This is a genomic window from Limosilactobacillus reuteri subsp. simiae (genome assembly GCF_020784875.1).
GTDB classification, from domain to species: domain Bacteria; phylum Bacillota; class Bacilli; order Lactobacillales; family Lactobacillaceae; genus Limosilactobacillus; species Limosilactobacillus reuteri_H.
In genome coordinates, this window is record NZ_JAJGUI010000007.1 from 1 (window position 1) to 57671 (window position 57671).

The window sequence follows — 57671 nt, forward strand, 5'->3', positions numbered from 1 at the left end:
TTTTGCCAATCAAAAATTTTTCTTTTTAAGAATCGATTGTATTTTTTCGTAAAAAAAATACCCCCTACATTTTCGTAGGAAGTATTTTTAGTCAACCATACCAGTTGACAGATATCCAGAAATTAGTTTTTCTTTGCCAGCTTATATAGCAAGTACATTGGCCAAATTAAGGCTCCTGCAACAAGCGTTAATAAAACAATCTTTTGGTTCTTTGATAAGTTATGACATGGACACTTCATATCTAATCGCCCCTTTGTTGATCAGTTAAGTTAATTATAACGCTTTCAAAGGAAGTATTAAAGAACTTACTTTGTTTTAGAAAGTTATAGTTTCTCCAATTTTTCTTGAATAATCTCTTTGCTTGGTACTTTCCTATAACCATTTGAGCCAAGTTGAAGAATACTATTATACAAAACTAATGCTAATTGACTTGCAGGAAGATTAAAATTTCTGGAAAAAGATTTAACCTCCCATTCTTCTGCTATAGCCCTTTGACCACGAGTCTCTATCCCTGTTATTACCGAATTTGCTCCTTGTTTCCAACTAACTCCTGATTCCCTTCGCCATTGATAAGAATATGCAACCGAAATATAAATAAAATACCATATTTGACTTACCGAAAAATTTTCAAGTAGTTGGCCAATAACTAGTCTTGTTTTCTTCCCAGGACTGAACTTAAAGCCTACTGCATCCATTCGATATATTAAAAATTCAATAACTTCTTGATATGCTATTTCTTTCCAAAGGATTAAGCATTCTTCTGGTGTGCTTAAATATTCTTCTGCTGAGGGATATTCTAATCGTTTTAATAATTCCTCATGATCTAAATTCTCGTCCTGAACATTAATTAAATAATTAACTTTGTAAATATAATATGTATTTGGATAATTAGGACCATCCTCTGGAAATGCCTCTAACGGCGAGTCTGGAGCTACTTTTATAATTTGTCGATCTATTAAATAGTTAAGGATGTCCTTTTCCATTCCTTTAGTCGGTGCCAGTTTATTTTCGTTTAATTTAATTGGCTTAATTTCCTTCGCGTCCTCACTTAACGCAGCCCTAAGCAATGCCGATAGATATAGCCTATCCTTTAATGATAATAAGCTCAGTAAAATTTTCTCATGATTTTCCTGTGAATATGTTTGTTCTATTAATTCACGACACTTTTTTCTTTTACTCTTCTCTTCTTCTATGCAATTATCACATCTGCACATTTCCATGTTTTTATGTCCACACTTTGGACAATATTCTTTTCGAGTCATTATTTCCGGAAAAGTTCTACTTGGTAGTTTTTGTAACATTCTCGCACCATCATACGGGCACTTCAACTCAGTCATAAATGGTGGGAATGCTTTAACTACCTGAGTAGGTTTTAAATTTAACTGATATTCTTTTACTATCCCTTTTAGTTTTTTATCCGTATTGTAATAATCATTTAATAAGTTTAAGATTTCACTTCTATTAAGTTCTTTTAACCCATTACCTATTAAATCCCACCTTAATTCTATATTCTCAATATTCATATATATCTCTCCTCACAAACATATGTTCAAAACGAATTTTATCATATTTACTATCATTCTACAAACGTTTGTTCGGAAGAATAAATAAATATTCATACATAGAAAATTCTAAGATGTCCTGATTGCAATTAATAAACGAGTAAAAATTCCAAATTTCATTAGTTGGCTAGTCAATTGTATCTTCCCCTGCTTTGGTAACTACACTTGTTTGCACATCAAATCATCATATCCATTATCAGCTATCAATTCTTTAATCACTTTTTACCTGGCTAATCCACTTAAGTCACGTAATGTTAAGGTAGTTACTTTCTCGACCGATCTTTTTTAGATTCTGGCATTTCTTTCATCCACTATATTAATTCATAAGTAATTATATAGTAATTTTTATATTCTTTTTCGATAACTAAACGTTTATTTCTTTAGTGTGATTATTTAACCTCAAATGAGAGCAGCGTAAAGAAAGGATTGCCTGTGCTTTCTGTAACACAAGATGTTCGTCCTTTTTAAGGAAGATTTACCTGCCATAGCATTGAAAGTATAACTTCTTCTGGTTATACAATTTTTACACTTGTTAATTCGATGCGCCATGATAATCACTTCATAATTTTTACAAATTTAGATATGATGGTAACTATAATTATCTTATAAATTAAAACGACTAATCAGCGTAGTAAAATCCGTTGATTAGTCGTTTTAGCTTATAGATCTTTTAGAGCTTCTGCTGAGTCACCCATTTTACGATCTAAATCGTTATGTTCTTGCACATAAGTTTTAAAACTACCTCCCAGATCAGTTGCATGGGTAGCAAAATGCTTTAAATTCAGGTATGCTTCATGAATAGTTTCTTTATCAGCCTTTGAAGGATAATCATTTTGCTGAATCTTTTGGTCTAACTGGTGAAGTTGATCGCTTAATTCCTTTACTTTAATTATTTCACTGCGATGATTATCTTCAATTTTTTTAACTGAGGTCGAGGCGTTAAAATTTTCACCTTCATTACGGATAGCGTCACGCCATTCATTTCCTTCTGCTTTAGATAAATCCTCTGTTTTAATCCCCAGCGATGTAAAAACGCGAATAAAATCTTCTTTATTTTCTAAATATTCAGTTTGACTATTATTAGTTGTAATCTTTTTTTCAGTTTGCGTCGTCTGCTGAGAATGCTGATCAATATAATCTTCCACCGATCCGACAAACCATACCGCAGAAAATAGTACGATTAGCGAAACGATCGTAAAGCGTTTATTCTTCTTATACTCTTTGCTTTCCTTATTTTTGCGATTTCTAAACCAACGAATTCCATAAATAATAGCTGCAATTAATGAAAAGAAAACTATTAATAATAGCGCGTCTGAAATAATTTGCATTTGAAAAACTCCTCAGTTAATATTTAAAACTCAAAAGGCCAATCAGCGTAACTAATGCGTTGGTTGGTCTTTTATATTCGTTTATCATATCATAATTAATTTCAGAAAACTACAATCATTTACCATATTTATTTTCATAATGCTATAATCAAACCATAACCTATCAAAGGAGGAGAATTGTATGTTTGAAGCTTACAAATACTACTGGCAAAACGCCTTTAAGTACCGGGCTACTTCAACGCGGGCGGATTTTTGGTGGCCAGTATTGGTTAATTTCATCATTTTTGTTATTTTATATTTCTTACTAGCAATCGCTGGTTTTACTTCTGTCACTTCGATTATGAACGGCTATAATCATGGCGTTGGGTTCTTAATCTTCTTACTCTTCGTTATTGCAGTATTCGCCATTGCTATTATTATTCCTGGAATTGCTATTTGTGTCCGACGGGTTCGCGATACCGGTTTGACAGGCTGGACTGTATTAGTTTTCTGGTTACTTTCCCTTATCTTTACAAGTAACGACAGTGCAGTGATGGAAACTATTTCCTCAGTCATTGATATAATTTTCTTAGTGATTCTCTGCTTGCCAACAGGCTATATCAGCAAGCATGGGTGGTGGAGTGCTAATTACGGTAATGATATTACTGTTCCATCATTACGAAACGATGATTAATTAAAAGAGCTGGTGCCTTCAAATGTAGCATCAGCTCTTTTAATTTAGTTATTAACCTTAATTATCCCTTGTAAATAGGTTGGTATGATCCCCGTAAAGTGATCTTATCAAGTCCGTTATCGAGGTTGTACTTGTCGTCGCTAAGCTTCTTTTCCCGGTAACCTGCCCGTGAAAAAGCTTCGACTAAGCGCGCCATAAATTCTTGACCACCTTCTGCAGTTTCATAAATCATGTGGTCAATGTATTGTGGCATGTTTGTACTCTTCCGCAATAAAGTGATTAAGTACACCTGCTTATCAGTCTTGTTAATTTCTGAGGTATTTTGCATCAATGACATATCTATTTCCTCCTATTCAATCCAAGAATTCTCTTCCTACTCATATTATAAATTATGTACAGGATTAGTCAAAACTGTTTATCAAAAAAATGAGCAAAAACACGAATAAGTTAATTAGAAAATAAGTGCCCTCCTGTAAAATATAATAATATTTTTACCCTAACCCTGTAATTTTCGTTAATTAAGTGTTACTATAATGGCGAAAGGAAGCATAATCATGGAAATTAATGCAGATGCTCTTAAGAACTTCCAAGATTCGAAGTTCAATTTTGTAGATGCAGATGGTAATGATGTAGACTTTGATAACTTGGACGAAAGTGTAAAGTACACTCTTCGTGATGGTGAAACAGTTGTTGAAGATGATATGCATGCCAAGGACGTTGTTGATACCATTAATAATGAATATGGTAAGACAATGAACGTTTAATTTCTTGATATGTAGAATTAAAAATAGGTTCCTATCACTCAATCTTTGATAGGGACCTATTTTTTTACTGTCTAAATTGCTTCTCTTGCCCAAGAGTTCTAAAATTAGAAATAAATTGAAAGATAAGGGGCTCTTATTTATGATGAACATTTTATTAATCATCTTAACAGCAATTTTTATTATCGAAAGTATTTTTGAAGTTCGTTATTTTTACCAAATTCGGACCATTTTTAATCAATCTGGCCGTATTGAACCTACTAAACGAGTTCAGCGAATCGTCACAATTGAAACTCAGTGGTCATGGATTTCATGGATCTTCTTACTCTTACTGTTTGTTTTACCAGACATGTATACCGCTATTCTCATCTGTGTCATTACCCTTATTGAAACATGGGTAGTCTACGAACTTTACAACGCTCGCGAATATGCTAAGAAAATTAATGAAAAATAAAAGTAAAGAGGAAGGTGTTACAAGCTCAACGCCTTCCTCTTTTTTATGCTACACGCACTTTTGTTAACAGTTCATAAACATAAGACAACTCACTTGGACGAAAGGCGCCATGGAGGGTCCCCACTTTTTTAAAGCCGCTCTTAGTTGCGATCCGTTGCATTGCCATATTATTTTCATTTGTGCTTAAACGAATTGATTCGATTTCTGGACGCTCGGTCTCCAAATACTCAATCAAACTCAAAAATAATTTGGATGCATATCCTTTTCCTGCGTGCCGTGAATGAATAGCTACGCGGTGGATTACAACATAATTTTCAGTATTAATTAGCCATTCCCCGTTGAGTTTGTCATAAAAATGATCCGGTGCTTCAACAATTGCTAACGTGCCAACTATTTGTCCATCATCTGCTTTAACGAGATAAGCATAACCATTCTCAATATCTTCTTTTACGTGGGTAACGTTCGGATAATCCCCCTGCCATTGATCAACGCCCCGCTCAGCTAACTGGTTACGTCCATCACGTAAAATATCTACTACTACATCTAAATCTGCCATTGTTGCTTTCCGGATTTTCATTGTAATCCCTCCTTAAAATCGTTGCTTATAGCTAAACCATAACAAATTAAGCAACTAATAGTATCACACCTCGAGATTCATATGCAATTACTTTTTATTTTTAAATTTAGGAAATCGATAAACTTATATTAAATAAGCTATTGACATCGCTTACATCTAATATTATATTATTAGGTGTAACGATAAACTAAAACGTTTTCAAATAAATAAAGGGAGAATTACTACAATGAATTATTTTATCGGTGTTGATGTTGGAACTACTTCTACAAAGGCAGTTCTATATGACCAAAATGCAACTGTGTTAGATCAATTTAGCCAAGGTTATTCCCTTTACCGCGATGCTAGTGGAATGGCTGAACAAAATCCAACTGCAATTGTCGAAGCAGTCGAAAAAGTTATTCATGATGCAGCGCAAAAAGCAGATTTAACAAACGGAAAATTGTTAGCGGTATCATTTTCTAGCGCTAACCAAAGCGTGATTATGCTCGACAAAAATTTCAATCCCCTTTCACGGGTCATCACTTGGGCTGATACCCGTGCACGTGATGTCGCCAACGAATTAAAGAATAGTCCTGCTGGTCAGCAAATTTATGCTAAAACAGGTACACCTATTCATCCAATGTCCCCATTGACCAAGATTATGTGGCTCAATAAGACACAAGCAGATAAGGTTGCTCAAACTGCATATTTTGGCGATATCAAATCCTACCTCTTCCACCAGTTTTTCAATACATTTAAGGTTGATGTTTCCATCGCTTCATGTACCGGAATGATGAATGTCAATACGTGTGACTGGGACGATCAAGCATTGGAACTCGCTAACGTCGACCGTTCCCAATTACCAGAAATCGTGAACGGAACAACCCAAGCGATTGGCCTAACAGCAGCGGCGCAAGCAAAAATGGGTATCCCCGCTGACACGCCATTTGTCTATGGTGCCTTTGACGGTGCTTTGTCTAATTTAGGTGTGGGGGCAATTAAGCAAAATACTGTTGCCATTACGATTGGGACTTCGGCTGGTGTACGGGTTGTAACTGACCATCCAGTGATCGATCCTCAGCAACGACTTTTTTGTTACGCCGTGGATAAAGGTTTATGGGTCATCGGCGGTCCGCTTAATAATGGTGGCGATGTCTATCAGTGGGCTGTTGAGCACTTAGTTGACGCTAGTGCAGTTAAAAATGAAAACATTGATCCTTACACCCTTGCTAACCAGGTTATTGAAGGTGTTCCTGCTGGAGCTCACGGTTTGCTTTTCCACCCATTCCTTGGCGGTGAACGGGCACCATTATGGGATGCAAATGCGCGTGGTAGTTTCTTCGGGCTTTCCCACATTCATACCCGTGCCGATATGCTGCGCTCAGTAATGGAAGGAATTTGTATGAATATTGCAACTGTTTTCCAAGCGGTTCGTGATCTTGTCGGTAATCCTGCAAGCGTAACTGCAACTGGCGGTTTTGCGCGAGCTGAAGTTTGGCGGCAAATGTTAGCAGATGTATTAAACTGTCCGGTCAATATTCCTAACTCATTTGAATCTGGTTGTCTCGGTGCAATTACCATGGCAATGAAGAGTTTAGGAATGATTGAAAACTATGAAATCATTAAAACATTAGTTGGTGATATCAGTTCTTATCAACCAAATCAAGATGCGGTTAATGTTTATCAAAATTACTTACCACTTTTTAAGCAGGTCGAAGGATTATTAACACCAGCCTATTCGACCATCGCCAAATTACAACAACAATCTACTACTCATTAGGGGGTTATTATTATGCCTTTACTTATTGTTTTAATCGGGGTTATTATCTTAATTTTCATGATTGTTAAACTAGAGATGAACACTTTCGTTGGTTTAGTAATCACATCATTCATCGTTGGTTTATTACTCGGCCTTCCACTTACAAAAATTCCGCAGACAATTGAAACTGGGATCGGGGGCCAATTAGGACACTTAGCTATTATCTTTGGTTTCGGGTCAATGCTTGGTAAATTAGTTTCTGATGCCGGTGGTGGATATCGAATTGCAACAACATTGATTAATAAGTTTGGTCGACGCTGGATCCAAGTTGCTGTTATCCTTGCTTCCTTTATCATTGGGTTAGCATTATTCTTTGAAGTTGGGCTTGTCGTTGTTTTACCGATTATCTTTATTATCGCCCGCGAGCTTGATATGCCATTGATGTATCTTGGTATTCCAATGGCAGCAACCTTAAACGTCACCCACGCTTTCTTACCACCACACCCCGCTCCAACTGCTATCACGGACATTCTTGGTGCAAACCTTGGACACGTCTTGCTACTTGGTATTTTAGCTGCAATCCCAACAATCATTATTGCTGGTCCAGTTTATAACTGGGTATTACAAAAAGTTTATCCGCGTGTTTACCGTAAAAATATTGATATTTCAGTTCTTGGCGAATATAAAGAATTCAAGCTTGACGAAACGCCTAAGTTCGGTATCTCCGTTCTAACTGCAATGATGCCAGTTATTTTAATTGCCGTTGCTACTATTTGTTCATTTATTTTCCCTAAGAACAATCCTGTTAATGAATTCATTCAATTTATTGGTGCACCTGACCTTGCAATGCTTCTTTCATTAATCTTCGCAATCTTTACGATGGGATTATGGCGAAACAAGAAAATGGAAGAAATTTCAACCGCCCTTGCCGACTCAATCAAGCAAATTTCTGTAATGCTTTTGATCATCGGTGGTGGTGGTGCCTTCAAGCAAGTTCTTGTTGATGGTGGAATTTCAAAATATATTTCTGGTTTATTCGCTCAAACTAACATTTCACCAATTCTAGCTGCTTGGTTAATTACTGCTTTATTACGGATGTCACTTGGATCCTCAACAGTTGCTGCGATGACCGCTGCCGGCCTTGTGGTTCCAATGGCTCACCAATTTGGCGGTAACTCAATTATGGCAACATTGATGGTTCTTTCCATCGGTGCCGGTTCTGTCTTTTGTGGACACGTTAATGATGCCGGTTTCTGGATGATCAAAGAATACTTTGGCCTTTCATTAAAGGAAACTTTACTTTCGTGGACAACGCTTACTTCCGTCTTAGCCCTTGCTGGATTGGGAGCCGTCTACGCCATTTCATTATTTATCTAAGTCAATTTAAGCGTCCTAGTGAATTAGCTAGTGACGCTTTTTGTATGGTTTGGTATTCTTAATAATAGTAGAACTATTAAGGATGATGAATAAACAAATGACGCAACATACTACTATCGCTGACGTTGCTAAAGCAGCTGGTGTTTCAGTGACTACTGTTTCACGTATTATTAATGGTCGTTATGATAAAATGCGCCCGGCAACGCGGAAACGGGTGGAAAAAGCAATTAAAGACCTTCACTTTGTTCCAACCGCTTCTGCTCGACAGCTTCGCCAAACTCATAGTCACGTTGTTGGAATCCTCGTTGGAGATATTTCTAACCCCTTTTCATCTTTACTTGCCAAAGGGATCGATGATGTTTTGCAACAGGCAGGCTATGATATCCTCCTCATGAACACGAACAACTCGCGGGAAAATGAAAGTCGTGCTCTTCAGCGACTATACCAACAACGAGTTGACGGAATTATTGTCCAACCTAATTCTCGGCACTTTAGTCAATTTGCTCCTGCTATTCATAACGATATTCCACTAGTGATCGTTGACCGTGAAGTTGATGACCAGCCTTCTACAGTTGGTAAGGTTACTTCTGCTAATCGCGATGCTTGTTATAATCTCGGTAAAATCCTGTATCAAAATGGTTATCAAAATATTTTAACTGTCAGCGCTCATTTTGCGGAAGCATCGGGTCAAATTCCTCGAATTGCCGGTTTAAAGGTTGCTGCTGCTGATAATGGGCTAAGCTATCACAATATTGAAACCCGTGGACATGATCGCCAATGGCTTGCTAAAACGTTTCTGCAACAGTTAAATGAGCTCAAAGGCAAAACTGCTGTCGTTTCATTAATGGGACCTATTTTATTCGACCTTTTAGCAATTTTTAAAGAACTAAACCTTTCTTTCCCTGATGATCTTGGCTTAGTTAGCTTCGATGACTGGGAATGGTCGCAATATGTCGCTAATGGAATTTTTCTGTTGAAGCAAGATATGGAGTTAATGGGTAGCTTAGCAGCTAATAAGCTTTTAACACAGATTAACCAACAAAGTACAATCAGTTCCACTACCCTTTTACCAGTTGAAATCATTGCACACCAGTCACTTTAGCATATAATATTACAAAGAGAATTAAATTGAGTTTTAAAGGAGAACAATAAATGAACTACTTAATTGGTGTTGACGTTGGAACCTCTAGCACAAAGGCTGTTTTATATGATCAAAATGCGCAGGTGATCACACAAGCTAATTATGGCTACGAGTTGCATCGTAATGCCGCGGGAATGGCAGAACAAGAGCCAGAAGAAGTAATCAATGCTGCTGAACAAGCCATCCATGATGTGACTACGGCAGCTGACCTTAGTACGGGGAAACTACTAGCAGTTTCAATCTCAAGTGCAAACCAAAGTCTCCTCTTATTAGATAAAGATAAGAAACCTCTTTCACGGTTAATCACCTGGGCAGATAGTCGTGCTCAGCGCGCAGCAGACAACCTTAAGATGATGACTGAAGGACAACAATTATATATGAAGACGGGAGTTCCTGTTCACCCCATGTCAACTTTGACAAAACTCCTTTGGTTAAGGGAAGACGAACCAGATTTATTTAGCCGCACAGCATATTTTGCTGATATTAAGGCTTACCTTTTCTACCGGTTATTTAATGAATTTAAGGTTGATATGTCAATCGCTTCCTCAACTGGCTTGATGAACCTTAAAACTTGTGATTGGGATGACCAGGCTCTTCGGGTTGCAGGGATAACCAAAGATCAACTGCCTGAAATTGTCGATGGAACAACTCAAGCAACTGGTTTAGTGCCCGAAGCCCAAGAAAAATTAGGAGTACCCGCTGATACGCCATTTATCTATGGTGCTTACGATGGTGCCCTTTCAAATATCGGTGTTGGTGCAACCAAGCAAAATACAGTAGCAATTACAATCGGTACTTCTGCAGCTGTACGAGTCGTAACTGACCATCCTGTTATTGATCCAGAACGCCGCCTCTTCTGTTATGCTATTAATAAGGGATTGTGGGTCGTTGGTGGCCCGCTTAATAACGGTGGCGATGTCTATGAATGGGCAGTAAAACACCTTGTTGATAGTAGCGCAGTTAAAAATGAACAAGTGGATCCTTATACTTTAGCAAATCATGTTATTGAAGGGGTCCCAGCAGGTGCGCACGGGCTTCTCTTTCATCCTTTCCTTGGCGGTGAGCGAGCCCCATTGTGGAATGCTAAAGCGCGTGGTAGTTTCTTTGGGCTTTCTCATATCCATACACGGGCTGATATGCTACGAGCAGTTATGGAAGGAATTAGCATGAACATTGCAACAGTCTTCCAAGCAGTACGAGCGTTAGTCGGTGAACCAGCGAGCGTTACTGCAACAGGTGGCTTTGCTCGCTCAAAAGTATGGCGCCAAATGCTTGCTGATATCTTAAACTGTCCAGTTAACGTTCCTGACTCATTTGAATCTGGCTGCCTCGGGTCAGTAGTTATGGCTATGCAAAGTTTGGGAATGATCGATAGTCTTGATACACCACAGAAGTTCATTGGCAAGGTTAGTTCTTACCAACCAGATCCAGCCGCGGTAAAAGTATATCAACGCTATACTCCACTCTTCCAACAAATTGAAGATATGCTTGCTCCTGCTTATTCTGAAATCGCTAAACTACAAGAACGACAAAACAATTAAAGAATCAAAAAATCGATCTTACAATCATTTTCCGATGTAAGATCGATTTTTTTAATTATGATTATTCTGTTAACAGGTTCTTAATATTACCTTTAGTATTTTTCAAATCGATGTAAATCGCTTCCACCCATGTTATTATTAATCTATGGTAAAAAAATATTTATAGAAAGGAAGTGGTACTAATGGCCGCATGGAAAAAATGGTGGGTTTCATTTGTAATGATGCTTCAGGTAATCGTTGGAATTGTTGTCGTATCGCTATGGTTTTATCGTGACCAAACTTGGACGATTCCAGTTAATGATTGGCTTCATAGCCCCATCGGTCAAAGTTTCTCAGCAGGAGTCGCAGTATTTTTAATCATTGTTGCTTTAACCGTAATAGCAATTGCTGTTTTTCGTCCCACAACAACTAAACAAATGACAATCGCTAAAGATGGTGCTAATAAAGTTCAAATTGATCAGCATGCAGTTGAACACAGCTTAACTACTTCAATTGCCAAATTTGACCTTTATAACCCAGTGATTAACCTCAAAATGCACCGGAATAATCATAATGCAGACGTTACCATTCATGGAATGCTCTCTAAGAGAACCAATCCAAAACTAATTCATACAGTACTACTCCAGACAATTAAAGAGAACCTAAAACGAGATTTCGACATTGATCTTAATAAATTACACATTAAGCTAAGTCCCTACTCAAACAGAGAATCAGTTAACATTGTCTAAAAAAGGAGGCACTCCATGAAACTTGCTACAATTGGCGTTATATTAGGATTGCTCATCAGTATTAGTTGGATTATGTGGGGCTTTTTCCCAATGATCGGTATTCTATTAGCTGTCACTATCTTGGGCGGAATTGGCTATATTCTTGATGCAAAGGGCTATTCATTAAATAAACTTGCGATAAAAATGTTAGATAAATTTGCCAACTAATTCAAGGAGGAATTAATATGACAACCACTACAAATAATAAAACAATTGATGAGCAATTAACATTCGATGATCAAGTAATTGAGAAAATTGCTGGGATCACCGCTAGCAAAGTTCCTGGAATCCTTTCCCTGGATGGAAATATGTTTAGTGAATTAGCGGACAAAGTAACTTCCGGAAGCAATCCAACCAAGGGTATTAATGCCGATGTTGGTGAAAAGCAAGTCGCATTAAAAATGGAAGCTACCATCGAATATGGCAAAAGCGCTCCAGAAATTTTTAAAGCTGTTTGTTCTGAGGTGCAGCATGCAATCAATAAGATGACTGGTTTAAACTTAGTTAAGTTTGAGCTACATATCAATGATGTTAAAACAAGAGAAGAAGTAAAAAAAGATACAAAATAAGGGAACGAGCAAAGCATCACGGGCACCTTCGTTTTCAACACGAAGCTCTCATATGCAACATCGGCCTCCAGCATTCGGCTTTACCGGGCGTTGGAGGCCTATTCTGGTTGCTTCTTATGGACGTGGCTTTACTTATGTCATATTTACACAATAATCATTTAAAATGACGTCCTAAAATAACTAAATCACGTTTAATCCCATCAAGCTCTGCTACTTGTGGTAAAAGCCCCCATTGCGTAAAACCAAACGATTTAAATAACTTTAGGCTTGGAATATTATGACCAAAGATATAAGCCACGATTGTATCAACTGTTAATTTAGGCAATTGACCGATAATAAATTCCATGGTTTTTGTACCAACCCCTTGTTTCCGTAACCGTTGATCAAGGTAAATGGCAATTTCACTAGTATGATCATAGGCTGGACGACCATAAAAATGCTCAAGGGCAACCCACCCGAGAACCTCATTTTGATATTCAATTACCCAGATTGGATGATTTTCGTCAAACGCTTCAAACCACCCTTTCCGTTCCTCAACCGTTATCGGGGTAAGATCCGCAGTCGCTAAACGTGACGGAATAATTTGGTTATAAATTTCAACAATTTTTGGTAAATCTTCAAGTGTCGCTTTTCGGTATTGTAACTCCACTATACTTTCCTCTAAAAAATTTCCTAAACTAATTTTTTTGAACCATTCGAACTAACCCAATCATCATACTTAATAAGATTCCGATTGATGCTAGTAAGGTATATCGCCGTAATTGTTGATTTTCTTCAGTTAATAATTTTATTTCTCGTCGCATAGCTTTTTTCTTCACTGTAAGCACCGCCTTCATTAATTCTAACAAGATCATCATATCATATTATTTGCGATTGCTTCTTAATATTTTATCTTTATCCTGTTAATGACTATAATAAAAATCATAAGGAAGTGTGTAAAGGGTATGATTTTTAACGATATTATTAGCATTTTATTATTTTGCGCGTTTGCTTATCTTTTTAATTTTAACTTTCACCGCGATAACTATGCCTATGCTATTGTGATGTTTATCGGCATGATGGTATTTTATGGCGATTTTTACCATCATCTCCCAATCAACTGGAAATTGTATATTTTGCTTATTGCTACTTTTTTATGGGCTTTATTCACAATCTTCATGGGGAGACAAGCATTAATTAAACCAGCTCAACGTAAACATTTTTCCTATGCAACGATTATTGGAATTTTTGCAATTATTATCACTTTTATCTTCAGGATTATTCTTTAAAAGCAATAAGGGAGCATGATCATGAAGTCGTATCTGGCTTCTATCACGCTCCCTTATTATATTGCTAGCAATCATGTGCTCGATCAATTTGAGAATTTAAGTCTGTATTACTAAGATCCAGAACTTCAAGATTATCTGTTAAAACGCGTTTAGGACTGACAAGTGGCATTGTAAAGTAACGCGGGTTAAACCTTACTTCCATTTCATCATCAAATTGAACTGCTGTATGGTCTTTAATAAAAACATCCCCTAAATTAGAGGTAATCTTTTCATTGTAATCTGGGGTATCTAAATCCTCTTTAACAAGGATTAGTCGATAATCACCATCTAAACTGCAACTCCCAACGGCAGAAAATGGACCAACCCCATCATCAAAATCTAGGAGCATCTTCTTAGATGACAGTTCATAACGCTGTAAACGTTCGATAGCTTGATCAGTAAATGTGATATTCATTAATATCAACCCCATTTCTTAAAATCAGTACTTATATTTTAACTAATTAAGAATAAGCTTTGAAATTTAAAGCTCAAAAAAACTGAGAAAAATCGCAAAATCTTTCTCAGTTTTTTAAATTAATTTATTTATTAACCTTCGAATGCATCAGTCAAAGGAGGAACAACTTGCTTCTTTCGTGATACAACACCCGGTAAATTCATCCGCTTGTTTTCGTTAAGCTTCTTACCAAAGGCTGCTTCAACCTTTTCAGCAGGATCACCAATAACTAATAATTCTGAGTCACTGTTTAAGATGTTAGTAGCGATTAATAAGAATAAATCATAATCGTTATCATCCATCATACTTTGCATTTGACTTTCAAGATCAGCTTGACGAGCAAAAACATCATCTAAATCAACGGTGTTAACTTGACCAATACGAACTTTCTTGCCGCCAAGTTCAAAGGTCTTAGCATCACCATCAACGATATCAGCATCAGACTTAGCACCAAGGTTAGTACCAGCCTTAAGCATTTCAATGCCGTACTTTTCGTAATCTTCAACACCAGCGATTTTTGCTAAGTACTTAACAGCTTCACGATCGTGGTCAGTTGTAGTTGGTGACTTCAAAAGCAAGGTATCAGAAATGATAGCAGAAAGCATCATCCCAGCCAAGTTAGCGGGAATATTAATGTGCTTTTCTTGGAACAATTCTGTAATGATTGTACTTACACAACCGTAAGGACGAACAGTTGCCCAGAGTGGTTGAGCCGTTTCAAAGCCGGCAATCCGGTGGTGATCAACTAAGTGCGTTACAGTGACCTTGTCGATATCACTAACACTTTGTTGTGGTTCGTTGTGGTCTACAAGCATTACCTTATCTACTTCGTTTGCAGCGGTTTCGATTACGCGTGGTGCTTCCATACCGAAAGTCTTCAATGCAAACTTAGTCTCATCATTTGGTTCACCTAAAGCAACTGCTTCAGTTTCGTATCCCAATTGGTTTTGGAAGTATGAAAATGCCATTGCAGCGGTAATCGCATCTGTATCAGGCTTTTGGTGTCCAAATACTAATTCTTTGCTCATATAAATTCCTCCTGTTTGTTCACTACTTTAATCCTAGTTATTTCTAGTAGGTGAAACAATCTACATTTTCTATTCTATCATGGAAGTTAATAGATTAAAGAACAATTATTAAATATCTTTCCTATTATGAATAAAATCTTTTAAGATCTGCCACATTTGTTCATGCTGGCTGTTAAAAAAACGTGGTGGGTCTTCATCTAACGAAAAATATTCAGTAGTTGTCGTTTCTGTAATTTTGGGTTGATAATGCTTAGCGCTACTTTCTTCAACTAAGTAAAAAGCATTAACTGGTTGAACGCGGTCACCATTAGGATAAGTGTAAAAATTCTGATCAAGAATTGCTAGTCGTTTGACAGGCACGACTTCAACTCCCGCATCTTCTTTAAATTCCCGCTTTACAGTTTGCTCAAAAGATTCGCCAAATTCCATGTAGCCGCCTGGGAAACCCCAATCACCAGTGTCCGCCCGTTCTTGAAGTAAAACAGCCTTCTGCTTGTTTAAGAGTGCCCCAGAAGCACTGGTCATTATTAAGGGACGATTCCCAACTAAATCACGAATTTCTTTAATATACGCCAAACTTTTCGCCTTCTTTTAATTTTGGCTAACAGGTTCTTCGGACAAAACATTCGTTTGTTTCATTCGAAGTTTTACTGGTTCCCCTTGCGTATCGGTATCAATTACAAAAGTTCCATTTGACTTAATCGAACTTAGATGATGGTCAGTAGCCATTATATCTTGGAATGCTGGCCGGTTAGTAATAGTCTCAAAAGCACCTTGATAATCATGGTCGTAAGCGAGGAAGTCTGCAATTTCATGTGGATGTGATTTCAACCGCCGAAGGACAAGTTCGCCCCGCCGTGCTCGCGCCCCAACTTCAATCTCATCAACTGGCATTTCCTTAAATGCACCTCGTTGAGTAATTACAGCAATATCTTGACCAGCTTTAACCAAGATTTGATCTGCTACTTGGTCATCATCTTTCAAATTAATGGCCCGTACACCAGCTGTCCGGATTCCTGTTACAGGAACATCTGCAACATCATACCGCACTGCATATCCTTGGCGACTAATCGTCAATAGTGAACGGTTCTCATTTGTTGGTTCATAGTAATCAACATTTACAACTTGCGCATTATCCCTAAGCTTAATTGCGACACTTGCATGGCTCTTGTAACGTGAACCAGGCTTATAGTCATTAAAGGCCGTTTGCTTTACTTGACCATCGCTGGTTCCCATGATGATTGTTCCTGGCTGATCTAGTTTATCAAAAATCATTGCTTTAATGATCTCTTCATTATCCGCTAAACCGATTGTTTGTGAGATATGTTCGCCGGTATCTTTCCACCGCGCATCCGCAATTTCATGAATTGGGCGGTAAATAATATGCCCGAGATTGGTAAACATAAATAAATGCGATAATGTGTTTGTTTGTTGAATCAATAATGGGTAATCGTCTTCTCGGAGACCGTTTTCTTCTGCCTCCGACGCCTTGAAGGAACGAATGCTGCTTCGTTTGATATAGCCCGCATGCGAAACTAAGACCACAACATCTTCGTTGGCAACCGTAACTTTAGTATCAATCTCAAGTTTTTCAACATGATTTTCAATCTTGGTCCGTCGTGGATTGCCAAATTCCTTCTTAATGGCCCTAATTTCCTTAGTAAGAACTTTTGCTAACTCATTTTCGTTAGTCAAGATTAACTGATATTCATTAATCCGCGAATTTAATTGTTCTTGTTCTTTTTCCAGCTCAGTTACATCCGTATTTGTTAAGCGATAAAGTTGCAAGGTAACAATTGCTTCGGCCTGTTCAGGTGTAAAGTTGTATTCTTTTACTAAGTTTTCCTTTGCATCCTTACGATTCTTACTTGCTCGAATCGTTTTAATGACTTTATCTAAAATTGAGAGTGCTTTGATTAACCCTTCGACAATATGCAAACGTTGTTGAGCCTTCGTTAGGTTATATTGTGTCCGTCGACAAATAATCTCTTTCTGGAATTCGAGATAGGAAATCAAAATTCGCTTCAATCCAACACGCATTGGTCGCTGGTCATCAATCGCAACCATATTGAAGTTATAGTTAATCTGTAGATCGGTGTTCTTTAATAAGTAATTAAGAATACCGTTCGCATTAGCTCCCCGCTTTAGTTCGATTGCAATTCGTAATCCACTACGATCAGTTTCATCGCGAGCTTCCGCAATTCCCTCAACTTTTTTGGCAAGGCGCAGATCGTTAATTCGCTTAACCAGTTGCGCCTTATTTACTTCATAAGGGATCTCCGTCACATTAATTTGTTGACGACCACCTCGCAAGGTTTCAATCTCCGTTTTTGCTCGCACTACAACCCGACCGCGACCAGTCTGGTATGCCTTACGAATGCCATCAATCCCCTGAATGATTCCACCAGTTGGGAAATCAGGGCCAGGAATAAATTCCATTAACTTATCCAAAGAAGCAGTTGGATGCTTGATAAGATAAATCAGTGCATCAAGAACTTCGCTTAAATTATGTGTTGGAATCTCAGTAGCATATCCAGCAGAAATTCCAGTTGCTCCATTAACGAGTAAGTTAGGAATACGTGCTGGTAAAACTGTCGGTTCTTTTTCAGTATCATCAAAGTTTAAGGCCATCTCAACTGTATCTTTGTCGATATCTTGAAGCATTAAACCTGCTATTTTACTAAGCCGCGCTTCAGTATAACGCATGGCAGCTGGTGGATCACCATCCATTGATCCATTGTTACCATGCATTTCAATTAGAGGTTCACGTAATTTCCAATCCTGACTTAGCCGAACTAATGCTTCATAAATTGAACTATCACCGTGGGGGTGGAAGTTACCCATTACGTTCCCGACTGATTTAGCAGACTTACGAAACCCTTTATCATAAGTATTTCCATCTTTATTCATGGCAAATAAAATCCGGCGCTGAACCGGTTTTAATCCGTCGCGAATGTCAGGTAAAGCTCGTTCTTGAATAATTGATTTTGAATAACGCCCAAAACGATCACCCATGATCTGTTCGAGCGTCATATGTTCAATTTTTCCGTTTCTCACAAAACTTGATTCCCTTCTCTATTTATTCCATGTATTAATTGTAGGCTCTTTAGTTTGAGGTAATTGTCCTTTATTCTCAACTAATTTATCGGATTCTTGATCATCGGCTAACGTGAATTGGACATTTTCTTCAATCCATTCTCGCCGTGGTTCCACCTTATTACCCATCAAGGTAGTTACACGACGCTCAGCTAATTCAGCATCCTCGATACGAACTTGGATTAGTGTCCGAGTTTCTGGATTCATCGTCGTTTCCCACAACTGATCAGCATTCATTTCACCAAGCCCTTTGAACCGTTGTAATTGTGCTCCCTTGCCCATCTTTTTAGTCAATTTTGTTAATTCTTCATTAGTCCACGCATACGTGATATTAGTCTTAGCTCCACGTCCGCGTTGCAAACGATAAAGTGGTGGAAGAGCAATATAGATTTTTCCAGCTTCGATCATTGGCCGCATATACTTGTAGAAAAAGGTAAGAAGAAGAATCTGAATATGAGCACCATCATCATCGGCATCAGTCATAATAATAATCTTATCGTAGTTTGAATCTTCAACGTTAAATTCAGAACCAGCACCAGCACCAACAGTATAGATAATTGTGTTCAATTCTTCGTTTTTTAATACATCATCTAACTTCGCCTTTTCTGTATTTAGCACTTTCCCTCGTAATGGTAAAATTGCTTGGAATTTACGGTCACGTCCCTGCTTAGCTGACCCACCAGCGGAATCCCCTTCGACTAGGAATAATTCGTTTTTCTTAGCATTTTTTGATTGGGCAGGAGTCAATTTTCCAGAAAGATTTCGTTCCTTTTTACCCTTTCGTTTACCACCACGGGCTTGGTTACGGGCTTTGCGGGCAGCTTCTCGGGCTTCACGAGCCTTTAACGCCTTACGAATTAACATCTGGGCAAAGTCACCATTTTCCATTAAGGCATAGTTAAGCTGCTCACTGACAATCGCATCAACAATTTTCCGTGCTTCAGGAGTTCCCAGTTTATCCTTTGTCTGGCCTTCAAATTGAAGTAGACGTTCCGGAATCCGAACAGAAATAACAGCTGTTAACCCTTCCCGAACATCACTACCTTCTAGATTTTTATCATTAGCCTTTAACAGACCAACTTTTTTTGCGTATTCATTGAAAGTCTTCGTCCAGGCACTCCGGAATCCTGCTTCATGAGTACCACCATCTGGAGTTCGGACATTGTTGACAAATGATAACAAGCTCTCAGAATAACCATCATTATATTGAGCTGCTACTTCAACTTCGACCCCGTCTTGCTTTCCGTCAAAGTAGAGCGTCTTTCCTAAAACGTCCTTACCCTCGTTAAGATAAGAAACGAATTCTTGAATTCCATTGTCGAATTGGAATACATCTTGTTTTTCTTGACCAGCCCGCTTATCGGTAAGGGTAATCTTAATCCCTTTCAATAAAAAGGCCGACTCACGAAGCCGATTAGCTAAGGTATTGTAGTCATAAACAGTAGTTGAAAAAATCTTCGGGTCCGGCTTAAATGAGACGGTCGTTCCGTTCTCAGCTTTAGTTTTTCCTAATTTTTTCAACGTTCCAACTGGTTGACCGCCATCCTTAAAAATTTCTTGGTAACGGACGTGATCACGGACAATTGTCAGCGTCAAATGTGATGATAAGGCATTTACTACGGAAGCTCCAACACCATGGAGCCCTCCTGAAGTTTTATAACCATCTGACTGACCAAATTTTCCTCCAGCATGGAGAACCGTCATAATAACTTCAGGTGTCGGCTTACCGGAGGCATGCATCCCAACTGGCATCCCCCGACCATGATCTTGAACTGTAATCGCATTGTCTGCTTCAATGGTGACGTTAATCTCATCACCATAACCGGATAATGCTTCATCAACGGCATTATCCACTATTTCATATACCAGGTGGTGCAATCCACGTGAGTCAGTAGATCCAATATACATCCCTGGTCTTTTTCGTACTGCCTCAAGCCCTTTTAATACTTGTATGGATGAGGCATCATATTTTACTTCTTCTTTGGCCACAAAATGACCTCCCATTGCCTATATTATACCTAAACGTATGTTCGGAAAATTATTTTACCATTTACATTTGTTAATTGTAAAGCTAAACCGGCTACAATTTCAATTCATAATTAAAATGATACTGAAAACTTAGTAGATTGGCAAATTGTGTCTTCCTAGTGGTTAAAATTAAATATTCATGCTATGCTTAAAAGCTGTATAAGCTATTATTAAGGAGCTATTTATATGATTTTTGAAATTATTGGGATGATTATTATTGCTTACCTCTTAGGTTCAATCCCAACTGGCCTCTGGATCGGTAAGTATATTTATCATAAAGATATTCGCAAGTTAGGTAGCGGTAATATCGGAACAACAAATACCTTTCGGACATTGGGGTTTAAGGCGGGCGTCGTTGTTTTGGTTATCGATATTCTAAAGGGAACACTCGCTGCCAGTCAGCCATACTTTTTAGGAATATCTGGAACCGTTAACCCCCTATTGATCGGACTCTTTGCTAGTCTTGGTCACACTGTATCAATATTCGATAATTTTCATGGTGGGAAAGCAGTGGCAACTAGCGCGGGGATTCTCTTAGCTTATAACCCCCTCCTTTTTGTTGTTGCCTGTTTGATTTTTATCTTTGTCTTATGCTTGACAAGTATGGTTAGTGCCGCCAGTATGGTAGGGATTAGTGCAATTTTCATTATTGCCCTCTTCATTCATGCTTGGATTTTAGCAATCGTGGCAGGAATATTAACAGGAGTGGTCTTTTACCGCCACCGATCAAACATTCACCGAATTTTATCAGGAAAAGAATCAATGGTAAGTTTTGGCCTTGGCTATTATTTACGAGAAAAGAAGCTAAATAAATAGGAGACTGGAAATGGAAAGTTTCACAGTCTCCTATTTTTTTCGTTAAAATGGCTTAATACTAAAATGATAATTATCTGTTTCATTTGGTGCTAGACGGTGCATCCCTTGCTTATGGAGGAGGAGCCCATCAGCATTGACATTATCCGCTATTCCCCACCATGGTTCCACACATACAAATGGAGCTGTACTTGGATATTGCGACCAAACTCCCACGTATTCTGTATTAAAAGTATCAACTACGACCCCGTGATTAGCAACAGTATCCGTTAATTTGGCTGTAAAATGGCCACCATCTGTTTTGAAAATAATAGCATCCTTGTTAAAAAGATCATGATTAAGTGATAATGAATCCTGCATATTAATCAATTGTGGATGAGCTGAATCGTTATAGGCGCCATCTAAAACGATCCGTGAATATTCTGTTGCCGGTTTAACGCTTAATTCTGTTTGTTCAAAACTCCCAGTACTAGTTAACGGCATATTAAAACCGGGATGTGCTCCAATGGCATAGATTAAGGTTTCATCTCCGCTTGGGTTCTTCACCACATAACTGATTTCAACCTTATCAACAACTAATTCAAATTTTACCTGAAGACTAAATGAAAAAGGGAATGCCTTCTTAGTTTCACTATCATCATGCTGTTCCATCACAACCATCGATGGTGTTTGCTCAATAACTTGGAATTTTCGATCACGTGCAAAACCATGTTGTGTTTGATGATATGTTTGGTTGCCATATTGATATTGATCATCTTTTAAGCGGCCAACGAACGGAAAGAGGATTGGTGCTTGGCGATTCCATGAAGCGGGGTCCCCCTGCCATAAGTATTCGATTCCGTTATCCTGCCGTTTAATACTATGTAGTTGAGCACCTAATTCATCAATTTGCACAGTTAATTGTTGGTTTTGTAAAGTAATCATTGTTATCGATCCCTTCAATTGATAATCGTTTAACATTAAGTATATAAAAAAGGTTCCAAACGCACAATAGCAGATTTTGGAAACCTTTTCAATAAATATTTAAGTAAAATTTAGTAAAAACCAGCATGATGTTTTTACTTCTGAACTTCTTCTTTATAATCCCCATTGGGACAGACAACCTGTTTACCACCCTTGACTTTCTTTTCAACAAGGAAGTGCCCATCCTTAGGACAATTACGTCCAATCGGTTTATCCCATGAAACAAAGTCACAATCTGGATAACGGGAACAACCATAGAAAGTTCGGTTCTTCTTTGATTTTCGTTCAACAACCGTTCCTTGCCCACACTTTGGACATGTAATTCCGGTATCTTTTACAATCGCCTTGGTATTCCGACAATTTGGGAAACGAGAACATGCATAGAACTTACCATAACGACCCATTTTAATAACCATTGGTGCCCCGCAAATTTCACAATCTGTGCCAGCAAGCTCATCTTTCATCTCAATCTTATCAACCTCTTCTTCAGCTGCATCAACTTCTTTTGAGAATGGTTGATAGAATTTATCAACAACATTAATCCAGTTTTGCTTCCCTTCTTCGATCTCATCAAGCTTTCCTTCAATATCGGCAGTAAATTGGACATTGACAATATCAGGGAATTGCTTTTCGATAATCCGATTGACAATTTCACCCAATTCAGTTGGTTCGAAGTGACGTGATACAAGACGGACATAATAACGTCGCTGGATCGTATCAAGGGTTGGCGCATAGGTTGATGGACGACCGACACCATTTTCTTCCAGAGTTTTAATAAGAGCCGCTTCTGTATAACGAGCAGGCGGTTGGGTAAAGTGCTGAGCTGGATCGTCCTTTATCATTTTTGCTTTGTCACCTTCAGTTAATTCTGGCAACAAGTTATCTTTTTCGGTTCCTCGCTTATATACTTTTGTAAACCCAGGGAACTTAACTTTTGATCCATTTGCACGGAAGTCGACACCATTTTGCTGAAGGTTAACGCTCATCGTATCAATTACTTCTGCAGTCATTTGACTAGCTACAAACCGCGACCAAATCAAATTATAAAGTTTATATTGGTCAGGAGTTAAATATTGCTTCATTTTAGCTGGTGTCCGATAGACTGAAGTTGGCCGAATAGCTTCGTGAGCATCTTGTGCCCCTTCAGGTAATTTTCCCTTAACCGGCTTTATTGCCGCATATTCCGCTCCATAGTTTTCATGAATATAGTTAGACGCTTCATGCTTAGCAATTGACGCCACCCGCGTTGAGTCCGTCCGCATATAGGTAATCAACCCAACCGGTGCCCCTTCTTTAATGTCAATCCCTTCATATAACATTTGTGCTGCCATCATTGTCTTTCGTGTTCGGAAGTTCAAACGACGGTTAGCATCCTGTTGCATGGTCGAGGTTGTATATGGTGGCTGCGGTTGCCGCCGACGTTCTTTTTTAGTCACCTTGGTAACATCGAAATCTTTCTTTTTATCAATCTTAGAAAGAATTGCCTGAACGTCATCATTAGTCTTCAAGGAAACCTTCTTACCATTTTCACCGTAAAAACTAGCCTTGAATTCTTCTTTGCCCTTCTTGAAATCAGCATCAATTGTCCAGTATTCCTCGGGTTTGAAGTTTTTAATTTCATTTTCACGTTGAATAATCAGATAAAGGGCAACTGATTGAACACGACCAGCACTTAAGCCTTTTTTGACTTTCTTCCATAAAATTGGGCTAATTGAATATCCAACTAATCGATCTAATACCCGTCGTGCTTGTTGGGCATCCACGAGATCCATATTAATTTCTCGGGGTTCCTTAAAAGCTTCTTTAACAGCATCCTTAGTAATTTCATTAAAGGTAACCCGGTTCTTTTGATCATCGTCAAGCTTTAAAATATTTGAAACATGCCAGGCAATTGCTTCCCCTTCACGGTCCGGGTCAGATGCAAGATATACGGCTTTCGCATTTTTAGCGTCCTTCCGTAGTTCCTTAATTACATCACCCTTCCCCCGAATTGAAATGTAATCAGGGGTGTAGTCATTTTCAATATCTACCCCCATCCGGCTTTTGGGTAAGTCCCGAATATGGCCTAAACTAGCCACAACCTTATAGGACCGGCCTAAAAATTTACCGATTGTTTTTGCCTTTGATGGTGACTCCACGATCACCAGATTTTTTTTAATTTTTGAACGGCGACGAGTTGTCTTTTTCGCCGTTGATTTGGTTGTTTTGGTTGCCATTCTGGTAGGCTCCTAACATTTTTAATATTTCATTCAATAATATTATTAATCCATTTGACTACCATCTGTCAAATATAATCTCTAACTGAACAAAATATTTTAATCAACTTCTCACCAGAAATCAAGCCCGCAAATCATACAGCTGAAATTCGTCTAGCAGATCTTGGGCGCTGAGAATTGGTTTTGCGCCAGCTGCGATTAAACTGTTACATCCTACTGATAAGGGAGCATCAATCCTGCCAGGAATAGCACATACAGATCGATTTTCATCTAAGCCGATATTAGCCGTGATTAAACTCCCACTCCTTTTCTTTGCCTCGACAACCAAAACCACTTCGCTTAAACCTGCAATAATTCGGTTTCTTTCTGGGAAGTGATAAGCCACAGGTGGTTCACCCCGTCCATACTCAGAAATTACTAATCCTTGTCTGGCCACCTCATCTTGAAGGGTTTGGTGATTTCGGGGGTAAGCTTGATCTAAACCAGTTCCAATCACCCCAATAGTAAGGCCGCCATATTTTAGCGCAAGTTCATGACTAAAACTATCTACTCCTTGAGCTAATCCGCTGACTACTACTATCTGCCGCTTAATTACTGGTGGCAACAATCCTCGTAAAGCGCTCTGGCCATAATTAGTTATCTGCCTAGTGCCAACGACACCAATTGAAGGCTGATGGAGCAAGCTCAGATTACCACGATAAAATAATACCAAGGGTGGACAGTACGTTTCTTTCAAGGTCATCGGGTATAACGGATCCGCAATCGTAATAAATTTTTCCTGACTGTTTAAATCCACTGCTTGATCAAGCGCGGGACTTGTCCAGTTATTTTTTAATGAAGATGCACTTCGTAAGCTAACATTTGCATGGTCAATCAAATAGTCAATATTATTAAAGCATCGCGCCTGTTGAGCACACTCCCATAGACGATATTTTGAAACTAAGCCAATTCCGCGACACAAACTTAACCGTAATAGAAAATCGTTTACTTGTAACATAAAAAAGCCTCCTTATATTTATATACGAAAGCTTTTTGGAAATGCATTTTTTAATTTAAATATTTTGGAACAGGATTAAAAGAACGCCGATGAATAGGAGTTGCCCCCATTTTCTCTAAGCCGGCTAAATGTTCTTTGGTACCATAACCCATATTTTGTGCAAAGCCATACCCTGGATAAACATAATCATAGTCTCGCATTAAATGATCCCGGTATTCCTTTGCGACAATACTAGCTGCAGCAACGCTAATACTCTTTTGATCCCCCTTGATCAAAGTCGTCTGGGGAATGTCAATTGCTAACGGGACAGCATCAACAATCAGATGATCTGGCCGATGATGAAGGTTATTAACCGCCCGAATCATCGCATCCTGAGTAGCAGCATAAATATTCATTTGATCAATCACTGGCGCATCATTTACCGCAATGCTAACTTCAACCGCCTCATCAACAATCCGTAAATACAAATTTTCTCGTTCATGCCTAGTTAACTGTTTAGAATCTGTTACCCCTATCAGGTCAAAATCTGCATTTAAAATTACTGCACAAGTAACCACCGGCCCAGCCAATGGTCCTCTTCCTACTTCATCCATTCCTGCAACATACTGACATCCCTTTTCCCAGTAGTACTTTTCATATTTAAACCGGTTATTGAACGCCTCTTTAGCTTCCCTCTGCCGTGCAAGCCGCCGCTCAAATTGCTGAATTGCCGTTTGAACACCTTTTCGCGAATCATCACGAATAGTTTGCAAGTAAGGATCAGTTGTATCTGTGATAGTTTGTAAACGGGCCTTAATTTGACTAATGGTTTCCTTATTCATTTAGTCCATCCTCATTTAGGTCAGCGGGTACTTCCAAAGTGATTGGTCCTAATTTTCCCTTTCGCAAGTCAAAAATCAAGCGTTCACTAGCCCGGTCATAATCATCAGGAAAGCCCATTTTAGCAGTAATCGTTAATAGTAAATCCGGATTGGCAACCGATTCGTCCAGATCTGCATCAGTTAAGTGATAACGTTGCTTTAATACCTCTGGCTGATGTTGCCGCAAGTAATCAAGGGCAAACAACGCTACATCATCTTTTGCGTATAAGCTATCTTTAATTGCTCCTGTTAAAGCAAGCATTATCCCCTGCTTAGGAGTAGCAAATTTATGCCAAAGGACACCAGGAGTATCAAGTAATTCCAATTCTGCTGATGACCGTAACCATTGCTGTCCAGTAGTGACTCCTGGACGGTTTCCAGTAGCCGCAACGTTCTTTTTTACCAGGTGATTTAAAAGGGTTGATTTCCCTACATTAGGAACACCAACACACATTGCCCGAATTGGCCTCTTTTTCATTCCCTTGGCTTTTTCTTCTGCCAATTTATCTTTTAATATCTCTTTACTTTTAGCCGTTACAACTTTTGCCACGTTATTTTGGCGTGAATCGAGGGCAAGAACTGGTTGATTATGTTGCTCAAAGTATTTAATCCATTCATTTAATCGTTTCTGGTCTGCTAGGTCCGTTTTTGTCATAATTAAAAGTTTGGGCTTTTCTCCTGCAGCTAGTGCCACTTCTGGATTTTGTGACGAATAGGGGACACGAGCATCTACTAGCTCAAATAAAATATCTACTAGTGGCATTTGTTCACGAATTTGGCGTAATGCTTTTGCCATGTGCCCTGGGAACCATTGAATTGTTGCCATTTGACTTTCTCCCTTCTTTTCTAATTCATTGCATCAATATACCGTTGCCAAGCTTCATCAAAAATTGTCATTGATGGCAAATAGTCAGCATTTTCTTCTAAATAATGCGAAATTTCATCAAAATCCTCTGAATGCTTAGGAAAAGTAGTATCCAAAAAAGAGTTGTTTGCAAACTGTTGAACTTCATCTGCACTATTCGGATTTCGTTGAGTCATTAAAAACTGATAAAAACTCATTCTCATTTTGATTTCCTCCAATATTATTCATTACTTGTTGGGACTGTGATTAAAAACTTAAACCGTCCTTCTTGCATGTTAATTTCCTGAGCCGAGTACTTAAGAGAACGGTGCTTGCTATAACGGTTAAGGTCTAATAAAACTGTCTTCTTTTGTGGGTTAATTGTTACCCATTTAGGAATATTATAATTCTTTGCAATGTAACCCATCACAAATTTGATCGGGATATTTAACCGTCCAACTGAAAGTCCCTTAGCGCGTAATAAGACATTTCCGTTACTTAATCGTTCAGGAATAAAGTTAATGGCAAATCGCACCTTAGCCCCTAGAAACTTAGTATTTCCTGTCAAGGTAGCATACTGATCGCCAACAATAAAATCATAACGGATCTTTTGCCCTTTTAAAAACTGATTCAGGTAATTAGCAGCTAAAGCATTCACCTGTTTTTTATTCAATTCAACCGTTACTGATGAATCGCTTGGCTTTACTGCTTTGCTAGTTGTAGTAGCAGGAGTCGGTGCAGTCACCTTGTTTAACACAACCCCACAACTAATTACAATCAAGGCTACTAAGCAAAAAAAGGCCCATTTCCACCAATTAGTCTTTTTTTCTTCAGAATTTTTCATTTTTTACCTCCGTGTGAATTCCCAGCTATCATGTTTTTGCATTACCTTAAATAATTGGTCAGCAATTTTGACGTATCCTGTATGATTAGGATGGAAATTATCTTCTGTTGAAATATATTTATTAAGGTTCTTATCCTTATGATTCATAATTTCAATGACCAGCTTTTGACTGACTTGCCCTTGATTAGCCTTTTCTTCTTCCTTGACCAGCTGTTGTTGCTGACTCTTAGTCTGATATTGACCGTATGACATCAACTTATTAATGTTCACAAAATACATTGACTTATAATTATTCATTGTATCTTGCGTAGTTTGGTTCCATTGATTAATTGACTTGTTAATAATTGTTACATCTGGGAAATAGGTATAGAAGGGATTATAAATACTCATCACAAAAATAGGAGCCTTAGGATTTTCCTTTCGAACCGCATCAAATAACTTAATTAATTTTTTTTGATAAGTCTTTTCGCCACTTTCAACACTACTGGTAACTTGCCGTTCAGAGCCCATTACGTTTTTTTCCAAGATCTGCATCAAGTCGTTCCCACCCACAGTCATCGTAATCACATCCGCGCTCCGTAAGTCACTACGTAATTGGGATTGCTGATTTAACCGGTCAAGAATCTGGTCGGATCGATCCCCTGTTACTCCGTAATTGACTGTTGTCACCTTCGTTTGGTGGTAACGGTGTTCGATTTTTTCCTTAATTACCCCAACATATCCACCATTATTACTCTCGTCCCCTTGACCGTGAGTAAGGGAATCGCCTAGTGCCACCAGCTTTACATTTTCCTTTTCAACATATTTTGGTTTAACAACTTTTGAACTATTACTAGTTAAATTTGTAAAGTGGTTAACAGTATACCATCCTCCACCAATAATCATAATAGCCAAAAGCGATAATAATAGCCATTTAGTCCACTTTTTCATCTATTCTATAGTCCTTTATTTTAAAATTTTAAGAAGATAGAGGCTGGGAAAAATTTTCATTTTTCTCAGCCTCCACTTATTTTTATCAAAGATTATTCTGTATAGTATAGCAAACAACAAGCACCCATTCCAGTGTGAGTTGCAATAATTGGCACTGTCTCTCGAACAGTAACCTCGATTTCTGGATAAAGTTCTTTTATTTTTGCTAATAAGCGTTCTACTTCCTTGCCAGCATCGACATGAGAAATTCCAATTCGCTTAACTTTTGGTCCCCGTGCCATTTCATCTAAAATCTTATCCCATTCTTTATGCATTGATTTAATGCCACGGCCTTTTGATTCAATATGAATCTGACCATCATACACATGGAGCATAACCTTAATGTTTAATAGGTTAGAAATAGCACCAGCAAATTTACTAATTCGGCCACCAGCAACTAAATTATCAAGATTATCAATTGCCAAGTAAAGTTCAGATTTACTAAGTACTTCTTTCATCTTAGCAATTGCATCTTCAACGCTACCACCAGCTTCAATCACTTGGGCTGCTTCAATTATTTCGAAGCCCATTACTTGGTCGGTTGACTGGGAATCGTAGACTGTAACTTTTGTCTTTGTCATTCCAGCCGCTTGTTCAGCCGCATGGACGGTCCCACTAATTGATTCCATCATTGTAACGCATAATACTTCGCTACCATCTTCACCTAGCTTATCAAAGGCATCGACAAACTTCCCAATTGGTGGCTGGGAAGTCTTTGGTAGTGACTTAGCATTCTTCATCATTTCAGGGAACTGTTCGTTTGTAATTGTTTCACGCTCAACGTATACCGTCCCATCAATCATTACACTTAATGGTATAATTGTAATGTCATATTTTTTAATTTCTTCATCAGTTAATCCTGCTGATGAGTCACAAACAATTTTTATCTTTGCCATGAAACTTACCACTCTTCCTGAACAATTTGTGCTATAATTATCTAGTACTGAGAACTAGATAATTTATTTCAAGTACTATTATACTCAATTTTATCTAATTTTGTAGGATCAATTACTATTTATTTAGTATAACAAAAATATTTTAAAAATTCATTGGTCTTTGGAAAGGGGTTTTTTGATGGATACACAAAAAGAGACAAGAGATCGGCGTACTTTGCTGATAGAAATAGGTAATGCGGTTACTCATGGGATTGGAGCAGGACTGTCGATTGCTGGCTTGATCTTGTTAATTATCAGAGCTGTTCATACTGGTAGTCCCATGCGAATTGTTACCTTTACTATTTACGGAAGTGCTTTAATTCTTTTTTACCTTTCGTCAACCTTATTTCATGCCTTGATCTTTACACGAGCTAAACGAGTCTTTCAAATTCTCGACCATTCAATGATCTTTGTGCTTATTGCTGCAACTTATACTCCCTATTGTTTAGTTAGTATCCGTGGCTGGTTAGGCTGGACAATTTTCGGCGTGATTTGGGGCCTATCTGTTATCGGAATCGTGTATAAATGTATTTGGTTAAAACATAAAAGTAAATATTCAACCATTATTTACATTCTAATGGGTTGGCTATGTCTAGTCGCCTTCATGCCTCTCTGGCATGCGCTTGGTCCAGTTGGCTTCGGCTTGCTACTACTAGGAGGACTTTCCTTTACTCTTGGCGCCCTCTTTTACAGCCGGCCAACGGCATATACCCATTTGATTTGGCATATTTTTGTCCTCATCGGAACAATATTAATGTACTTTTCAATTCTTTTATACGTTTAGTTCCCATTCTTCGAAACGACAAACTAGCTGGTCATCTTTTTCATAATTATTGTGGTTTACTAAGTGCCAACGGTCATAATCGATCGTTGGCATTTTTGTATCTCCAACAATTTGCTTATTTATCACCGTTCGTGTTAGCTTTGTCGCCATTGGGAGTAATTGCTGATAGATCGTTGCCCCACCGATTACAAAATATTCGTTTGGATTTGACTTAAGATATTCTTTAAGGGCAGCTAAAGAATGAAAGACTTTCACTCCTTCAGCATCTATGTTCTGCCTGGTAAGCACAATATTTTCTCGCTTAGGCAACGGTTTATTGCCAAGCGAGGCAAAAGTTTTTCGCCCCATTATAATTGGGTGACCAGTAGTTTTTGTCTTAAAATGCTTCATATCAGCAGAAACATGCCACGGGATTGTATTATCTTTGCCAATCCAACCATTCAAATCTTCCGCCCAGATTAAATTCAGTTCACTCATTTTGAACCACTCCTTTTAAACTGCTACGGGAGCCTTAATTGCAGGCTCATGAGTATAGCCTTCTAACTTAATATCAGTCATTTCATATTGATCGATTGGTTTTGGTTCAGCAGGTAAAATCAATTTAGGAGCTTCATGAGGTGTTCTTGTCAGCTGTTCTTTAACTTGATCAAGGTGGTTCAGATAAATGTGAGCATCCCCTAATGTATGGACAAACTCGCCAGGTTCTAGACCACATTGATGAGCAATCATATGCGTCAATAATGCATAACTAGCGATATTGAATGGAACCCCTAAAAAGATATCGGCACTCCGTTGATAGAGCTGACAACTAAGCTTTCCATCATTAACATAAAATTGGAACATTGTGTGACATGGAGGGAGAGCCATGGAAGGAACATCTTCTGGATTCCAAGCTGAAACAATCATCCGCCGTGAATCTGGAGTAGTTTTAATCTGCTGGATAACGTTAGCGATTTGATCAATTGTGTCGCCTTGACTCGTCTTCCATTTTCGCCACTGACTTCCATAAACAAGCCCTAAATCGCCATACTTTTGGGCAAAATCATCATCTTCAAGAATCCGTTGACAAAATGCCTTCTTTTCTTGGAGATAGACCTGCTTAAACTCTGGATCTTTAAGCCAGCGGTGACCAAAGTCTGTCATATCTGGACCTTGATATTCAGCACTTTCTACCCACTTCTTAAATGCCCATTCATCCCAAATATGATTCTTGTGTTGAAGTAAGAAGCGAATGTTAGTGTCGCCTCGTAAAAACCATAATAATTCACTCTTAATCAAACCAAATGGGACTTTCTTGGTAGTTAAAATAGGAAAACCTTTACTTAGGTCAAACCGCATCTGATATCCGAAAACAGACTTAGTACCAGTTCCTGTCCGATCACCCTTTTGATGTCCATTCGTCAAAACATAACGAATTAAGTCTAAGTATTGCTCTTCGTTTACATTTGTTGCCATCCTTATGTTCCCTTCCTTTACTCGTCAACGTATGTGCTTAAATACTCCCAACGAGCTGTCTTTTCATCAATTTTTTCTTGTATTTCATTTAGTTGCTTCTGTAACTTAGCAATTTTCGTATAATCGCTTGCTGCTTCAGCCATTTCATTTTCTAATTGCTGATGCTGTTGATCAAGGGCATCTAATTCTTCATCAATATGATCCCATTCAAGTTGTTCAGCATAAGTAAGTTTTGTTTTTTCTTTTTTGGCTGGTTCTTGCTTACTTGCCTGCTTTTTAGCAAAGGCTTTTTGATCATTTTTAAGCTCTTTATCCTTACCTGCTTCTTCTTTTTTAGAAGTTAAATAATCAGTAAAGCGTCCCGTATAACGCTCAATATCACCATTCCCATTGAAGACTAGCAAATTGTCGGCCACCTTATCTAAGAAATAGCGATCATGAGAAACCGTAATTACAGTTCCCGCAAAATTATCTAGGTAGTCTTCAAGAACTGTCAGTGTTCCAATATCAAGGTCGTTAGTTGGTTCATCTAGTAATAAGACATTAGGCTGCTGCATTAAAATTTTTAAGAGGTATAATCGTCGCTTTTCACCCCCAGAAAGCTTTCGGATCAAAGTACCATGCATAAACCGAGGGAACAAGAAACGTTCTAATAATTGGGTAACGCTAAGCTTATTACCATCTTTATCAGTAACATTATCTGCAATTTCAGACAAGAAACTAATCATCCGCTTATCATTGTCAATTCCTTCTGTTTGCTGGGTATAATACCCTAACTTAACGGTTTCCCCAATCTTAAGGACGCCACTATCTAGGGGAACACGTTGGGCAATCACGTTTAATAAACTCGTCTTACCCGTCCCGTTTTCACCAGTAATTCCAATTCGATCACCTGCCTGAACAAGCCAATTGAAGTCATGGAGGATTTGGTGATTATCAAATTTTAAGTTAGCATCCTTAAATTGAATAACATCTTTCCCTAGACGTTGTGATCCAAGATTGATAGCAATATCTTCATCGGTTTTAAGATTACCGATTTTTCCTTCTAATTCGTGGAACCGATTGATTCGCCCCTTTTGTTTTGTGGAACGGGCTTTTGCACCTGTCCGCATCCAGGCTAATTCTTTTTTATACAGCTGTTGATTCTTTTTCTCAGTATCTTTAGCTAACTCTACTCGTTCCGCCTTTTTTGCTACAAAGTCCTGATAATTTCCCTCGTAGTGATAAAGTTTACCAAAAGATAGCTCCCAGATATGATTTGTAATTTGATCAAGGAAGTACCGATCGTGGGTAACAACGAGGACAGCACCCTTATAACTGCGAAGGAAATCCTGGAGCCAAACTACCGAATCGAGGTCTAAGTGGTTAGTCGGTTCATCCAGTAATAAGAGATCTGGCTGTTGAATTAAGACTTGTGCTAACCCAACCCGTTTCTTTTGTCCTCCAGAAAGTTGAGTAATCTTTTGACTTACATCTTTTATCTTTAACTGGGTCAGAATCGTCTTCACCCGACTATCTGCTTCCCATGCATCTTCTTGATCCATTCGTGCCTGCATTTTTGTGTAACGGTCGATTGCTTGCGGATCTTCTGGGTGCTTTGTAAAGCGTTCAAGTGCCAGCTCATATTGGCGAATTGTTTCAAAGACTGGTTGTTTGCCTTCAAAAACAGCTTCCATGATCGTTTTATTTTCATCAAGCTCTGGTTGCTGCTTTAAATAACCGATCGTATAATCATTGGGTTTAGTGATCTGACCGCCACCTTCTGGGTTTACTTCCCCACTAATTACGTTAAGAAGACTTGTTTTTCCGCTTCCATTAACACCAATCAGTCCAATTCGATCATTTTCATTAATAATAAACGAAATATTATCAAATAAGGTCTTTTCACCGTATGTGCTGGTTAGATCCTCTGCACGCATTGTTTGCATATTATCCCTCTTTCGTTATCTCTTCTACTTTTTCTAATAAGGTTGTTGCATCGTTAGCTATTTCGCCATTTACTACTGCCAGCGTTAATCGTTGAAGAATCTTCCCCATCAATGGTCCCGGTTTTACCCCCGCTTTAGTAATTAATATTCGACCATCAATTGCTAATTCTTTAGCGTTTTTAATTGGTAATTTTTGATAAGCTTTTTGCAATTCCTCATCATTAATTGCCCATCCATATAACTTAGCTACTTGGTTAGCATCATGGAGGGCTGTTTCACCGGTATTAAACATTAGTGTTGGCGTAAGCGTACGTTGACGAATTGCTTGGACTGCTGGAACTACTTTTTTGACCTGCGCAATTAAATCATTTGCTGTCTTCCACTTCTTTAAGAATTTACCAATTTCTTTTTGATCAAGCTGGAGTTGTAAGCTTAAAACTGACCATAATTGAGCTTCATTTTCCAAATGCCATTGGTTAAGGATCAATAAAGCCGATAAAGCAGCTTGCGCATTTTCCAACCCTGGACAATATTGATACAATCCAGTCGCAATAAAATCTTTTAAGCCCGCTACTGGATTTTGGCCCAGCAATAGTTTTTCTAGTTCAACTCGGATTCGTTCAACTGCAATTTTTTCTAATAATGGTGCATTTTCTTTAATCCCTTTTAATGTTGCAGTATCAATGACAAAATCAAGCTTACTTGCAAAACGCACGGCCCGCATCATCCGTAAAGCATCTTCATGAAAACGTTCATTAGGGTTGCCAACCGCTTTAATAAGATGTTTTTGCAAGTCTTCTAGTCCATCAAATAGATCAATAACTTCCCCATCTTCGCGCAAGGCGAGGGCATTAATCGTAAAGTCTCGACGCTGGAGATCTTCACTTAATGAACGAACAAAAGTCACTTTATCAGGACGGCGGTAGTCTTGGTAACCTGACTCAGTTCTAAAAGTAGTTGTTTCATATCCCGTTCCATGGTCGAGAATCATAACTGTACCATGTTCAATTCCGGTATCAACAGTATGGTTAAAAATCGCCTTTATTTCACTAGGGTAAGCACTCGTCGCTATATCTATATCATGAATCTCATCATGCAAGATAGTGTCACGGACACAACCGCCAACAAAATATGCTTCGTAGCCGGCCTCCTCTATTTTTTGTAAAACAGGGCGTGCTGGTTCAAATATAGCTGGTAATTGTTTTATTTTCATTTAATCATGTCCTCATTTTGATAATCAAAGTTGATTATAACAAATTAAGTTACTACTAAAAAGAGACAGAAAGCGTAAAGAACGGCTAAAATCGTTAACGTTTCCTGTCTCATTTAAATTAAAAATTATTTGTAATCTTCATATTGGTCATAAAGGTCTTGCATTTCAGTGTCTGTTGGGACTAACCGGAGATAGTGTTCCAATTCATCCATTAACTTATCAGTTTCACCAGTTTCGCGGTAGTAATTAATTAATTCTTTTAAGAATGTTGGATTTTCACTGTATGCCGGCAAAGCAGCTTCATAATATTTTCCGGCTAATTCAAGCTGATCAGTTCGTTGATATGACCGCGCTAGATTCCAATATAATTGTGGATCTGTTTCATCTTCTTTTACCAATGGACTCAGGAGCTTAATATTTGCCTCATCATCGTGTTGGTGAAGCAAGAAATTACTATATTGTAAAGTAATCGTCATATTCTCTGGAGCAAGTTCATGTGCTTTTACCAAGTATTTCTTCATTAACTTTTGGTCGCCAAGGTGGCTGGTAATTTCAGCTGCTAATGAATAAAGGTATTCATTGTATTGATCAACACTGAGCCCTTCTTGGACAACTCGTAATGCCTGCTGATACTTATTTTCCTTTTCATATGCCTTTGCTAGTTCAGGATAAGCAGACGCATATTGGTTATCATCATTGATAAGATCCTCTAAAGTTTTGATTGCCTTTTCAGTATCTCCTAATTGAAGTTGGGTCAGCCCCTTTTGGAAACGAATATCACTAGTCTGATATTCCGGTTTAACCTGATTGAAGTATCCTAAAGCCTTCTTAAACTGACCGCTCTGAGCGTAACAGATACCTAGACGTCCAGCGATATCAACTTTCGCAAAGTCAGTATACCCATTTTTAATTAGTTGGAAGTAATATTGGATTGCTTCAGAATATTGGCCAACCATAAAGTAAAATTCACCAAGCGCAAATTCAACAGCTGGTTCATCGGGAGCCAACGCGTAAGCTTCTTTTAACTTTTCTTCCGTCACTTCAAATTCTTCTTCAGTCTGATATAAATCCGCGGCAACCAGTAATGATTGAACATAAGCTGGCGAGTCTGGTTTAATCTGGGCTAAGTATGATAAAGCTTCGTCATTATGTCCTTCATCAATTGCAATCGTTGCTAAATTAGTCTTTAATTCGTCTTCATCTGGATAACGATCTAATAATTTTAAGTAAATCGTTCGTGCCTGTTGAAGAAAGCCCAATGCATACAATTCCTCCGCAAGGCTAAATAACATATCATCATCATCATTAATTAGTGCGAGCTTAAATGAGTTTTGGGCTTCTTTTAATTTTCCTGCTTCTAATTGATCAAGCATTTGTTCTGAGTAGGTCATATTATGCCCTCCTTTTACTATCACTTTTAAATATATCACAATCGATGATTTTAAGCATTGAACAGGCCTTTAAAAAGAAAAGAGACTGGGAAGAATAAATTCTTTCCTAGTCTCTTTTTAACATTTAACTGTTAATTACTTAACAGCGTCCTTTAAAGCTTTACCAGGCTTGAATGCTGGTACCTTGCTTGCAGGAATGTTGATTTCTTCTCCAGTTTGTGGGTTGCGGCCCTTACGTGCAGCACGTTGACGTACTTCGAAGTTACCGAAGCCGATCAATTGAACCTTTTCACCCTTAGCTAAAGATGCTTGAATTGAACTGAAAACAGCATCTACAGCTGCAGTAGCATCCTTCTTGGTTAAGCCAGTTGCAGTAGCAACATTGCTTACTAATTCTGCTTTGTTTGCCATGTTGTTTCACCTCCCACAAATAACGAGAGTGTTAAACTCACGTCTGTGAATGTTAATTTTGAGTGGTCCAAAATTAACGAAATAACTACGAGAAGTTCGTATCATTTCATTGTTAAGATTAGCATAGTGAAAGCCTGCTGACAAGCGGTTTTCTCAACTTCTAGCCGCATTTTTAATGTTTTTTCATTTTACAATGAATTCTTTAACTTTTACTGCCGTTGACGCTTGATTAAATGGATCGGTGTACCAGAAAAGTCAAAGGCCTTCCGAATTTGATTTTCCAAATAACGCTCATAGGAGAAGTGCATTAACTCTGGATCATTAACAAAGATAACAAATGTTGGTGGTTCGGTTGCAACTTGTGTCCCATAGTATACTCGCAAACGCCGACCATTTTGTGTTGGAGTCGGATTGGCAGCAATTGCATCCATTAAAACATCATTTAAGACTGCCGATTGGATCCGTTGGCGGTGATGTTGATATACTTCTTCGATCAATCCTGGTAATTGATTTAACCGTTGCTTTGTCTTCGCCGAAACAAAAATAATTGGTGCATAACTGAGGTACTGGAATTCTTGCCGAATCAGATTAGTAAAATCTGTCATCGTTCGGTGGTCTTTTTCTTTTAATGTATCCCACTTATTAACGACGATGATAACCCCACATCCTGCTTCATGAGCATATCCAGCAATGTGCTTATCTAATTCACGAATACCTTCTTCTGCATTTAGGACCACAAGTACAACATTACTATCATCAATTGCCCGCATGGAACGCATCAATGAATAACGCTCAGTGTTCTCATAAATTTTTCCTTTTTTGCGGATTCCAGCAGTATCAACCATTGTGAATTTTTGTCCATCTGCTGTTTCAAATTGAGTATTAATGGCATCACGGGTAGTTCCGGCAACGTTAGATACAATTACCCGGTTCTCACCTAAAATTGCATTAACTAGTGATGATTTCCCCACATTAGGACGCCCGATAAAACTAAAGTGAATGGAGTCATCTTCATCATTAGCGGCGTTATCAGGAAACTCTTTAATAACAGCATCTAAAAGATCACCCATTCCAATACCGTGAACACTTGAAACTGCATACGGTTCACCCAAACCAAGGGAATAGTAATCATAAATATCACTACGCCGTTCTGGATTATCGACTTTATTAACAGCTAAGACCACTGGTTTATTGGAGCGATATAAAATTCGTGCTACTTGTTCATCAGCATCAGTTACACCATTTTCTACATCGGCAACGAAGATTATTACATCCGCTTCATCAATAGCAACTTCTGCTTGTTGGCGAATCTGTGTCAATAATGGTTGATCTGATATTTCAATCCCACCAGTATCAATCATGCTAAAATGTTTTCCTAACCATTCAGCATGAGCATAAATACGATCTCGAGTAACTCCAGGAGTATCTTCAACAATTGAAATCCGTTCTCCTGCAATACGATTGAATAATGTTGATTTTCCAACGTTTGGACGACCAACAACTGCTACGATTGGATTTGCCAATCTTTCCACCTTCTTTCATTTTATTTTAAATAATTAAAGAGGGAGTGGGAAAGAAGTCGCTTGCGACTTCGTCTTCCCACCCCCGCGAGGATGGCTAGGCATTCCGGACGTTGATTTATCAATGTTCGGAATCCAGCCAGCTACCGCGCTACTGTATAAATACCTTTAAAAAGTAAAGAGACTGAGTTAATTCCCAGCCTCCCCTTAAAAGATAATTAATTTAAGAAACTAGTTCCGTAGGTCCTTAAGCTTGTCACCAATTAAGTCACCCATTGAGAAGCCACTTTCTTCTTCTGGAGCGTTGTTCATGAAGCTCCGGTTGTTATTGTTACGACGTGAACGACGACGACCACGGTAGTTTTCACCGTTGTTATTGTTGTTTTCTTCTTCCTTTGGACGTTCTTCAAGAGCCTTCATTGATAAGCCAAGACGTTGGTGTTCAGGATCAACATTGATTACCTTAACTTGTACTTCTTGACCTGGCTTAAGAACATCTGCAGGTGTAGCAATGTGCTTGTGTGAGATTTGTGAAATGTGAACTAAACCTTCAACACCAGGGAATACTTCAACGAAAGCACCAAAGCTAGTCAAGCGCTTAACAGTACCAGTTAATACGCTGTCTACTGGAGCCTTTTCTTCAATATCATCCCATGGTCCTGGTAAAGTTTGCTTAATGGATAATGAAATCCGTTCACGTTCAGGGTCAACGCTTAATACCTTAACCTTAACATCTTGACCAGCAGTCAAAACATCAGAAGGCTTGTCAACGTGATCGTATGAAATTTCAGAAACGTGAACCAATCCATCAACGCCGCCAAGGTCAATAAATGCACCGAAGTTAGTCATCCGTGCAACTTTACCTTCAACAACATCACCTGGTTGTAATTCAGCAAATACCTTTTCAGCAGCCTTTTCGTGTTGAGCTTGAATAATTTCCTTGTGTGAAAGAATCAAACGGTTTTCGCTTGGTTCGATTTCAACAATCTTGAATTCAAGTTCTTGACCCTTAAATTGATTAAGGTCTTCAACATAGTGATCAGTAATCATTGAAGCAGGGACGAAGCCACGAACTCCAGCATCAACGACTAATCCACCCTTAACAGCTTGAGTGACTTTGGCGGTAATGTGTTCACCTTCATCAAATTTCTTTTGAATGTCATCCCATACCTTACGGGCTTCAAGACGACGGTGAGAAAGAAGGTAGCTACCATTTTCCTTATCGTTACCGATCTTAGAAATGACAACTAAGTCTAATTCGTCACCTACTTTTACAGCATCATTGATGTCTTCAACTGGCTTGGTTGATAATTCCTTAGCAGGGACGACACCTTCAACCCCTGCATCTTTAATACCAACGATAGCTTGACGATCGTCATCGATTGCCAAAACTTCACCCTTGACAACATCGCCCACCTTAACTTGTTCAATGCTATCAAGCGCTTCTAACATATCGTTTTTATTTTCGTTGTTTTCAGCCATTAAAAAAAATCCTCCTTGCAACAATCAACTCTAAAAGATATTTTACTAAAATTTGTTTCACATTTCCAGTATTTAGGCTAATTCATCTTGTGTTTTTTTAATTATTTTACTGATTTCACTCACAACTTCATCAATTGTCATATTTGTTGTATCCAATTTGATTGCATCAGGCGCTTGTGTAAGAGGTGAAACTTTTCGCGTTGAGTCTTTTTTATCCCTTAATTCAATTGCTTTTTGTAATTCTTCAAGCGATGTTGTATTAATCCCTTTTGCCTGGTTTTCAGCGTATCGCCGTCGCGCCCGTTCATAGGCACTCGCTACCATGAATATCTTTACGGGTGCTTGTGGTAAAACAGTTGTACCAATATCCCGTCCATCCATTACAATTCCACCACTTTCAGCAATTTGCCGCTGTTGCTTAGTCATCTCTTCGCGAACAGCTGGAACTGCCGCCACAGCAGATACATTTGCTGCTACTTTCGGCAACCGAATATCATGAGTTACCTCTTTACCATCCAAGAAAACTCTTTGTTCAGTTTCACCAGGTTCAAAATCAATTTTTATTTGCCGAGCAATTTCAGCAACCTTTTTATCATCTTTGGGATCAATGCCTTGGTTTAATGCTGCTAATGTAACAGCTCGGTACATTGCTCCGGTATCACAATAGACATAATTAAACTTTTTTGCTACTAATTTGGCGACCGTACTCTTTCCTGCTGAGGCCGGACCATCAATTGCTACTTGCAATCTCTTACACATTATTAGTTATTCACTCCTCTATTTTCAATCCAATACACTACTTTATCAGAAAATTGCTGCTAATACTCTGTTTTTAACGATAACGGTTTGTATTTTCTGTATTATTATAGCGATTATAGGTTTGGTTATTGTTATAACGCTGCTGATAACTATTGTAGCGATTAGGAGTAGTCCGGTTTTGATACCTATTACTGTAACGATAACTACTACTATATCGATAATAGCTACTACTGCTTTGCGGAGCACTATAACTTTGGCTGGTTTGCGTCGAACTTGACTCCTCAATACTTGAAGCGGATTCACTACTGCTTACACTAGATTCCTTCTTTGAATGCTCACTAGAGGTACTCGAACTGTGAGATTCTTTTTTTTTACTATTTTCAGAACTAGTAGCTACTTGTTCAGTTCTCACTGGATGATTAAAGGACTGTTTATTATTAATCCAATAAATAAGTGGTGTAGCGGCGAGAACAATAATTAACACGATTAAGATCGTAGTAATCATTGAATTATGCGATCGTTGCTTACGGTGTTCCGTTCGTGACAAATGGCCATCACTATCAAGATCTTCGTTATCTGTAAACTTTTTATCCCATAATTCATCATTAGCTCGTCGGCTCTCTTTCCGTTCCTCACTCAAAGTAATCATGCCTCCTTATTTTGAGAATTAACATTCTGATTGTATCGCAAACTTTTGATGATTGTCTAGCAACAACACTAAACTTTAATTTTCGGTAATATTTAACAGGCCCTTTAAGCGGTCTTCCCATCCTACTTTATTGTTTTCAGAAAGCGGCTGACTGACCGGCAAAATCAGTTTAGTTGCCCAATCTGAAAGCTCATAATCACAACAAAATTCATTCGAACCGTCAAATTGCTCACCAAAGTATGTTAAAAGATATTCTCTTTTACAACCGTCCTCTTTGATATAAGCAACCATTTCTTGCAATTCTTTTTCTGTTTGAATTTTGCGCCGCTCAAACATCGTAATTATTTGCTGAGGCGTAAAAGAATGTTCAAGATAAAACTCAAATAAAGACGCTTGCTCCCCCAAAACACTTGCTGACAACTTGCTATTCTTAATCTGCTCTAAAATTGTAACTGGTGGAAGATCAATGCTTGTTAATTGTCGCTGAATCATTTCATCGCCATTTGCATATAGAAGAACTGCCAAACTCTGCTTGCCATCACGCCCAGCCCGACCGATTTCCTGTAAATAATTTTCTAAATTACTTGGTAAATGATAATGAATAACGTAACGAATATCATTTTTATCAATTCCCATCCCAAAAGCACTCGTTGCACAAATTACCTGTAATTCATTATTCATAAATTGATTTTGAATTCGAAATCGTTCAATTGGAGCAACACCAGCATGGTAAGCTGCCACATTTAAATCAGTTTGGTTTTCAAGCCATTCTGCCATCTGCGAAGCCAGCTTGCGACTTGCAAAGTAAATAATCCCGGGACCAGTAAATTTTTGAACTAGTTTCAGAAGTTCACCATCTTTTTCCTTTTGAGTGGCGATGGACTGAACGGCTAAAAAAATGTTAGGACGGTCAACAGATTTAATTACCTGATAGACAGTCGTCATCCCCATTTTTTTCAAAATATCCTGTCGAATACGGGGAGTAGCAGTTGCCGTCAACAGCAATGTTGTCGGCGATCCTAATTGCTGCCGCACTTCCTTTAACAATAAATATTCAGGACGAAAATCAGGGCCCCACTGTGAGATACAATGGGCCTCATCAATAACCATTAACGCAATCTTATTTTTCTTAAGTGCAGTTAAAACTTGCTGGTTATCAAGCATTTCTGGAGAAGTAAATATAAATTTAAATGATTTCAAATTGCGGAGGACACTTACTCGCTCTTTTCCGACAAGCTGGCCGCTTAACATAATGACTCGCTTTTCTCCCTGGCGATGAAGACGGTCAACTTGATCCTGCATTAGTGAAATCAACGGTGAAACAATGAGGATCGTTCCTGACAATAAATAAGCTGGCAATTGATATAAAAGGGATTTTCCGGCGCCAGTGGGAAGAATTGATAAAGTATCTTTTCCTTCCAGCAAGGCATTAATTGTTTCTTCTTGGCCTGGACGAAAATCATTAAAGCCAAAATGATTTTGTAAAACATCTAGAATTTCTTGCTTATTTTTCATTTGTTATTCCTTGAAATATTTGATATAGGCGATATTCATAAAAACTGGCAATTTGCTCATCAAATTTCCATGCGGTCGGTTCGCCCTTATAAAATCGACTAAGTTCGTCACGCTTACTCTCTGGCAAAAGAATATCCCAATCTAGCTTGTCAGGAATAAGGATTGCTGCTTCTAAGAGATGCTCCTTAATCGTATTTTCTTTCAAATGGCGCTCTTGAGCAATTAGTTCAATTGGCTCCCCTTGGGTATACAAGTCAAACGTTACTTGAGCACTCCGGTTTAATGGACTCTCATTGATCAGTGGAAGAAGCAGTTGTTGTAGAGGACCAGGAAAATTACGAGCATAAGCGCTAATTGCTAACATCTCGTCATGACGTAAGTACTGGATATCATCGATCTTTATTTTCAATTCTTGAGCTGCTTGATTAATTGTCCATCCTGATCGCTGATAACCAATCATGACATTAAAAAGGTCCGTTGTCATTCGTGGATCTTCACTTTCCAAAGCACTGCCAAATCGATGGAGATCAGTATAGAGATTTTTAACCAGATCGTGATGATAATTTTGCCGAAACCACTGCTTCACAGCAACCATTTCACTATATGAAATTGTCAATGGAACATATTTTCTTTGGTGATGTGAGAACTCTGATACGACCTGAATAGCCAAAAAAAGTCGTTGGATTATTCGTTGAGTATTGGTTAACCAGTACCAGTCATAAAAAGATGGGATATAGAAAGTTTCTTCTTCGTTTTTTAAAACTTTCGCGCCTTCTTCTGTAAGAATTGCTTGGGATTGATCATTAATCGCTAATAATTTATCAGCAACAAGTTGATTAATAAGCTGATCATATTCTTGACGATTCATTGCGCGGTCCGCTCCTAGCCACTCTAAGATTCCATACTGTCGAGCCCAAAAGAGAGTTGCGACTGTTCGCCGACTTCGCAGAGTGTTTTCAATTACACGAATTCGTCGTGGCTGGTGATAGCTAAAAAAACGCAATAATTTATTCACGGATTTCACCCCCCTATATATTTATATACGTAATTTATTTAAAAATTCTACCATAAAAAATAAAAGGCCAAGAAAAATCTCAGCCTCTCTTAATTCATCTTTTTAAATCATTCTATGCTGGTCTAGCCATGGACGCAACCGACCCGCGATAATTACATATACAATTGTAACAACCAAACCTTTAATAATGTTAAAAGGCAACACACCAATCGCTACTAATTGAGATACGGGCAAAGTTGACTTCCAGTTCCAAACTGCCATATATAAAGGGGTAAGGATCCACAAATTAAGCAGAGACATTAAAATAGTCAACGTTACGGTTCCTAAAGCAATTCCGATAATAGCTTGTCTTTTAATACTCCAGTTATGATGACGCCATACCCAGCAGAACGGAAGCAGAAGAGCGAGGGATGAAATAAAGTCGCTGGCAACCCCGATTAATTCAGCTGGCGAAAAGCCATGAATCATTCCGTGAATTAAGCATTTAATTGCAGCGATAATAATTCCGCCAACTGGCCCATAGATATAGCCCCCCAGCAAAACAGGGACATCAGAAAAGTCCAGTTTAAGGTAGGGCGCCATCGGCAAAACCGGAAACTCAAAAAACATTAAAATAAATGCTAAGGCACCCAAACTGGCTATGCCTACCAATCGTTGAATACGTTGATGCGTTACTGTCATTAATAACAACCTCCATCTGAGATTGTCTCCATTTGGCATCCTGTATTAAAAAAGCGTTGCTGACTTACCATTTGTTTGTCAGCAACGCAAATAAACTATTTAAAGATTATTTAATACAGAAATCTTCTTTATACCAGACTGTACTGTCGGCTCTGGAATTACACCAGATCAACCATTAACAATGGGTTGCGGGCTGTCACCGCCGGTCGGGAATTTCACCACGCCTTGAAGACAAACGTTTTATATTTTTACAATTCCTATTCTAATAGGCTTTTACTGTCATGTCAACGTTTATAGCTTGGCTCTTTTTCCGTGTTATTCCGTAGTTTTCCGTAAAACCAGGTATCTTCTGCCCCCTCAGTGCGTCCTCGGATTATTTCACAAATTCAATTTTACTTTTTCTTTAATAACTGCACCTCTTCAGGCTTTAATGCGCGAAATTCACCTGGCTGAAGACCATATAAATTTAATGGTCCATATGTTTCACGATGAAGTTTAGTCACCGGATGTCCTACTGCCTTAAACATATTCTTAACTTGGTGGTTTCGTCCTTCGTGGATTGTTAATTGAACAAGGCTTGTCTTCTTGGCACGGTCAACATTCAAGAGCTTCGATTTAGCCGGTTTTGTCTTTCGACCATCGATGACTACCCCTAAACGTAATTGTTTTAACTCATCATTTTTGACGATTCCTTCAACCTTAGCAACATAGGTTTTTTCAACTTCATATTTAGGATGCATCAGTTTATTTGCTAAAGCACCATCATTTGTTAGAAGAAGAATTCCAGTTGTATCATAGTCCAATCGGCCAACTGGATAAATGCGTTCATCAATCTCAGCATCATAAATAATATCAACCACTGTTCGACGGCCTTTATCATCATGAGCACTTGAGATAACGCCCCGCGGTTTATTTAACAAGTAGTAAACGTGCTGTTCGTGATGGATTGGAACACCATTTACTACAATCTCATCGTGAACGCCAACTTTAGTGCCAAGTTCAGTCACAATCTTGCCATTAACTGCAACTTTCCCTTGAAGGATAAGTTTTTCTGATGCCCGACGAGAAGCTACTCCCGCTTCCGCCATTGCCTTTTGTAATCGTTCCATTAATTATCGTCCTTTCGTTCTTCTCGCGCCTGTAATGCTTCAAGGAAAATATCTCCATTAATATTGCTCATTTCTAATTCGTCTTGATCGGGTAACGGTGGGAGTTCATCTAAATCGCTTAAACCGAAATAGTTTAAGAAGGCTGGGGTTGTTGAATATAAAAATGGACGGCCCGGTGCATCCAAACGTCCATGAGTGTCAACTAAACCACGAACCATTAATTTTTGTAATGATCCTGAACTTTGTACTCCCCGAATATCATCAATTTCTAGCCGCGTAATTGGTTGCCGATAAGCAACAATGGCCAATACTTCTAATAATGCTTTAGTCAATGGTACCGTTAACGGGACTTCAAAGTAATGTTTAATGACCTCTGCTAACTGAGGCTTGGTTGCTAAACGATAGGTCTGATCACTTTCAAGCAAGATAAAAGCAGACGTGGGATCATCTTCATACTTCTTTTTTAGCTCTTGTAATATTGTTAGAACAGCCGGTTTCATAAAACCAGAAATTTTTGCTAAATCGCCTAGGGTAATTCCTTCATCCCCACTAATAAAAAGTAATCCTTCAATCTGCGCTTGGTTGGTTAGTTTCGTATTCGTCACTCTTAGGTCCCTCCGCTAAAATTATTGGTTCAAATAAGCCACCTTGGTTAATAACAATCGCTTGATGCTTTGCCAGTTCAAGAATTGCTAAAAAAGTTGTAACTAAGCCATCACGAGTATGTAAATCTTCAAACAAGTCTTCAAACCTAACCGGACCATCATGAATAATTTCAATCACGTGGTTCATTTGTTGACCAACGCTTACTTTTTCAGCTGCAACAGTTTCAACTAATGGAGTAGCTAATTGTTGGCGGCGAAGAACGGCTGCAAAAGCTTGTTGCAAATCCGTTAATTTGATGCCCGGTTCCACATGAGATTTTACCATTTCACGAGGAACCTGCATTGCCGGCCGAGTATACTCCTGTTGACGCAGATTTTCTTTATCTTTTAACCGATCTGCCGCTTTTTTATAACGCTGATATTCCAAAAGCTGTTCCACTAATTCTTGTCGGGGATCAATCTCCTCTACTTCTAGTTTATCATCCAATACTGGCGACGAAGGTAACAGCATCTGACTTTTAATGTCCATCAGAGTCGCAGCCATTACAAAATATTCACCCGCGACTTCTAATTGGTGGCTTTGCATCTGGTGAAGGTAATCAAGATATTGGCTTGTAATTTGCGAAATCTGAATATCATAAATATCCATTTCAGATTGCTTTATTAAATGAAGCAATAAATCTAGTGGCCCTTCAAAGTCATGAACCTTTATGACCGGTTGAAATGGATTTTGTGGTTGCACTTGCTTATTCATTATTTCTCTCCCACATGCTAATTATTGGTTGGGTTGCTAAGGTTCCCATGAGGCGTTTATGAGGATATTGATCGTGAACGCCATCTAATAAAGAAAAAATATTATGCCCCGTTCGTTCGCTTGGTGTAAACGATAAGCGGCGAACCAGCACGTAACAATCCCCTATTTCTATCATCACAATTCCAATAAAGTGACTATCATCCATGTCTTTCCACAAAAAGATTGGCCAATCATTAGCAAGTGCCCAGTCCATCTCCTCCATAAAGCGATTATCTTTTCGAAGGTCTTTTACTAAGGACAATAAACCTAGGGCGATTTTTTGGTAATCTTTTCGATAACGAACTAACATCGTATTTTCCTTTCTATGCACGAGGATGATATTTCATATAGTTAGCGGATAACTGTTGCGGCGAGACCTGTAAATATGGTTGGAGAGCCTTCATCGCGTTATAACCAAGAATTTCTTGGATTAATTGAACATCGGCGCCATTTTCTATTAAATGAACAGCAAAAGAATAACGCATAGTTTGAGGAGTAACTTCTTTTTTGATTTTAGCCTCACTGACCCATTCCTTCATTTTTTTCCAAATTCCTTGCCGCGTTAAAGGATAACCATGAGCATTTAAGAACACCCGCGTTTCGTGATCATCTCTGAGCAAACGTGGCCGACCGTGGTCTAGGTAACCGGTAAGCCACTTGACTGCTGGTTGACTTAAGGGAATCATCCGCTCACGTTCATTCTTTCCCGTTAGTTGTAGAAGCTTAACATCGAGATGAAGTGCTGTCAGATCCAAGGCAATTACTTCACTAACCCTCATTCCCGTTGCATCCATAATCTCTAATAATGCTCGATCACGAAGGCCGATGGGGGTTGAAACATCCGGAACTGCCAGTAGTTGTTCAATTTCTTTTTCAGTTAAAATTACCGGTACAGGTGGTTGGTTGAAAGTATACTGGTGATCAATCATTTCCATTGGATTAATGGTCAAATTATGGTGACGGATCATGTATTTATAAAATTGCCGTAAACTTGAAATCACACGGTTAATTGTTGAATTAGCTTTCCCCTGCTGACGAAGACTATTAAGGAGGTCAATTAGCAAATAGTGGTCTACTTGTTGCCAATTAGTAATCCCTCGATTTTCTAAGTAAGTTACGGTTTGTTCTAAGTCACGTTGATAACTCATCAAGGTATTATCGCTTAATTGTCGTTCATCTTTTAAAAAAGCTAAAAACGCAGCCACTTCACTATTCATTAATCTTGATTCTCTTTTACTAGGATTAATTGACCGTTTTCTTGTTTTACTAATTTCTCTTTAAGCAAATGCCCAATAGCACGTTTAAACTGCCCCTTGCTTATTCCAAAGACATCGCGAATGATCGATGGGTCCGTCTTATCAGTGTATGGCAAGCGATGATTTATATCATGTTCTAACATTGTCAAAATCATTTGTGCATCTTCACCAATAGCTTGGTAGGAACGAGGCTTAAGGGAGAGATTAAGACTACCATGTGATGAAATCCCAATAACCCGCGCTTTAACCCGTTGACCTAATCGCGGTTCTTGGTCTCGTTCACTTGGATGGATGAATCCTAAACGATAATCATCAGTAATCACAAAGGTTCCACTCATCTTAAGGCGGTAAACTGTGGCATAAGTATCATGGTTGAGCAAGCGTTTATCTGGAGCTGCTGAAATAGTTTGATAGATTTGGTCATCTGCTAATTTACCCCATAGACGGTCCTTATCATCAACTTGAAGGGACATTAATAAACGGTCACCTGGCTGTGGCCATAAGTGTTTCAAGCTTGGTAAATCATCTAAAGAGACGACAATATCCTTATTGGGAAGACCGATATCAACAAAAACCCCTAAATCACGACGAACATTAACTACTGTACCATAATCGTAATGGTCAACCTGGATCGTTGGAATGTGCTTACAGGTCATCTGTAGTTGGTGGTCCTCATTTTCATAAACAAAGCCGCGTACCTGTCCACCAATATGTAATTCTTGAGGACTTTCGCTTTTCGGTAATCGATACGTTTGCCCATTGCGATCTGGTTGAACAAAATAATCGGTATCATTTTCATCAATCATTACCGCTGTAACAACTTTTCCTAATGCTGAATTCATTTTTATCACTTATCCTTTTTTATTCTATATCGATTTTACACGGTAAAGGCTTATTTTGCTAGTAAGATCAATGATTATCATTGGTATAAAAAAAGACCGGTTACTAATGACCGATCTTTTCGCAGACAATATTATAAAATATTAGTCGATAGTCTTAACACGCATCATGTTAGTTGCACCTGGTACACCCAAAGGAACACCAGCAACGATGATGATCTTGTCGCCCTTCTTAGCAAAGCCGAGTTCAACAGCCTTCTTAGCAGCTAAGTCGAACATTGTATCAGTGTTCTTCATTTCATCAACAACGTATGGTTGAACACCCCAGTTGATCATAAGTCCACGTTCTACACGTTCGTTTGGAGTTAATGCAACGATATCAGCATTAGGACGGTACTTAGAAATCATCTTAGCAGTGTAACCTGAAGCAGTGTAAGCAACAATTGTGTGAATGTCTAAGTCTTTAGCTGCGTTAGCAACAGCAGAACCGATAGTTTCAGTTACGTCAGACTTGTCCCAATCGAACTTTTCAGTACCGAATTCCCAAAGGTGGTTTTCAGCCTTGATATCAATGTCGTTCATCATTGCAACAGATTCAACTGGGTAGTCACCGTTAGCACTTTCACCAGAAAGCATAGTAGCATCAGTACCGTCAAATACGGCGTTAGCAACGTCTGATACTTCGGCACGGGTTGGACGTGGGTTTTCTTGCATTGAGTCAAGCATTTGGGTAGCAGTAATAACTGGCTTACCTAATTCGTTACAACGCTTGATCATGTGCTTTTGAACAATTGGCACATTTTGAGCAGGAATTTCAACACCCATGTCACCACGAGGTACCATTAAACCGTCAGAAACAGCAATGATTTCTTCAAAGTTGTCGATACCTTCTTGAGATTCAATCTTAGGGAAAATTTGAACATCTTCCATGTTCTTTTCCTTAAGCAATTCACGAATGTCAAGAACATCTTGAGCCTTACGAACGAAGGATGCAGCAATGTAGTTGATCTTATTTTCCAAACCAAAACGAATATCGCTACTGTCCTTTTCAGTAATACCTGGTAAGTTGATTGATACACCAGGGGCGTTAACACCCTTCCGAGAACCAAGAACACCATGGTTTAAGACGTGACATACAAGTTCCTTGTTTGCATCGTCTTTTTCATCAATAACCATGTCAATTAAACCATCATCAAAAAGAACATGGCCACCAACATGAGTATCATCGTATAAGCCTGGGTAGGTAACAGCAATCTTGTCATGAGTACCTTCAATTGAAGGATCCATTGAAATGCGAACCTTGTCGCCAATTTCAAAGTTGATCTTACCTTCTTTTTGAACAGTAGTCCGAATTTCGGCACCCTTAGTATCAAGCATAAGACCAACGTGCTTGCCAGTAATTTCTTCAGCCTTGTGTACGTTTTCGATCCGACCCAAGTGTTCTGGGTGGTCACCGTGTGAGAAGTTGAAACGGAAAATGTTAGCTCCCGCATTGATCAACTTAACGATCGTATCAACATCAGTACTTGCAGGACCAAGTGTACTTACAATCTTGGTTTTCTTCATAAATGAATCTCTCCTTTTGCATCTATAGCATCAATCACAATCTGTAATTGTATGCCTCATTTGCACACTGTTATGATAGCACTTTTCAAATAACGTGTCTTTATTTTTTATGCAAAAGGTTTTAAAAAAGCGCTATCATTCTAAAATTAGTTGTTTTTTCTAACTGTTATTTAATTTTATAGTTTTCAGTGATTGCTATTAAGCTGTTGTAAGACAACGTTTTCTTGGCCAAGAACGGCGACAAGCTCCTTTTTTACTTTCTGAGAATTTTTTAACCATCGTTTTTGGTCAAGCAGGATCTTCTTATCGTTTGCTGGATAAAACAACAGGACAGGAATCGAACCATGGTATTCATTAAAAATATTATTTAACTCTCGATGCACCAGTTCAGTGTCTAATGACGGTAAGATTCGTAAAACCCATCGTTGATTGTGGCGCTCCTGTTGAACTTTTTTAACATCCTGCAATTGATTAGCAACTAATTGTAGACCCCGACCCTCCCGATATTCTACTCGACCTCTGACAATTAAAATCTTATTTGTTTCCAGTTGCTCTTTGAACTGCTGATATTGTTTGGGAAAGACGGTAATATCAATCGCTCCGGTTTCATCTGTTCCATTAACAAAGGCCATTTCCCGATGTTCACGTTTAGTATAAATAGTCTTAACGTGATTTGTAAGGACAATTATTGTCGCTTCTGAATTCGGGTATAAATCAGCAATTTTAGTTGCATGGAGCTGCTGGCCTAATTGGTAATATTGAGTAACCGGGTGGCCGGAAAGATATACTCCTAAGTATTCATTCTCCTTCGTTAAACGGGTCAACAGAGGGAATTCGTTTCGTTGGTCGATTGCCGTTTGGAGCGTAGGATCGTCAAAATTAGCAAAACCGGCAAACAACTCAATCCCGGAAATTAATTTAGGAAGGGCGTTAATCATCTCGGCCCGGTTATACCCCATATTATCAAAGGCCCCACTATAAATTAATGGTTCGATTAATTCTTGCTTTTGCCAACGTTCTGGAATGCGGGTAATAAAATTACGAAGATCTGTAAACTTGCCATTTTCCTGCCGTTCTTCAAGAATTGCGGCGACGAAATCACGACGTACTCCTTTAATAGCAGAAAAGCCAAAGTAAACTGTCCCATCATGTAATAGAAAACCACTCTCACTTATATTGATTCGCGGCCCACTAACCTTGACGCCAAATTGCTTTGCATCCCCCACGTGACGTTTCAATTTCTCAATATTAGTTTCTGCATTCATTAGGGCAGTAAAAAAAGCTGCAGGGTAATGAACTTTCAAATATGCCATCTCAAACGCCATCATAGAATAGGCAACTGCATGCGAACGATTGAACCCATAATTAGCAAAGTGATCGATATATTCAAATACTTGGTGAGCAACTTGTAATGAATAGCCGTGTTCTGTTGCGCCGGCAATAAATTTTGTCCGCATATCCTCCATTGTGGCCTTTTTCTTCTTACTCATTGCCCGACGTAAAAGATCCGCCTCTCCTAAGGTAAAGCCGGCCATTACAGAAGCCAACTGCATTACCTGCTCTTGATAGACCAAAATACCGTAAGTTGGTCCCAGAATTTTTTCAAGTGAAGGAGCAGGATAAATAATTTTCTCTTTTCCAGCTTTGCGGGCGGTAAAATGAGGAATATTTTCCATTGGGCCCGGACGATAAAGTGCATTCACTGCCACAATGTCTTCAAAATTCGTTGGGTGAAGATTGACCAATACATTTCTGATCCCGCTTGATTCAAATTGAAAAATCCCTTCAGTTTTTCCTCCCTGGAACAGTTGAAGAGTCAACGGATCATTAAAGTTAATTTTTTGCAAATCAAAAGCAGGGTCTTCTTGCCGAATCATTTGAAGGGTATTATCCATGATTGAAAGGTTCTTCAATCCCAAGAAATCCATTTTTAATAGCCCCAGCGCTTCTACTGTGTCTTTGGCAAACTGCGTCATTAACAAGCCATCACTACCGTCCTGCAACGGTACAACTTCATGTAGTGGCTGCTCAGAAAGGACAATTCCTGCCGCGTGAATTGAATAATGCCGCGGCAATCCCTCTAATTGCTGTGCAACTTGAATCAGCAAACGAAATTTAGGATTATCGTCAAGAAGGTTTTTTAATTGTTGCGACTCCTTTAATGCATCTTTGAGTGTCACGTGAAGGCCATGCGGTAATGCATCGATTAACCTTTGCATATCGTAACGGGGTAAGTTAAAGACCCGACTCACATCACGAACAACTTGTTTAGCAGCTAATGTCCCAAAAGTAATAATTTGGGCTACGCGTTGGTGACCATATTTTTGATGTACATATTGCAAGACTTCATCACGCCGATTATCGGGAATATCTAAGTCAATATCGGGCATTTGGGCTCGTTCTGGATTCAGAAAGCGTTCAAATAATAAGTCGTATTGCAAAGGATCAACCTCTGTAATTGCTAAAGCATAGGCAACTAATGATCCCGCAGCTGATCCCCGTCCAGGGTCGGTCGTGATCTTTTGCTGGTGAGCAAAATTCATTACATCCCATACAATTAAGAAATAATCATCAAAGCCCATTTCATGAATTACTTTTAATTCCATTGCTAAACGTTCTTGGTACTGTTGGATAGTTTTTCCTGGTGCTACTCGTCTTTTTTTCAATCCTTGAATACATAGGGAACGTAAATATTGTTGCGATGATATCCCTGCTTGATTTTTAAAATGAGGAAGGACCGGGGCCCTAAATTGAAGTTCAACGTTGCACAGCGTTGCCACTTCAACTGTCTTTTGCGCGGCTGCACTAAGCCCCTTTGCCTTGTAATCTTGGACAACCTGTTCTTTCGAATAGAGATAATGTTGTCCTCTTCTCCCCGCTTCTATCGTCGGATCTTTTAACTCAACACCGGCATCAATTGCTTGTAAAACACGACTAGCAAAAAGATCATTAGCATTTAAATAATCAACTGGAGACGTCCCTACTAATGGTAAAGATAATTGTTTTGATAATTGTTGCAAGGTATCTATTTGAACGTCATCTAGCCGCGAATTGACTCCTAATAGGACGCTATCATCATCCCCCAGGTTAGCAAGTTCAGTTAAAATTGACGTTGGCTGAGCAAGCACACTAAAAACCGTACTTTGTGGAGGAATAATTATAAACAATTCATCCAATAAAGGACTAATTTGCGCAACCGTTAAAGGTACTTTTTTATCTTTTCGTGTTTGCTGAAGCGTCGATAGGTCCATCAGATGCTGGTACCCTCGTTGATTCTTAGCTAGAAATACTAAATCTAGCTTGGTACCATCTGTCTCATTTAATGCAACCACCAGCCGCAAGCCGAGAATGGGTTTAATTCCTGCTTTTTTTGCTGCATTATAAAATTCGACAGCCCCATATAAAACATTTTCGTCTGTTAACGCTAATGCCTTATACCCTCGTTCCTTAGCCGTTGTAACTAGGTCAGAAATCCGGGTGGGACTTTTTAGCAAACTATAACTACTCTTAACATCTAAGGGCGTAAAATCCACTTCATTTCACCTCTCAATAAAATTATATCAAATCAAACTAAATAGAGAAATTAACCCAGCCCTTTCAAAAGCATTAATAAATATGCTAGAATATGGTATGACTTCAAAGGGGATGACCAACATGAACTTTTTATCAAAGAATATCGTGGCTGGTATTTGGGCACTTATTCTGGGTGAGGTCCTAGCTTACATCACAAGTCAACTAGAATCGATGACACCAGACTACACCCTTGTCGGCTGGTGTTCTGTAATTATGGGATTAATCGTTATCAATTGTGTGGATAAAATTACCGCAGATGCAAATCCTAGCAAAAATGAAGATTAATTAAAAAGGATTGAGTCCAAAACGGCTCGATCCTTTTTAATTTATTTATCTTCTTCGGCAGTCAACCGCACAATCTCAAGCAGGGTGTCCAATGCGCGTTCCATTGTTTGCAGTGATACATATTCATAACGCGAATGCATATTTTCTCCACCAGCAAAAAGATTAGGAGTTGGTAAGCCCTTGTAAGAAATTGTTGAACCATCCGTCCCGCCACGAACTGGATAGATATCAGGTTTAATGTCTAGATTTTCCATAGCTTTCTTCGCGATTTCAACAACTTCCATATGATCCTTAAGCGCATCTTTTAAGTTGTAGTATTGGTCATAAAGATTCATCGTTACTAAGTCTGCACCAAGTTCATCATTTAAGCCAGCAACAACCCGTTCGAGTAAATGCTTCCGTTCAATAAACGTTTGCTTATCATGATCACGAATTAAATATGTCATTGAGGCATGATCAACAGTTCCATCAAACTTGTATAAGTGATAGAATCCTTGCCGTCCATCTGTTCGTTCTGCGCGATCATGTGCTGGCAAGCTATTTTGCAAGTCAATTGCAACCTGAATAGCATTGATCATTGTTCCCTTAGCAACCCCAGTGTGAACATCTTTTCCTTGAATCTCAATTTCTGCCTGAGCTGCATTAAATGTTTCATATTCCAATTCGCCAAGTGGACCACCATCAACCGTATAGGCAAAATCGGCCCCAAAATCCTTAACATCAAAATGATCAGCCCCGGTGCCGATTTCCTCATCAGGTCCTAAACCAATCTTAATTGTTCCGTGCTTGATTTCAGGATGAGCCATCAGGTAAGCAACCATTGTAATAATCTCCGCTACTCCTGACTTGTCATCAGCCCCAAGCAAAGTAGACCCATCAGTAGTAATTAAAGTATTGCCCTGATATTTTTTCAATGATGGAAATTCAGTAGTAGTTAAGACATATTGGCCATCTTTATCAAGCTTAATATCTGACTTGCCATCGTAATCTTCGACAATCTGTGGATTAACATTATGAGCATTAAAATCTGCCGTGTCGATATGGGCAATGAAGCCAACCGTTGGCACATCCTTGTCAATATTACTTGGAATTTTGGCTACCAAATATGAACTTTGTGGATTAATATGAACATCACTCAACCCTAAAGCTATCAATTCATCTTTTAATTCATTTAAAAATGCAGTTTCCTTAGGATCAGAAGGAATTGTTTTTGAATCTGGATTTGACCTTGTTTCAGTTTTAACATACTTCAAAAAACGTGGTAATAATCCCTCATACTTTTCCTCACTCATGATTAGCATCTCCTTATCTAAAACCTATTTAGTAATAAAAGTAAACGGCTCTGTATTAACTCTACTCTCTAGCACCTCAAACTGCCAATTATTTTCATTCTTCCACTGGGTGATTAAGTTAGCAAGCTGGTGGGCAGCTACCACTTCAATATGATGTCCAGGATCAATAACAACAAGGTGATTAGCAATCATATCGTGCGCAAAGTGGTAACTTACATCTCCAGTGACATAAGCATCAGCTCCAGCTTCAAGAGCTTGTTGATAAAAATCTTGACCAGCACCACCAAGTACTGCAACACGTTTAATCTCTCTCTTTTGGTCAAGCGGGTTGACAATTAACCGTAATCCGCGGATGGCAAAAACATCCATACAATAATTTGCAAATTTTTGCGGTGTTAATGGTTCATTCAGCTCACCAACACGCCCCATCCCAACTGGTTTACCGCTTATTGGATCATTTCCTGCTGGCACTAAAGGTACAGTATTAGTTAGGTGAAGTTGATCTGCTAACCAGTCATTCATTCCGCCATTAGCAGTATCCAAATTAGTATGAGCTGCATAAACAGTAATATTATTCGCCAAAAGTTTAGCGTACATTGCATTTTGCGGATCCCGCGTATCTAGATTCTTTGCTGGGTGAAACATAATGGGATGATGAGAAAAAATAAAGTCAACATTTTGTTCAATTGCTTCATCAACCACTTCTGGGCGAACATCAAGGGTGGTCATTAGGCGAGTGATTGGGAGATCTGGATTGCCAATTTGCAGGCCAACATGGTCCCATTTTTCTGCTAGTTGCGGATTAGCAAATTTTTCAAAACGCGCAATTAATTGGTTACCGGTTGTCATCGGCGATCGCTTCCTTTACTTGTGATAAAAACTGGTTTATCTCATTAATCTTTTTTACTGGTGGCTGTTGAGCCTTTTGCATCTGATCAATAACATGGGCTTCACGTTGAAGATATTCTTGCCATTTTTTCCTAAAAACAGGCCCTTTGTTTTCCAATAAAAATGGTCCAAAATCAAGCTCATACTTACTGTATCTAAATGGGACAACTGATGGCTCCGCAACGATAATTTCATAAATATGATTGTCTTCTTCAATTATTTTTTCGGTCATTATTTGGTAATGATTATTCATTAACCATTCACGCAATTGACTTTCCCCTACATTCGGTTGAAGGACCAGTCGCTTAATTCCTGTTAACTTATTCTTGTCTTTCTCTAAAATCGAAGCAATCAAACTCCCGCCCATTCCGGCAATCGTAATTGTATCGACTTTATCTGCTGGTTCAATCGCTGCTAAACCGTCTGCCAACCGTGGGATAACCCGGCCTTCTAATTGGTGGTCTTTTATTTCATGAACGGCATTTTCATAAGGACCCTTTACTACTTCTCCAGCAATTGCAAAATCAATTTTACCATCTAACACTAATGCTGCTGGTAAATACGCATGGTCAGAACCAATATCAGCCACCCGCGCACCTGCTGAAACAAGGGAAGCAACACATGCTAGACGTGCTGATAAGTGCTTTTCATCCACAAAAATCATTCCTTTATTTATTTAATAAATTAATTATAACAAAAAGAGGAAGTAAGGTAGCACCCACTTAGGAGTCCTATTCCTACTTCCTTATAATTTATGCAAGATGGTTTAAAAATTCACCAATTCGTTTAATGGCTTCTGTTAGGTTTTCATCAGAGGAGG

59 protein-coding genes and 1 riboswitch (1 of these 60 running past the window's edge) are annotated in these 57671 nt (G+C 38.7%); of the genes, 14 read left to right on the plus strand and 45 right to left on the minus strand.

The annotated features are described in order from the left end of the window. Positions 1 to 323: 323 nt before the first annotated feature. The gene (locus tag LMC10_RS00690; protein WP_229268652.1) at positions 324 to 1523 is read right to left on the minus strand and encodes a hypothetical protein; all 1200 of its coding nucleotides are present in this window, start codon (positions 1521 to 1523) and stop codon (positions 324 to 326) included. 698 nt (positions 1524 to 2221) lie between these two features. After that, entirely contained in the window at positions 2222 to 2890 is a 669-nt protein-coding gene (locus LMC10_RS00695) for a pilin (RefSeq protein ID WP_229268653.1), read from the minus strand. Between the two features lie 181 nt (positions 2891 to 3071). Here LMC10_RS00695 and LMC10_RS00700 point away from each other — a divergent pair, with 181 nt between their 5' ends. Then, positions 3072 to 3563: a DUF805 domain-containing protein gene (locus LMC10_RS00700; RefSeq protein WP_229268654.1), complete on the plus strand. Its 492-nt coding sequence runs from the start codon at positions 3072 to 3074 to the stop codon at positions 3561 to 3563. A 61-nt stretch (positions 3564 to 3624) separates the two neighbouring features. Here the strand turns inward: LMC10_RS00700 and LMC10_RS00705 are convergent, their stop codons facing one another. After that, positions 3625 to 3900, minus strand: a complete 276-nt coding sequence (locus LMC10_RS00705) for a hypothetical protein (RefSeq protein WP_003666104.1) — start codon at positions 3898 to 3900, stop codon at positions 3625 to 3627. Between the two features lie 196 nt (positions 3901 to 4096). On the opposite strand from LMC10_RS00705, the gene LMC10_RS00710 reads away from it, so the two are divergent. Both LMC10_RS00710 and LMC10_RS00715 read left to right on the plus strand, forming a co-directional pair. Further along, entirely contained in the window at positions 4097 to 4327 is a 231-nt protein-coding gene (locus LMC10_RS00710) for a hypothetical protein (RefSeq protein WP_003667978.1), read from the plus strand. Positions 4328 to 4466: 139 nt separating this feature from the next. Further along, positions 4467 to 4778, plus strand: a complete 312-nt coding sequence (locus LMC10_RS00715; RefSeq protein WP_003666102.1) for a hypothetical protein — start codon at positions 4467 to 4469, stop codon at positions 4776 to 4778. 43 nt (positions 4779 to 4821) lie between these two features. On the opposite strand, the gene LMC10_RS00720 is transcribed toward LMC10_RS00715, so the two are convergent. Beyond that, positions 4822 to 5355 (minus strand): GNAT family N-acetyltransferase, encoded by a 534-nt coding sequence (locus LMC10_RS00720; protein WP_229268655.1) that lies wholly within the window; start codon positions 5353 to 5355, stop codon positions 4822 to 4824. 226 nt (positions 5356 to 5581) lie between these two features. Between LMC10_RS00720 and LMC10_RS00725 the strand changes: the two genes are divergently transcribed. From LMC10_RS00725 to LMC10_RS00755, 7 genes are all read left to right on the plus strand, one after another. Beyond that, positions 5582 to 7114 carry a gluconokinase gene (locus LMC10_RS00725; protein ID WP_229268656.1) on the plus strand — a complete coding sequence of 511 codons (1533 nt, stop codon included), beginning with the start codon at positions 5582 to 5584 and terminating at the stop codon, positions 7112 to 7114. A 12-nt stretch (positions 7115 to 7126) separates the two neighbouring features. After that, the gene (locus tag LMC10_RS00730) at positions 7127 to 8470 is read left to right on the plus strand and encodes a gluconate:H+ symporter (RefSeq protein WP_229268657.1); all 1344 of its coding nucleotides are present in this window, start codon (positions 7127 to 7129) and stop codon (positions 8468 to 8470) included. An 82-nt stretch (positions 8471 to 8552) separates the two neighbouring features. Next, the gene (locus LMC10_RS00735; RefSeq protein ID WP_163621992.1) at positions 8553 to 9572 is read left to right on the plus strand and encodes a LacI family DNA-binding transcriptional regulator; all 1020 of its coding nucleotides are present in this window, start codon (positions 8553 to 8555) and stop codon (positions 9570 to 9572) included. A gap of 50 nt (positions 9573 to 9622) precedes the next feature. Then, positions 9623 to 11152 (plus strand): gluconokinase, encoded by a 1530-nt coding sequence (locus LMC10_RS00740; RefSeq protein WP_229268658.1) that lies wholly within the window; start codon positions 9623 to 9625, stop codon positions 11150 to 11152. A 182-nt stretch (positions 11153 to 11334) separates the two neighbouring features. Continuing rightward, positions 11335 to 11880 carry an alkaline shock response membrane anchor protein AmaP gene (gene amaP, locus LMC10_RS00745; RefSeq protein WP_229268659.1) on the plus strand — a complete coding sequence of 182 codons (546 nt, stop codon included), beginning with the start codon at positions 11335 to 11337 and terminating at the stop codon, positions 11878 to 11880. Between the two features lie 15 nt (positions 11881 to 11895). After that, positions 11896 to 12087, plus strand: a complete 192-nt coding sequence (locus tag LMC10_RS00750) for a hypothetical protein (protein ID WP_078009053.1) — start codon at positions 11896 to 11898, stop codon at positions 12085 to 12087. A gap of 17 nt (positions 12088 to 12104) precedes the next feature. After that, positions 12105 to 12488 carry an Asp23/Gls24 family envelope stress response protein gene (locus tag LMC10_RS00755; RefSeq protein ID WP_003674201.1) on the plus strand — a complete coding sequence of 128 codons (384 nt, stop codon included), beginning with the start codon at positions 12105 to 12107 and terminating at the stop codon, positions 12486 to 12488. 154 nt (positions 12489 to 12642) lie between these two features. Here LMC10_RS00755 and LMC10_RS00760 read toward each other — a convergent pair whose 3' ends face one another. Continuing rightward, a complete protein-coding gene (locus LMC10_RS00760; protein ID WP_229268660.1) occupies positions 12643 to 13137 on the minus strand; it encodes a GNAT family N-acetyltransferase in 495 nt (164 codons plus the stop codon). A 28-nt stretch (positions 13138 to 13165) separates the two neighbouring features. Next, positions 13166 to 13306 carry a hypothetical protein gene (locus LMC10_RS00765; RefSeq protein ID WP_003666088.1) on the minus strand — a complete coding sequence of 47 codons (141 nt, stop codon included), beginning with the start codon at positions 13304 to 13306 and terminating at the stop codon, positions 13166 to 13168. Positions 13307 to 13432: 126 nt separating this feature from the next. Here LMC10_RS00765 and LMC10_RS00770 point away from each other — a divergent pair, with 126 nt between their 5' ends. Then, positions 13433 to 13756, plus strand: a complete 324-nt coding sequence (locus LMC10_RS00770) for a hypothetical protein (protein ID WP_085679626.1) — start codon at positions 13433 to 13435, stop codon at positions 13754 to 13756. Positions 13757 to 13820: 64 nt separating this feature from the next. Here the strand turns inward: LMC10_RS00770 and LMC10_RS00775 are convergent, their stop codons facing one another. The 5 genes from LMC10_RS00775 to parE all read right to left on the minus strand — a co-directional run bounded on the left by LMC10_RS00775 (position 13821) and on the right by parE (position 20377). Further along, positions 13821 to 14210: an iron-sulfur cluster biosynthesis family protein gene (locus LMC10_RS00775; protein WP_029507479.1), complete on the minus strand. Its 390-nt coding sequence runs from the start codon at positions 14208 to 14210 to the stop codon at positions 13821 to 13823. Positions 14211 to 14341: 131 nt separating this feature from the next. Next, positions 14342 to 15277 (minus strand): manganese-dependent inorganic pyrophosphatase, encoded by a 936-nt coding sequence (locus LMC10_RS00780; RefSeq protein ID WP_003668076.1) that lies wholly within the window; start codon positions 15275 to 15277, stop codon positions 14342 to 14344. A gap of 108 nt (positions 15278 to 15385) precedes the next feature. Next, on the minus strand, positions 15386 to 15853 hold the full coding sequence (locus tag LMC10_RS00785) for an NUDIX hydrolase (protein ID WP_229268661.1): 468 nt from the start codon (positions 15851 to 15853) through the stop codon (positions 15386 to 15388). A 15-nt stretch (positions 15854 to 15868) separates the two neighbouring features. Continuing rightward, a complete protein-coding gene (gene parC, locus LMC10_RS00790; RefSeq protein WP_229268662.1) occupies positions 15869 to 18334 on the minus strand; it encodes a DNA topoisomerase IV subunit A in 2466 nt (821 codons plus the stop codon). Between the two features lie 18 nt (positions 18335 to 18352). Next, complete coding sequence (gene parE, locus LMC10_RS00795; protein WP_003670915.1) at positions 18353 to 20377, minus strand: DNA topoisomerase IV subunit B; 2025 nt, start codon at positions 20375 to 20377, stop codon at positions 18353 to 18355. Between the two features lie 210 nt (positions 20378 to 20587). On the opposite strand from parE, the gene plsY reads away from it, so the two are divergent. Then, positions 20588 to 21217 (plus strand): glycerol-3-phosphate 1-O-acyltransferase PlsY, encoded by a 630-nt coding sequence (plsY, locus tag LMC10_RS00800; protein WP_152711632.1) that lies wholly within the window; start codon positions 20588 to 20590, stop codon positions 21215 to 21217. A 42-nt stretch (positions 21218 to 21259) separates the two neighbouring features. Here the strand turns inward: plsY and LMC10_RS00805 are convergent, their stop codons facing one another. The 9 genes from LMC10_RS00805 to LMC10_RS00845 form a co-directional block, all read right to left on the minus strand. Further along, positions 21260 to 22138: an aldose 1-epimerase family protein gene (locus LMC10_RS00805; RefSeq protein WP_459075848.1), complete on the minus strand. Its 879-nt coding sequence runs from the start codon at positions 22136 to 22138 to the stop codon at positions 21260 to 21262. 134 nt (positions 22139 to 22272) lie between these two features. Next, positions 22273 to 24393, minus strand: a complete 2121-nt coding sequence (gene topA / locus LMC10_RS00810) for a type I DNA topoisomerase (RefSeq protein ID WP_229268664.1) — start codon at positions 24391 to 24393, stop codon at positions 22273 to 22275. A 121-nt stretch (positions 24394 to 24514) separates the two neighbouring features. Then, positions 24515 to 25390 (minus strand): DNA-processing protein DprA, encoded by an 876-nt coding sequence (gene dprA / locus LMC10_RS00815; RefSeq protein WP_229268665.1) that lies wholly within the window; start codon positions 25388 to 25390, stop codon positions 24515 to 24517. Between the two features lie 50 nt (positions 25391 to 25440). Then, complete coding sequence (locus LMC10_RS00820; RefSeq protein ID WP_229268666.1) at positions 25441 to 26211, minus strand: ribonuclease HII; 771 nt, start codon at positions 26209 to 26211, stop codon at positions 25441 to 25443. Continuing rightward, entirely contained in the window at positions 26204 to 27076 is an 873-nt protein-coding gene (gene ylqF, locus LMC10_RS00825; RefSeq protein WP_229268667.1) for a ribosome biogenesis GTPase YlqF, read from the minus strand. The genes LMC10_RS00820 and ylqF overlap by 8 nt, the downstream gene beginning before the upstream one ends. A gap of 20 nt (positions 27077 to 27096) precedes the next feature. Beyond that, positions 27097 to 27318, minus strand: a complete 222-nt coding sequence (locus LMC10_RS00830) for a YozE family protein (protein ID WP_229268668.1) — start codon at positions 27316 to 27318, stop codon at positions 27097 to 27099. A gap of 17 nt (positions 27319 to 27335) precedes the next feature. Then, a complete protein-coding gene (locus tag LMC10_RS00835) occupies positions 27336 to 27938 on the minus strand; it encodes a YpmS family protein (protein ID WP_229268669.1) in 603 nt (200 codons plus the stop codon). Positions 27939 to 27941: 3 nt separating this feature from the next. Then, positions 27942 to 28868 carry an SGNH/GDSL hydrolase family protein gene (locus tag LMC10_RS00840; protein ID WP_229268670.1) on the minus strand — a complete coding sequence of 309 codons (927 nt, stop codon included), beginning with the start codon at positions 28866 to 28868 and terminating at the stop codon, positions 27942 to 27944. Positions 28869 to 28960: 92 nt separating this feature from the next. Beyond that, complete coding sequence (locus LMC10_RS00845) at positions 28961 to 29803, minus strand: DegV family protein (RefSeq protein WP_085679596.1); 843 nt, start codon at positions 29801 to 29803, stop codon at positions 28961 to 28963. A gap of 178 nt (positions 29804 to 29981) precedes the next feature. Here LMC10_RS00845 and trhA point away from each other — a divergent pair, with 178 nt between their 5' ends. Further along, positions 29982 to 30626, plus strand: a complete 645-nt coding sequence (trhA, locus tag LMC10_RS00850) for a PAQR family membrane homeostasis protein TrhA (RefSeq protein WP_163621970.1) — start codon at positions 29982 to 29984, stop codon at positions 30624 to 30626. Here trhA and LMC10_RS00855 read toward each other — a convergent pair. The 21 genes from LMC10_RS00855 to dnaE all read right to left on the minus strand — a co-directional run bounded on the left by LMC10_RS00855 (position 30615) and on the right by dnaE (position 54346). Then, positions 30615 to 31103, minus strand: a complete 489-nt coding sequence (locus LMC10_RS00855) for a dihydrofolate reductase (protein WP_229268671.1) — start codon at positions 31101 to 31103, stop codon at positions 30615 to 30617. The two genes, trhA and LMC10_RS00855, sit on opposite strands and share 12 nt — an antisense overlap. A 15-nt stretch (positions 31104 to 31118) precedes the next feature. Continuing rightward, the gene (locus LMC10_RS00860; protein WP_229268672.1) at positions 31119 to 32081 is read right to left on the minus strand and encodes a thymidylate synthase; all 963 of its coding nucleotides are present in this window, start codon (positions 32079 to 32081) and stop codon (positions 31119 to 31121) included. 17 nt (positions 32082 to 32098) lie between these two features. Continuing rightward, on the minus strand, positions 32099 to 34009 hold the full coding sequence (locus tag LMC10_RS00865; protein WP_229268673.1) for an ABC-F family ATP-binding cassette domain-containing protein: 1911 nt from the start codon (positions 34007 to 34009) through the stop codon (positions 32099 to 32101). A gap of 1 nt (position 34010) precedes the next feature. Beyond that, complete coding sequence (locus tag LMC10_RS00870; protein ID WP_229268674.1) at positions 34011 to 35222, minus strand: CCA tRNA nucleotidyltransferase; 1212 nt, start codon at positions 35220 to 35222, stop codon at positions 34011 to 34013. Positions 35223 to 35347: 125 nt separating this feature from the next. After that, positions 35348 to 36613 (minus strand): tetratricopeptide repeat protein, encoded by a 1266-nt coding sequence (locus LMC10_RS00875; protein ID WP_003674239.1) that lies wholly within the window; start codon positions 36611 to 36613, stop codon positions 35348 to 35350. A gap of 135 nt (positions 36614 to 36748) precedes the next feature. After that, positions 36749 to 37024, minus strand: a complete 276-nt coding sequence (locus LMC10_RS00880; RefSeq protein ID WP_003666054.1) for a non-specific DNA-binding protein Hbs — start codon at positions 37022 to 37024, stop codon at positions 36749 to 36751. A 209-nt stretch (positions 37025 to 37233) separates the two neighbouring features. Further along, positions 37234 to 38547, minus strand: coding sequence for a ribosome biogenesis GTPase Der (gene der, locus LMC10_RS00885; RefSeq protein WP_229268675.1), 1314 nt, complete (start codon positions 38545 to 38547; stop codon positions 37234 to 37236). 228 nt (positions 38548 to 38775) lie between these two features. Next, on the minus strand, positions 38776 to 40026 hold the full coding sequence (gene rpsA / locus LMC10_RS00890) for a 30S ribosomal protein S1 (RefSeq protein ID WP_229268676.1): 1251 nt from the start codon (positions 40024 to 40026) through the stop codon (positions 38776 to 38778). Positions 40027 to 40098: 72 nt separating this feature from the next. Continuing rightward, positions 40099 to 40785: a (d)CMP kinase gene (gene cmk, locus LMC10_RS00895; protein WP_229268677.1), complete on the minus strand. Its 687-nt coding sequence runs from the start codon at positions 40783 to 40785 to the stop codon at positions 40099 to 40101. A gap of 73 nt (positions 40786 to 40858) precedes the next feature. Further along, positions 40859 to 41425: a LysM domain-containing protein gene (locus LMC10_RS00900; protein WP_324294033.1), complete on the minus strand. Its 567-nt coding sequence runs from the start codon at positions 41423 to 41425 to the stop codon at positions 40859 to 40861. Positions 41426 to 41509: 84 nt separating this feature from the next. After that, positions 41510 to 42949: a RecQ family ATP-dependent DNA helicase gene (locus LMC10_RS00905; RefSeq protein WP_229268679.1), complete on the minus strand. Its 1440-nt coding sequence runs from the start codon at positions 42947 to 42949 to the stop codon at positions 41510 to 41512. Beyond that, on the minus strand, positions 42939 to 43964 hold the full coding sequence (locus tag LMC10_RS00910; RefSeq protein WP_229268680.1) for a helix-turn-helix domain-containing protein: 1026 nt from the start codon (positions 43962 to 43964) through the stop codon (positions 42939 to 42941). The genes LMC10_RS00905 and LMC10_RS00910 overlap by 11 nt, the downstream gene beginning before the upstream one ends. Positions 43965 to 44066: 102 nt before the next feature. Continuing rightward, on the minus strand, positions 44067 to 44645 hold the full coding sequence (locus LMC10_RS00915) for an ECF transporter S component (RefSeq protein ID WP_229268681.1): 579 nt from the start codon (positions 44643 to 44645) through the stop codon (positions 44067 to 44069). Between the two features lie 117 nt (positions 44646 to 44762). Continuing rightward, positions 44763 to 44882: riboswitch (FMN riboswitch) on the minus strand. A 155-nt stretch (positions 44883 to 45037) separates the two neighbouring features. Then, the gene (locus LMC10_RS00920; RefSeq protein WP_229268682.1) at positions 45038 to 45754 is read right to left on the minus strand and encodes a pseudouridine synthase; all 717 of its coding nucleotides are present in this window, start codon (positions 45752 to 45754) and stop codon (positions 45038 to 45040) included. After that, positions 45754 to 46359, minus strand: coding sequence for an SMC-Scp complex subunit ScpB (gene scpB, locus LMC10_RS00925; protein ID WP_003671046.1), 606 nt, complete (start codon positions 46357 to 46359; stop codon positions 45754 to 45756). The genes LMC10_RS00920 and scpB overlap by 1 nt, the downstream gene beginning before the upstream one ends. Continuing rightward, positions 46322 to 47113, minus strand: coding sequence for a segregation and condensation protein A (locus LMC10_RS00930; RefSeq protein ID WP_229268683.1), 792 nt, complete (start codon positions 47111 to 47113; stop codon positions 46322 to 46324). The genes scpB and LMC10_RS00930 overlap by 38 nt, the downstream gene beginning before the upstream one ends. Then, on the minus strand, positions 47106 to 47462 hold the full coding sequence (locus LMC10_RS00935; protein WP_229268684.1) for a reductase: 357 nt from the start codon (positions 47460 to 47462) through the stop codon (positions 47106 to 47108). Before LMC10_RS00935 ends, LMC10_RS00930 begins: the two co-directional genes overlap by 8 nt. A 13-nt stretch (positions 47463 to 47475) precedes the next feature. Then, on the minus strand, positions 47476 to 48369 hold the full coding sequence (locus LMC10_RS00940) for a tyrosine-type recombinase/integrase (protein WP_229268685.1): 894 nt from the start codon (positions 48367 to 48369) through the stop codon (positions 47476 to 47478). After that, positions 48369 to 49250, minus strand: coding sequence for a CvfB family protein (locus tag LMC10_RS00945; protein ID WP_229268686.1), 882 nt, complete (start codon positions 49248 to 49250; stop codon positions 48369 to 48371). Before LMC10_RS00945 ends, LMC10_RS00940 begins: the two co-directional genes overlap by 1 nt. A gap of 141 nt (positions 49251 to 49391) precedes the next feature. Further along, on the minus strand, positions 49392 to 50813 hold the full coding sequence (gene pyk, locus LMC10_RS00950) for a pyruvate kinase (RefSeq protein ID WP_003665875.1): 1422 nt from the start codon (positions 50811 to 50813) through the stop codon (positions 49392 to 49394). 185 nt (positions 50814 to 50998) lie between these two features. Beyond that, positions 50999 to 54346: a DNA polymerase III subunit alpha gene (gene dnaE / locus LMC10_RS00955; protein ID WP_229268687.1), complete on the minus strand. Its 3348-nt coding sequence runs from the start codon at positions 54344 to 54346 to the stop codon at positions 50999 to 51001. A gap of 82 nt (positions 54347 to 54428) precedes the next feature. Between dnaE and LMC10_RS00960 the strand changes: the two genes are divergently transcribed. Then, positions 54429 to 54671, plus strand: a complete 243-nt coding sequence (locus LMC10_RS00960) for a YjzD family protein (protein WP_003668118.1) — start codon at positions 54429 to 54431, stop codon at positions 54669 to 54671. A gap of 41 nt (positions 54672 to 54712) precedes the next feature. Here the strand turns inward: LMC10_RS00960 and pepT are convergent, their stop codons facing one another. From pepT to LMC10_RS00980, 4 genes are all read right to left on the minus strand, one after another. Next, complete coding sequence (gene pepT / locus LMC10_RS00965; protein WP_229268688.1) at positions 54713 to 55963, minus strand: peptidase T; 1251 nt, start codon at positions 55961 to 55963, stop codon at positions 54713 to 54715. A gap of 24 nt (positions 55964 to 55987) precedes the next feature. Further along, complete coding sequence (locus tag LMC10_RS00970) at positions 55988 to 56812, minus strand: Nif3-like dinuclear metal center hexameric protein (RefSeq protein ID WP_229268689.1); 825 nt, start codon at positions 56810 to 56812, stop codon at positions 55988 to 55990. Beyond that, positions 56799 to 57506, minus strand: coding sequence for a tRNA (adenine(22)-N(1))-methyltransferase (locus LMC10_RS00975; RefSeq protein WP_324294034.1), 708 nt, complete (start codon positions 57504 to 57506; stop codon positions 56799 to 56801). Before LMC10_RS00975 ends, LMC10_RS00970 begins: the two co-directional genes overlap by 14 nt. Positions 57507 to 57603: 97 nt before the next feature. After that, positions 57604 to 57671, minus strand: the 3' portion of a protein-coding gene (locus tag LMC10_RS00980) for an aminotransferase class I/II-fold pyridoxal phosphate-dependent enzyme (RefSeq protein ID WP_229268691.1). Its footprint extends 1117 nt past the window's final position; the window shows 68 of its 1185 coding nt (coding positions 1118–1185); the start codon falls outside the window, past its right edge; its stop codon occupies positions 57604 to 57606.

What these genes read in the sequence shown, in the direction of transcription:
- LMC10_RS00775 (WP_029507479.1), bottom strand. Translation starts at nt 14,210, where the DNA reads ATGAATATCACATTTACTGATCAAGCTATCGAACGTTTACAGCGTTAT.
- LMC10_RS00690 (WP_229268652.1), bottom strand. Translation starts at nt 1,523, where the DNA reads ATGAATATTGAGAATATAGAATTAAGGTGGGATTTAATAGGTAATGGG.
- ylqF (WP_229268667.1), bottom strand. Translation starts at nt 27,076, where the DNA reads ATGGCAACAATTCAATGGTTCCCAGGGCACATGGCAAAAGCATTACGC.
- LMC10_RS00920 (WP_229268682.1), bottom strand. Translation starts at nt 45,754, where the DNA reads ATGGAACGATTACAAAAGGCAATGGCGGAAGCGGGAGTAGCTTCTCGT.
- LMC10_RS00930 (WP_229268683.1), bottom strand. Translation starts at nt 47,113, where the DNA reads ATGAATAAGCAAGTGCAACCACAAAATCCATTTCAACCGGTCATAAAG.
- LMC10_RS00715 (WP_003666102.1), top strand. Translation starts at nt 4,467, where the DNA reads ATGATGAACATTTTATTAATCATCTTAACAGCAATTTTTATTATCGAA.
- LMC10_RS00750 (WP_078009053.1), top strand. Translation starts at nt 11,896, where the DNA reads ATGAAACTTGCTACAATTGGCGTTATATTAGGATTGCTCATCAGTATT.
- LMC10_RS00755 (WP_003674201.1), top strand. Translation starts at nt 12,105, where the DNA reads ATGACAACCACTACAAATAATAAAACAATTGATGAGCAATTAACATTC.
- LMC10_RS00830 (WP_229268668.1), bottom strand. Translation starts at nt 27,318, where the DNA reads ATGAGAATGAGTTTTTATCAGTTTTTAATGACTCAACGAAATCCGAAT.
- LMC10_RS00710 (WP_003667978.1), top strand. Translation starts at nt 4,097, where the DNA reads ATGGCGAAAGGAAGCATAATCATGGAAATTAATGCAGATGCTCTTAAG.
- LMC10_RS00880 (WP_003666054.1), bottom strand. Translation starts at nt 37,024, where the DNA reads ATGGCAAACAAAGCAGAATTAGTAAGCAATGTTGCTACTGCAACTGGC.
- LMC10_RS00840 (WP_229268670.1), bottom strand. Translation starts at nt 28,868, where the DNA reads ATGAAAAAGTGGACTAAATGGCTATTATTATCGCTTTTGGCTATTATG.
- LMC10_RS00970 (WP_229268689.1), bottom strand. Translation starts at nt 56,812, where the DNA reads ATGACAACCGGTAACCAATTAATTGCGCGTTTTGAAAAATTTGCTAAT.
- LMC10_RS00945 (WP_229268686.1), bottom strand. Translation starts at nt 49,250, where the DNA reads ATGAATTCAGCATTAGGAAAAGTTGTTACAGCGGTAATGATTGATGAA.
- LMC10_RS00770 (WP_085679626.1), top strand. Translation starts at nt 13,433, where the DNA reads ATGATTTTTAACGATATTATTAGCATTTTATTATTTTGCGCGTTTGCT.
- LMC10_RS00740 (WP_229268658.1), top strand. Translation starts at nt 9,623, where the DNA reads ATGAACTACTTAATTGGTGTTGACGTTGGAACCTCTAGCACAAAGGCT.
- plsY (WP_152711632.1), top strand. Translation starts at nt 20,588, where the DNA reads ATGATTTTTGAAATTATTGGGATGATTATTATTGCTTACCTCTTAGGT.
- LMC10_RS00695 (WP_229268653.1), bottom strand. Translation starts at nt 2,890, where the DNA reads ATGCAAATTATTTCAGACGCGCTATTATTAATAGTTTTCTTTTCATTA.
- LMC10_RS00870 (WP_229268674.1), bottom strand. Translation starts at nt 35,222, where the DNA reads ATGAAAATAAAACAATTACCAGCTATATTTGAACCAGCACGCCCTGTT.
- LMC10_RS00700 (WP_229268654.1), top strand. Translation starts at nt 3,072, where the DNA reads ATGTTTGAAGCTTACAAATACTACTGGCAAAACGCCTTTAAGTACCGG.
- LMC10_RS00820 (WP_229268666.1), bottom strand. Translation starts at nt 26,211, where the DNA reads ATGAATAAGGAAACCATTAGTCAAATTAAGGCCCGTTTACAAACTATC.
- LMC10_RS00780 (WP_003668076.1), bottom strand. Translation starts at nt 15,277, where the DNA reads ATGAGCAAAGAATTAGTATTTGGACACCAAAAGCCTGATACAGATGCG.
- LMC10_RS00725 (WP_229268656.1), top strand. Translation starts at nt 5,582, where the DNA reads ATGAATTATTTTATCGGTGTTGATGTTGGAACTACTTCTACAAAGGCA.
- LMC10_RS00940 (WP_229268685.1), bottom strand. Translation starts at nt 48,369, where the DNA reads ATGAATAGTGAAGTGGCTGCGTTTTTAGCTTTTTTAAAAGATGAACGA.
- amaP (WP_229268659.1), top strand. Translation starts at nt 11,335, where the DNA reads ATGGCCGCATGGAAAAAATGGTGGGTTTCATTTGTAATGATGCTTCAG.
- LMC10_RS00915 (WP_229268681.1), bottom strand. Translation starts at nt 44,645, where the DNA reads ATGACAGTAACGCATCAACGTATTCAACGATTGGTAGGCATAGCCAGT.
- LMC10_RS00805 (WP_459075848.1), bottom strand. Translation starts at nt 22,138, where the DNA reads ATGATTACTTTACAAAACCAACAATTAACTGTGCAAATTGATGAATTA.
- LMC10_RS00730 (WP_229268657.1), top strand. Translation starts at nt 7,127, where the DNA reads ATGCCTTTACTTATTGTTTTAATCGGGGTTATTATCTTAATTTTCATG.
- LMC10_RS00905 (WP_229268679.1), bottom strand. Translation starts at nt 42,949, where the DNA reads ATGAAAAATAAGCAAGAAATTCTAGATGTTTTACAAAATCATTTTGGC.
- LMC10_RS00845 (WP_085679596.1), bottom strand. Translation starts at nt 29,803, where the DNA reads ATGGCAAAGATAAAAATTGTTTGTGACTCATCAGCAGGATTAACTGAT.
- parE (WP_003670915.1), bottom strand. Translation starts at nt 20,377, where the DNA reads ATGGGAGGTCATTTTGTGGCCAAAGAAGAAGTAAAATATGATGCCTCA.
- LMC10_RS00735 (WP_163621992.1), top strand. Translation starts at nt 8,553, where the DNA reads ATGATGAATAAACAAATGACGCAACATACTACTATCGCTGACGTTGCT.
- dprA (WP_229268665.1), bottom strand. Translation starts at nt 25,390, where the DNA reads ATGTTACAAGTAAACGATTTTCTATTACGGTTAAGTTTGTGTCGCGGA.
- topA (WP_229268664.1), bottom strand. Translation starts at nt 24,393, where the DNA reads ATGGCAACCAAAACAACCAAATCAACGGCGAAAAAGACAACTCGTCGC.
- LMC10_RS00860 (WP_229268672.1), bottom strand. Translation starts at nt 32,081, where the DNA reads ATGGCAACAAATGTAAACGAAGAGCAATACTTAGACTTAATTCGTTAT.
- pyk (WP_003665875.1), bottom strand. Translation starts at nt 50,813, where the DNA reads ATGAAGAAAACCAAGATTGTAAGTACACTTGGTCCTGCAAGTACTGAT.
- cmk (WP_229268677.1), bottom strand. Translation starts at nt 40,785, where the DNA reads ATGTGTAAGAGATTGCAAGTAGCAATTGATGGTCCGGCCTCAGCAGGA.
- LMC10_RS00960 (WP_003668118.1), top strand. Translation starts at nt 54,429, where the DNA reads ATGCTAGAATATGGTATGACTTCAAAGGGGATGACCAACATGAACTTT.
- LMC10_RS00720 (WP_229268655.1), bottom strand. Translation starts at nt 5,355, where the DNA reads ATGAAAATCCGGAAAGCAACAATGGCAGATTTAGATGTAGTAGTAGAT.
- LMC10_RS00875 (WP_003674239.1), bottom strand. Translation starts at nt 36,613, where the DNA reads ATGACCTACTCAGAACAAATGCTTGATCAATTAGAAGCAGGAAAATTA.
- LMC10_RS00855 (WP_229268671.1), bottom strand. Translation starts at nt 31,103, where the DNA reads ATGAGTGAACTGAATTTAATCTGGGCGGAAGATTTGAATGGTTGGATT.
- trhA (WP_163621970.1), top strand. Translation starts at nt 29,982, where the DNA reads ATGGATACACAAAAAGAGACAAGAGATCGGCGTACTTTGCTGATAGAA.
- pepT (WP_229268688.1), bottom strand. Translation starts at nt 55,963, where the DNA reads ATGAGTGAGGAAAAGTATGAGGGATTATTACCACGTTTTTTGAAGTAT.
- rpsA (WP_229268676.1), bottom strand. Translation starts at nt 40,026, where the DNA reads ATGGCTGAAAACAACGAAAATAAAAACGATATGTTAGAAGCGCTTGAT.
- LMC10_RS00935 (WP_229268684.1), bottom strand. Translation starts at nt 47,462, where the DNA reads ATGTTAGTTCGTTATCGAAAAGATTACCAAAAAATCGCCCTAGGTTTA.
- LMC10_RS00865 (WP_229268673.1), bottom strand. Translation starts at nt 34,009, where the DNA reads ATGCAAACAATGCGTGCAGAGGATCTAACCAGCACATACGGTGAAAAG.
- LMC10_RS00705 (WP_003666104.1), bottom strand. Translation starts at nt 3,900, where the DNA reads ATGTCATTGATGCAAAATACCTCAGAAATTAACAAGACTGATAAGCAG.
- LMC10_RS00835 (WP_229268669.1), bottom strand. Translation starts at nt 27,938, where the DNA reads ATGAAAAATTCTGAAGAAAAAAAGACTAATTGGTGGAAATGGGCCTTT.